The sequence below is a fragment of the Streptomyces sp. ME02-8801-2C genome (assembly GCF_033793965.1).
Classification (GTDB): Bacteria; Actinomycetota; Actinomycetes; order Streptomycetales; family Streptomycetaceae; genus Streptomyces.
This window is the reverse complement of sequence record NZ_JARAXP010000018.1, coordinates 56,111-111,900: the sequence shown is the minus strand read 5'-3', so window position 1 is coordinate 111,900 and position 55,790 is coordinate 56,111. Positions and strand designations below refer to the sequence as shown.

The window sequence follows — 55,790 nt, the reverse complement described above, 5'->3', positions numbered from 1 at the left end:
GCTTATTTCAGCACAAGCGAAAGCCGTGCCCGCCATCGCAAGGAGCAGACCCACCGTGCCGATTTTCGCTGGAGACCCCCGCCGGGGCGACCGACCCGGACGACTTCTACAACCCGCTGGTACGGACACGCTGACGGGCCCGGTGGGCACGCAGGTTCTCAGGGTTGCCGCAGGTCTTGGTGGAGTGCCATACACCGCTGTTATTGCGGGAGCGGTCGAAGAACGCCGTCGTGCAGCGCGTATTACGGCAGATCTTGAGTCGGCGCCAGGCGTCCGCCTGCTGAGCCTGGAACACCTCGAGCAGCACCAGGGCGGCCACATACCGCCAGCCCTGACCGCGAGGCTCCAGGACGGCCCGGCCGGTGCGGTCCATCCGCACCGCCGCGGCCGCGACATGAACGGCTGGCGCTACGGTCTGGTCGTCGGCATCCATGCCGTCTTCGTCTCGTGAGGCGAGAAGCCGCCGCAACTCTGCACGCAGGCCGCGCAACTCCTCGAGATCACTCTCGGTGAGAGGCACCTGCGCGGCGACCTGCCCCCTCTCGCGCGCCCAGCAGTCCAGCGCCTGATCGACCCACGCCTGCGCGTCGGAGAGGCCGTCCAGGAGATCCGCCGCCCGGGGTCGGCCGGCAGAAATGGTGTTGAGCAGGTCGTGCACGAGCGCCAGCCCGACCGGAGCCGGTTCAACCTCGTACCGCGTGGACGCGGACCACACCATGACCACGCCTCCCTCTCGCTGACCGGCCAGCTCTACCGACATGACCGTGACCGTTTGGCCACTGGCTCAGGGTACGACATCTCCCCCCTCTTGAAGTGAAAGAAGTCAAAGGCGTATGGTCCTTTCATCTTGATTGGTGACGCAGCCACAGGAAGGGTGTCGCTCATGAGCTCGTCCGACCCCCGGAGCCCCCAGGAGACTCCCCCTGCCACCGCGGGACCGGGCGGCAGGACAGGCCGAGGTCTGCCCCTGCGGGGTCTGCCGTACATCCCGCAGACCCCCGCACCGCACCCGACCGTCACCACGACCCACGGGTACGGCGGAGTGGTCCGCGAAGCCCGCGTTCTGCTGTTCCCGACCCCTTCGCCGAGTCGGCGACGCCGATCGCCGCAACGCGCCGTGCCCCAGGCACCCACCTCGCACGCAGGCCGCGCTCGACTTCTGCTCATGTTCGTCGGCCACGACGACCACCTCATCCCCACCGACCTCGGGCTGACGGCCCACGAACGAGCCCTGGAACCCGAGCGGCTGACGTTCATCGGCGGTGGCCACTTCGCCCTGTGCAGCACGCAGTCCCCCATAGCCGCGCAGTCCGCCTTGGACTGGTCCGGCAAGCACCTCACCTGACCGACGGCGACCCCGTCCGCACTGTCTCGAGCCAAGGAAGTCCCATGTCCGTTCTCACCCACTCCCTCGACGGCGACGTCGCCACGATCGTCCTCGACAACCCCCCGCAGAACCGCTTGGCACCCGAGTTCACCCAGGAACTCAGCGAAGCCGTCGACGCCATCACCCGCAGCCCGGCCCGCGCCGTCCTACTGCGGGCCGAGGGACCCGACTTCAGCTACGGCGGCGACTTCCGGCCCTGGCTCGACGCCGACCGCACCAGCCTGCGAGCCGACTTCGACCAGATCATGAGCGTGATCAACCGGTTCGAACAGCTCCGGCTCCCGGTCGTGGCCGCGGTGCAGGGGCTGTGCTTCGGCGGCGGATTCGAACTCGCCCTGCGCGCCGACATCATCCTCGCCGGCCAGAGCGCCCGCTTCGGCCATCCCGAGCAGTCGCTCGGCATCGTCACCCTCCTCGGCGGAATCCACCGGGTGGCCGAACGGGCCGGCCGGGCACGCGCCTACGAATGGGCACTGACCTCCGAGCAGGTACCCGCCACGGTCATGGCCGAGGCCGGCGTCATCAACCGCGTCGTCCCCGACGACGAACTGCGCGCCGAAGCCGAGGCCTTCGCCCAAAAGATCGCCCAGGGCCCCACCCGGGCCCACGTCGTGCACAAGGCGCTGCTGCGCGCCTGGGCCACGGGCGGCATCCCCGCCGCCGACCAGCAGCTGTTCGACCTCGCCGTCCCCCTCTACGAGACCGAGGACGTCAAGGACGGCCTGGCCTCCGCCGCCAAGGCCCTCAAGGAGGGCCGCCCCCGCCCCGTACTGCCCTTCAAGGGCCGCTGACCTCCAACTCTCCCCCCACACTCACCACCAAGGGACACCACATGATCATCGACTCGGCCGATCTGGACGCGAAGTCCGCCTACAAGCTGCTCATCGGCAGCGTCATCCCCCGCCCCATCGCCTGGGTGAGCACCCTGTCCACCGAAGGCGTGGGCAACCTGGCCCCCATCTCCTTCTTCACGGTCGTCGGGCGCAAGCCGCCCCGGATCTCGCTGTCGATCCAGCCGCGCTCGGACGGGGCCACGCTCAAGGACAGCTTCGTCAACATCCGGGACACCGGCGAGTTCGTCACCAACATGGCCACCCTGCCGCAGATCAACGGGCTCAACCGCAGCGCCTTCGAGTTCGAGCCCGATGTCGACGAGTTCGACGCGGTCGGGCTGGAGAAGGTGCCGTCCGAAGCCGTTCGCCCGCCGCGTATCAAGGGGGCGCCCATCGCCTTCGAGTGCACCGTCGAGCACATCTTCTCGGCACCCGACGGGCTCAACAACGTCGTCTGGGGCAACGTGGAGCGCTTCTACATCCGAGACGACCTCTATGTGGGCGGCCGGATCGACTTCGGTGCCATCGCTCCGGTGGGACGACTCGCCGCCGAATACACCGTCGTGGACAACGCGTTCGAGGCGCCGCTCGACGCCGAGGTGGTCCAGGAGCGCGCCGGCCGCCGTATGGTGCGGCTGGACCGCAAGGACACGCACTACTCGCCGATCGACACGCCCGCCTGGTCGCCGTCCGGCTCCACAACGACACTCGACTAGACCGCCAGGACGTGACGAGGTGACACCCCTCACGGGTCCGGCAGACCGCCTGTCCAGCACCCCGAGTCCGGTGCGGACCGCGCCGACCCGCCGGTGTGTCACCTCGCCCCCGTCCGCTCAATTGCTTGTGACCTCATAAGCGTCCGGTTCAGCAAGCCTGTCACTGCCTGCTTCACCCGCACGACCGCGCAGCCGCCCACCAGAACGGCTCCGAGTCACCCGTTCTCAATGAGGAGAGCACGTGTCACGGAAGAACTCTTCCACGAAGCCAGACGAACACAGAGACGACTCCGCGTACGACTACGACGTGGTCGTCGTCGGCTCCGGTTTCGGCGGATCAGTCACCGCCCTTCGGCTCACCGAAAAGGGCTATCGCGTAGGCGTGTTGGAAGCGGGCCGCAGGTTCACACCCGGCTCGCTTCCCAAGAACTCCTGGGACGTCAGGAACTATCTCTGGGCACCGAAGCTCGGCCTGTACGGCATCCAGCGCATCCATCCGCTGGGCAACGTGATGGTGCTGGCGGGGGCCGGGGTCGGGGGTGGTTCCCTCAACTACGCCAACACCCTGTACGAACCTCCGAGGCAGTTCTTCGAAGACCCGCAGTGGAAGGACATCACCGACTGGGAAGGGGAACTGAAGCCGTACTACGACCAGGCCCGGCGCATGCTCGGGGTGCGGCTCAACCCGACGACGACCTCGGCCGACGTTCACCTGCACGCGGTCGCCGAACGGATGGGCGTGGGCGACACCTTCCACATGGCCCCCGTAGGGGTCTTCTTCGGCGACGGCCAGGACGCCGACGGGACGACGAAGGCCAAGCCGGGAGAGGAGGTGGCCGACCCGTACTTCGGTGGCGTCGGTCCGGCCCGCAAGGCCTGTGTCGAATGCGGTGAATGCATGACGGGCTGTCGCCGCGGCGGGAAGAACAGCCTCAACGAGAACTACCTCTATCTCGCCGAGCAGGCCGGCGCCGTCGTCCACCCCATGACGACCGTCGTCTCGATCACGGACGACTCGCCGGACGGGTACACGGTCAGGACCCGGCCGACGGACCGGAAACACAAAGGCGCCGGCCGCACTTTCCGGGCGCGGAACGTCGTCATCGCGGCCGGCACGTACGGTACGCAGACGTTGCTGCACCGGATGAGGACGGGCGGCCAGCTTCCGCACATGTCCGAGCGACTGGGCGATCTGACCCGCACCAACTCGGAAGCCCTGGTGAGCGCGCACGCAGACGTCCGGCGCCACCGCAAGGTCGTCGGAGGGCAGAGCGCCGACTTCACGCGCGGTGTGGCGATCACGTCTTCGATCCACCCCGACGAGAACACCCACATCGAGCCCGTCCGCTATGGCAAGGGATCGAACGCGATGGGTGCCGGGTTCGTCCTGCAAGTCCCGTACGCCGAGGGCTCGTCGAGGTTCCTGGGCTGGCTGGTCAACGTGGCGAAGCACCCGGTGCTCATGGCCCGCTCGCTCTCCAACCGCCGTTGGTCCGAGCGGACGATCATCGGTCTGGTCATGCAGTCGCTGGACAACTCGCTCACAACCTATCTGAAGCCGAAGGGCGTGGGGAAAGGACTGCTGCTGGCTCGTCAGGGCCATGGGGCGCCCAACCCCAAACAGATCAAGGCGGCTTCGGAAGCCGCCTCGGTCATCGCCGCCGAGGTTGACGGCTTCGCGGGCAGTAACGTGGGCGAGCTGATGGGCATGCCGCTCACCGCGCACTTCCTGGGCGGCTGCCCCATCGGGGACACTCCTGAGACCGGCGTGATCGACCCGTACCACCGGCTCTACGGACACCCTGGCATCTCAATCGTCGATGGAGCGGCGATCTCCGCCAACCTCGGAGTCAACCCGTCCCTCACGATCACGGCCCAGGCCGAGCGCGCGATGTCGGCCTGGCCCAACAAGGGCGAGGAGGACCCGCGTCCAGCACAGGGAGCGACCTACAAACGCCTGACGCCTGTGGAACCCCGTCACCCGGCAGTCCCCTCCGACGCCTTCGGCGCCCTGAGGTTGCCCTTCCTGGGGATGCCGACGGTGCCGCCGAAGAGGTAGCCACACCGCACCGCGCGTTCTGAGAAGGGGCTCGGACGGACACGGGATGCCGTGGGCGTTGACCAGGCCCACAGCGGCTCGTGGGCGCTTGTTGCAGGCCGGCCGCTGCGGCAGCTACGTGGAAATCCCGTGCGAGTAAGCATGCGGGAAGCGCAGTCGGCGGGCTTCGCGGGGAAGCCCGGCATCGCCTGGGCCGGCGCCGAAGTCACCAGCTCGGCATCGGTCAACCGCGGCGGGCGCCCACCGCGACGTCTCCAGACGGTCATCCACATGCACGTGAAGCGCCGTCAAGAGTGGGCCCGGATCAGTCGCGAGGTGCGTCAACGCACGCCTGCACTGTCGAGCAGGACTCCCACGGTGGGCCCGATGAGCGCAGCCAGGTTCTCGGCCCTGATGCTCGCGCGGGCTACGGCGCCGTCGAAGGTGAGGCTGAGCTGCCTGGCCAACAGGTCGGGATCGCTCGCCCCACCCCGTTCGGCCTCGGTACGGAAGAAGGCCGTCAGATTCCCCTTGGCCCGGCGGACCACCTGGCTTGCGGGATGGCCCTCATCCTTGAGCTCGATCTGTACGGCAAGGTAGCGGCAGCCTCGGAATTCCGGCGCGCCCGCCTGGGACTCCACTTGCTCGAACACGTGCAGGATCCGCTCGCGCGGCGGGCGACCATCGTCCGCTGCGGGCAGAAGTCGCGCCGCGAAGGCAGTGATGCGTTCCTCCAGGCTCACCGTCAGGAGTTCGTCCTTGCTTTCGAAGAGCTGGTACATGGAACGCTTCGACACCCCTGCGGCCTTGCACAGCGCGTCGACACCGATGCCGACGCCTTCTTGGTAGGTGAGCGTGGCGGCTGCTTCCAACAGGCGCTCGCGGGGAGTCGCCTTCGCCTGGGTTGTCATAGTTAGAGGTTAACTCCATTCCGACGAAAGGAAAACCGATCGGTTTCCAGGGTGGAGCTCGGGTGATGGCGGGTCCAGGCTTCATGACCGAAGGGCATCTGGGTCCGAGCGGAGGGCTCGGCGGCGGCTGCATGAGTATCGCCGCCGAGCCCTTGGGGGGGTGCACGCCTCCCGCCCCCACGAAGCGACGCGCACTGAGGGCCACTCGCACAATGGCCCCGTCTCTGGTGTCGTGAGTAGGGGCCGCTACGCCTTGACGGCAGGCTCGTTGTGCTTCGCCTCCGCGGCGGTGGTGCGGTGCAGCCCCTTGCGGTCGTACCAGCTCGTCGTACCGAAGCCGAACAGTGCGGCTGCCGCGAGGCCGACGGCCATCATGACCCACCCCCGGGTCAGGCCCGCGTCACCCTGGGCGTCGTAGTAGAGGATCGAGCGGATGCCCCCGCTGATCTGCCGCAGCGGCTCGAACTCGGCGAGGAAGCGGTAGAAGCCGGGCAGCGACTCGATCGGGGTGGTGGCGCCGGCCGTCGGCACGGCCATCGCGATGAAGACCAGCGTGACCACCAGCATGCCGGGCGTACCGAAGACGGCGAGCAGAGTGAGGGCGCCGATGCCGGAGACGGCGATGGCGGCAACCGAGTACAGCCACAGCAGCGGCAGGTGGGAGGCGTCCATCCCCATGATGCCGATCGCTCCCACCATGACCAGGGTGCCCATCAGCAGGGACAGGGCGGCCATGAGGGTGCTGCTCATGGCGAGGCTCTGCACGCGGGTGGCCCGGATCAGCGGGCGGTGGATGCGCAGCGGGCCCATGTCGTTGTGGGTGTAGCCGAGGGCGTGGTCGACCTGGCCGCTGATCACGTTGGCGGCGAGCATGCCGCAGACGACGAGGACGAGCGCGTAGTAGAACGCCGACAGGCCCAGGCCGCTGTGCGAGTCGAGCGGATGCCCGTCCTCGACGGTCACCGCCACCGGATCGGCCAGCAGGACGCGGGCCGCGGTCGGCAACTCGGCCTGCTGGGCGCCGGCCTGCGCGGTCAGCTGCTTGCCCACCTGGAGCGAGGCACCCTCGGCCGCCGTGGTCGTCGCCTGCCGTGCCATGCTCGAACCCACGCTGCCGGCGGACTGGTTGGTCAGCACCGTCAGCTGCGGGCGAACCGGATTCCCGGTTGCCGAGGGTCCGGTCAGCGCGGTGACGGAGGAGGTGAAGTCGGCGGGGACGACGAGCGCACCGTACAGCTTGCCCTTGCCGAGTTCCTCCTTCACCTCCTTCTCATCCATCACCTTCCAGTCGATCTTGCCGCCGCCCGCGGTGGACGTCTTGATCGACCCGGTGATCTGCGCCCCGAGGTTGACCTGCTTGCCGCCGACGTCGGCCCCCTTGTCGGAGTTGACCAGGCCGACCGGCAGATTCTTGGTATGGCCGACCGGGTCGACGTTGGGGCCGACATAGAAGATGCCGAACAGGATCGCGAGGACGCCTGTGATGACGCCGCTTGCTATCCAGAGGGGCCTGGCGCGCAGCACGCGGAAGGGGTGGATTCCATTCATGACTTACTCCGGTCTGGACAACACATCTGCATCGGGAGGAGACCGGACGGCGCCATTGCAGGCCGGGAGCCTCTGGGGGTTCAACCCTCGGTCTGCACAACCGCAGGGGAACACGGTGACCGCTCGGCAACTCACTGGATCACGGTCGTGACCGCCCCCGTGGGAAGCCAGCCGGTTTCATCACCATCATAAACCGGTCGGTTTCCAGCCGCTGAATCGAGAGGGCACTCCCGAGGGGGCGGCGGTGGGCAGTTCACCGCCGCGAGCGATCGGTCGGCGTCGCCTGTGGTCAGGTCGTGGTCTCGCCGGCGCGGCAGAAGTCGGGGACCTCCGATTGAGGAGGTCTGGAGAGTGTCAGTGGCCGGGCCCACTCGAGCGCATCTGCCACTGGGTCATTGCGCCGAAGGCCAGAACGTTGGCGCGGCGGGTGGTGAAGCGCGAGGTCAGGGTCATCACCCAGTTGAAGGTGCCGGAGACGACGCTTGGCGGCGGGTTGCGCCGGTCCAGGGTGCGCAGTGCGGTGGTGACCACCTGGCTCGGGGTCTGCAGCCGGACACCGCGGGCCATGTCGTCGGAGCCGGCCGTGTCGAAGAACTCGGTGCGGGTGGGGCCCGGGGAGAGGGCGAGCACGCGCAGGCCGGTGCCTCGCGATTCCTGCCACAGCGCCTCGGTGAAGTTCAGCACGAAGGCCTTGGTCGCCCCGTAGACGGCGGCGTTGGGCCAGGGCTGGTACCCGAGTGAGCTGGCGGTGTTGACCAGGACCCCGGTCAGCCGGCCGATGAACGCCCTGGTGACGTCGACCAGGCTGGCCACGTTCAGGTTGATCTCCTGCTGGACGCGTGCCGGGTCCTCCTGGCGGAACGGGCTGTGGGTGCCGAAGCCGGCGTTGTTGACGAGGCTGGTGACGGTGATCCCACGCCGGGCCACCTCCTTGGCCAGCGCTTCGCCCGCGGCCGGCACGGTGAGGTCGAACGGCACCACCGTGACGGTGATCCGGTGCTTCGCGGACAGCTCGTCGGCCAGGGCCTGAAGCCGGTCCGCACGGCGGGCGACCAGCACGAGGTTGGAGCCGCGCGCGGCGAACTGACGGGCGAACTCCGCGCCGAGTCCGGCACTTGCCCCGGTGATCAATGTGGTCTGGCTGCGGTAGTCGATCTTCTTCATGACGGTCAGGGACACGGCACCCTCGCGGGCACCACCTCCCCTGCTCCTTTCAATCCTTGCGACGGTCTGTGACCGTCATCGAGTGCTTCATCTGTTGCCCAGGCGGACTCGGAGCCCGCCTGGGCGATGGTCGTGACGTTCGAGGTGTCCTCGGTGACGAGAACGAGGTCGTGATCAGCCACCGGGGGCCTCCTTGCGGAGGTGTGCGCCTCGGCCAGGCCCTGGCCGCTGCACGGGCGGACGTGCGTCCTGGTGCTCGACGCCGCCGCTCGGGGTGCACACCCTTTCCGCCGATCTGCCGATCGATTTCGCCGAACGGGCGGCCGCACTTGTGTGTGAGGGGCGCTCCGGACCGGCGGGCGCCGGGAACGGCTCCGTTACCGGAGCAGGAAGTTGAGGAGGGTCTCGGTGCGCGTGTTGAAGGGGGCGCGCAGCATGCGGGTGGCGTTCCAGCGTCCTTGTACGTAGATGCCCTTGGGGTGGCTGAGCGTGCGGAAGCCTTCGATGCCGTGGTACTTGCCCATCCCGCTGGCGCCGACGCCGCCGAAGGGGAGGTCGTCCTGCGCGACGTGCATGAGGGTGCCGTTGACGGTGACGTTGCCGGAGGTCGTGCGGCCGAGGACCCTGCGGCGCTCGGGGCCGTTGTCGCCGAAGTAGTAGAGGGCGAGCGGTCGCGGTCGTGCGTTGACGTAGTCAATGGCGTCGTCGATGTCGCGGTCGTGCGTTGACGTAGTCAATGGCGTCGTCGATGTCGCGGTCGTGCGTTGACGTAGTCAATGGCGTCGTCGATGTCGCGGTAGCCGAAGATCGGCAGGATGGGGCCGAATATCTCCTCGTGGGCGATGCGCATGTCGTCGGTGACGCCGAGCACGACGGTCGGTGCGAGGGTGTGCGGACGGCGGGCCGCGTCGCCCGGCCGGTGTCCGACCTCGATGATCCGCGCCCCGTGGGCGCGGGCGTCGTCGATCAGGTCGTTGAGGATCTTGTACTGCTTGTCGTCGACGATCGAGGTGTAGTCCTCGCCGGTGGGGCCGTCGGGGTAAGCGGTCTTCACCAGTCTGTCGTAGCCGGCGATGAAGGCGTCGATCTCGGATTCGTGAACCAGGGCATAGTCGGGAGCGATGCAGGTCTGCCCGCCGCTGAGCAGCTTGCCGAAGACGATGTCGGACACAGCCTGGTCCCGGACGTGTCCCTTGGCCACGATGGTCGGGGACTTGCCGCCGAGTTCCAGGGTGACGGGGACGAGGTGGTCGCTGGCCGCCCTCATCACGGCTCGCCCGACCTCGGTGCTGCCGGTGAAGACGAGGTGGTCGAACGGCAGTGAGGAGAACGCGGAGCCGTCGCCGCTGACGATCGTGACCTGCTCCGGCGGGAACAGCTCGCTGAGCATCGACGCGAGCACCGCGTTCGTCGCCGGGGTCAGCTTCGACGGCTTGAGCATCACGCGGTTGCCGGCGGCGATCGCGGTGACGACGGGCATGAGCGACAGGTTGACCGGATAGTTCCACGGCGAGATGACCCCGACCACGCCGAGCGGCTGGTATTCGATGCGGTTGCTGCCGAAACGCAGCAGCAGCTCGATGTGGCGATGGGTCGGGCGCATGAACCGACGAAGGTTGCGATGCAGGTAGTCGATGCCCTGCACGACGCCCACGACTTCCATCAGCGCGCTCTCGTGCCGCGAGCGATGCCCGAAGTCGGCGTCGATCGCCTCCTCGATGTCGCCACGCCGGGCGATCAGCGCCGCCCTGAACCTGCTCAGATCGCTGCGCCGGGCCTCCAGGGAAGGCGCTCCGTCGCGGAGGTAGGCGGCGCGCTGGCTCTGGAGGATGTGGTTGAAGCGCTCCGCGTCGGTGGACTGTGCGGTGACGTCGGTGATGGTCATGATCGCGTTCCTTAGCTGTTGATGAGGGCGGCGGGGACGGAGTCGACGTCGCTCATGGCATTCACTCTACGCACGTCTTTGCACTGAGTGCAAGTAGATGCATCGCGTGATACGAAGTACCATCGGTGCATGACTCAGAAACCAGCCCCTATCCGGGAACAGACCCGCTCCGTGGTTCGATCACTGCTGGCCCGTACCGCCATCGAACTGTTCGGCGCCAAGGGCTTCGACAACACGACCCTCGACGAGGTCGCCGCCGCCGCGGGCGTCTCCCGGCGAACCCTGTTCAACTACTTCCGCAACAAGGAGGACCTCGCGCTCAGCGGCCTGGACGAACAGGGCGAACTGATCGCCGCGCGCCTCGCCGAGCGCCCGGCCGACGAGGATGCCTGGACGGCGCTGCGCGCGGCGTTCCAGGTGCTCGAGGAGATCGACATAACAGCCGAAGGGCGCCTGGAGTTCATCACGCTGCTGTTCGGCAACGACTCCCTGCGCGCCGGGCACACGGAGAAGCAAGCCCGCTGGCAAGACCTGTTCGCTCCGCACATCGAGCCGCGAGTGCCCGACTCCGACCGCCGCACCCTGCAGGCCCGCGCGATCGCGGCCGCAGCGATCGTCTGCATGCAGGCAGCCAACGAGGAATGGGTACGCCTGGGCGGACAGGCCGACATGTTCGACCTCTACGACACCGCCGTACAGGCCATCCGCCGCCCCACCTGAGGGTCTGTACGGTGAGCGGTGTAACTCCCGAGCTGGAAGCGACAGTTGATGACTGACGTGACGAGTGACACCGAGGCCGGGCAGGTCGGCTCGGGCCGTCTGGAGGGCGGCCTCCTGCAGCAGCTGACCAAGCGGGTGCTGGAAATACGCACTGGAGGGCGAGCTCACTGATCATCTGGGGCACGAGCCCGGTGAGCGGGCCGAGGGTGGCAGGGAGAACTACCGTAACGGGCACCGGCCCAAGACGGTGATCACCGAGTCGGGGCCGGTCGAGGCACGAACGCCCCTATAACGAGGGAGGATCGCCGGAGCGCTCAGCCCTCGGTGTGATAGCGGCTTGAGACACGACGGCTTGGCGGATCTTGGTGGTGAAGTCGGCGGTACGGGCGATCCGGTCCACCCCGCCGGCCTTGTTACGACGCAGGACGCTCTTGAAGATCTGCTCCAGCGTTCCTGTCGTTCGGAACATCAAGCGGAGCGGGCATCGCTTCAGACACCTCCAGAGGCGTTCGATTTTGCAGAAGCGAAGGCTTTGGCTGTTGGCCGCCAAGGGCCCTGGGCCGCATCACTGCAGGCGTGTGTCATCACCACGCCCTCGCGTCAAGTGCTCGTTGGGGGGAGAAGCCGGGGGGGGTTCGGTGCCATCGCCTGAGCTGCAGCACACCCGCTCGGAAGCGCCCTCCGGCCGCGTGCCTGCAGGGGCTTGCCGTCGAACGCCTCTCTCACCGGCGGTATCACACGTCTGTCACCAACTACGCCGACTCCCCCAGACTGCGATGCCCTGACCTGCCACTACGCAGCCGCCCTGGACTGATGTGGACGCCCGAAGACAGTCTCTACAACCTGTGCCAGGTGGTGCCCAGTGAGGGACCGAGGATCAGAACGGGGGCGTCTTCCGGCCCGTCAAAGCGGTATTGCAGGGTGTTCATCGGCGTCTCACTCACCCGCCCGACCCTCTCATCTGTCACGAGATGTCACATCGCCGGGGTGGACCTGGCGACATCAAGTGTGGCGGCGCGTACGCGACTCGACGTGACCCACCTGCAAAACCTTCCCGACTCCCACCCAACAGCGGCTTGAACACCACACGGTGAACAAGTCTCTTCTCGCCCTCACGACGGGGCGCTGAGGGACCCCGGGGGGCGCGCTAGGCTGCGGTTCCTCGGCGGATGGGGGCATACATGTGGCGCCAAGGAACACGGGTGGTCGTGCTCGGCGCGGCTCTGGCGGTCCTCGCCGGCTGCGGTACGGAGACCGCCGACGAGGCGGCAGACACGGCCTCGGCCTCCGACTGGACGCTCGCCGCTCCGATTCGCATCGACGGCATCCGTACCGCCGACGGCGGTCGGTCTCTGGTGGTCGAGGCCGAAGTGCCCGACGGGAAACGCGACTGCGTACGCGGCCTGCGCGGTGAGCTCGACACCGTCGAACACGGCACGGTGTACGTGAAGGTCACGTACGAGACCCGCTCCCTGGACCAGGACTCCGGCTGCACCGGCACGCGGCGGGTCAAAGCGACGGTGAAGCTGGGCGAGCCCCTGGGCTCCCGCAGGGTCATGGTGAACAGCATGGACGTGTACACCCCCGTCGGTGCCGAGCCACCCGCTCTGCGGCAGTGCGGTGAGAACGGCTGCGACCCCACGCCGCCGCGTTGCACCTCGTCCTCGTACGGGCAGGCGGTCAAGGACACGGACATCCCCAAGCACACCAGCTGGGAGGAACGCGGCTGCGACGACACGTGGCTGGTGCTGGACCTGTCGACCCGGATGGGGCCCGCGTGCGGTGACCCCGGCGACGGATGCTCCTCCTCCGGTGTCTCCCAGCGCTGGTTCTACCGGGCCGAGTCCACGGGCTGGCGACCGGTCGCCACGAACGGCGACGCGGGGTGCGCCGGGATCCACGAAGTCCTGCCGAAATTCCCCGAGCGCCTCTGCGCGCCGCTGCCGGAGCTTAATCGCGGCTGATTCTGCGGGGTAGCTGCAGGCGTTCCGCGTCGGGTCAGTCGAGGTGCCAGATGTCGAAGGGCAGCGTGCTGCCGTATTTCAGAAGGTTGCTGTCCGGGCTCGTGAGGTAGGTGTACCTCTGATCGACGAATTGTCGGAGGCCGGGGCGGACCGTCGTACGGAAGGCCCAGAGAAAGTCGATCACATGGTCGGGCCGGTGCTCGATGAACTCGTACTCGTCCAGCGGACCACAGAGACGCTGTTTGAAGACCTCTCCGGTGCGGGGCTCGTCGATTTCGGCGATCCACATGTTGCCCTGGAAGATCAGCATCGCGTCGATGTACTCGATGAGCGCCAGAATGTTCTGTCCGGTCACCGGCTTGCCGTCGGACGGCCAGTGTTGGAGGTGTCTTGCCCACGCCTGCGAGCGGCCCAGGTGTCCTGCCGTGCGGGGCGGATCAGTCGGGGCCGCGATGCACGGGACAGAGCACAAATCCACTGCGTGCAGCTCGACTTGGGAATGGACACTCAAGGAGCTCGCCGATGGTGATCATGGTCAGGCCCTGGACGGCGCTTCAGTAGGGCGGGCTTCGCCGGATGCTTGAGGCTTCTGGGGTGCCGTGTGCGCGACTGCCGCAACCATCGGCGCGAGGCCTCCCGGCTCGCGGGGGGCACAAGATGCCCTCCCAGGGCGGAGAAATTCTGTCTTCTCAGTCAGTACGGCATCGTCCCTGATCGGCCACCGGCTGGCATCCGCCCCGGCTCTGTCCTCGGCGAACGCCGATCCGTGTCCGTTCGGCCCAGCACCACGCGCCGGACCGGCGTCATCTCCATAGGGTCGCTGTGACGGTCGTACAGGCCACCAGCCCGAAAGGAATGACCTATGCGGATACGCACAGCGTTCGCCGCCGCAGTGACGGTCGCCCTCGCCGCCGGCCCGTCGGCGGGCCTGGCCCACGCCCAACCCGATCTGGACTGCCGTGACTTCGCCTTCCAGGAAGACGCGCAGGCAGAGCTGAACCGAGACCCCAGCGACCCCCACCGGCTGGACGAGGACCAAGGGCCGGACGACGGCATCGCCTGCGAGACCCTGCCCCACAGAAGCACCACCAGCACGACGACGTCCACGCCTTTGCCCACCCGCGGCGTTCAGGGCGGTATCGGCGGCAGCACCGGCCCCGCCGACTTCGAGCGGACCCTGGGCACGGCCCTGGCCTTCACATCCCTCGCTGCGGCAGCTGCTTACGCGGCCCGGCGACACCGGGGCGCCGGCCTACGCAGACACTGACCGGCCACCGCAGGCACTTTCACCGACGCGAGCCGCCCCTCACCGTCGCCGAGCGTCCGGGACGAGGTTCCCCCAGGCCGGCTCTGTTATCGAATGCGGATGCGTCTCAGGTCAAGACCGCGCCAAGGTGCCCCGAGCGGGTCTCCGGATACGGGAGCGGTCTTGCCGGCTACGGGTGAGCTGGTTTCCTGATGGCCTCGCGTATCTGTGCAGTCAGCTCACTGATGCCGGCGGAAGCGCCGGGCGCGGGGCACGGGGTGGGTGAGGATCTTGGCGAGTTCGGGGTCGGCAAGGGCGGGAAAAGGTATGTCGGCGGCGTGGTGATGGGTGCGGGACTGCTGCAGTGTGCGGAGGACGTCTTGGTGTCGGCCGACGGCGCCGTAGAGTCTGGCCAGGCGGAAGCTGGCCTGAGCGGAGCCGGCGTGGTCGCGGAAAGTGGCGAGGGTCTGTTCTGCCAGCATGATGGCGTCGCTGAGGCGGTTTGCCTCGGCGAGCAGCAGAGTTTGGAGGGCCGATGCCCTGCTGTTGCCTCGATGGTCGCCGCAGGCGTCGGTCTCCTGGAGCGCACGCCTGATCAGTTCTGCGGCGGTGTCGTCACGTTCATAGAGGGCCATGTCTGCCAGCCCCAAAGTGACCCAGGTGTGCCCACGGTGGTCCCGGACGGCGTGCAGAACCTGGGCAGCGTCGTCGTAGTGGGTGCGGGCCGCGGCCCATCGCGGATCTTGTGCGGGACGACTCGTCGTGTGGTATCCGGGCCAAGGGCCTTCATACCAGCGGTGAGGGAGCGGGCAGCCGCCCGTCGTGCTCTCCTTCTCGGTATCGGCGCGGGTGCGCAGGATCCAGCCGATGCCACGGATTTCTTCGTTGGCGGCGAACAGGGCCTGGGCTTCGTCGAGTTGGGCGTGCGCTTGGGTGTATTGAGCGTGGTGTCGGCTGATCACCGCCCTTTCCCGCAGGGTCCAGGCCAGCCCGCGCTCCAGTGGCAGGGCCCGGAAGCGCAGCTCGGCCGCGGTCAGAGTTCGCTCAGCTTCCCGCAGCGCGCCTTGCTGGCGCTGCAGAATTCCCAGGTTGCCCAGGGCGTCGCTTTCGCCGTGTGCGTCGCCTGAGCTGCGGAAGAGAGCGATCGCTTCGCTGAAGCACTCTGCGGCCCTGTCCAGGTCGTCGCCGCCGTCCCGCAGGGCTTCGCCGAGGTTGCGCAGCAGTGCGGCACGGGCCTGGCCATCCCCCAGACGGTCGGCCGCGTCCAATGCGAGCCCGTGAACCTGACGGCTGATGTCCCAGCGCCATTGATGCTCAAGAGCGATACTCATCGCGTCGGTGATCTCCCAGCACAGCTCCCACCACCCGCGAGCATGAGCGTGGGCGACAGCTGCCACCAGTACGGGACGCTCGGCTTCGAACCAGTGGACGGCCTCCCACACGTCACCTGCCACGGTGTCCTCCGGCGGGGAACGACGGACTGCCCCGTCACGGCCGCGGTGCCGGGCACCTGCCGGCCGTAGCTGCGCGTCGGCTGCGTCGGCCGCGCTGAGGAGGGCACCGAGCAGACGCCGTACGGCACTGTCGGCCCCGTCCGCCGGCTGTTCGGCCGCCATCTCCTTGGAGAACCCGCGCGTGAGATCATGCAGCACGATGCGCTGGCCGCCTGTCTCGCCGCGGCGAGTCTGTACGAGATGAGCCAGCAGGAGCCTTTCCAGACATGCGTCGGCCGCAGCGGCGTCCACGTCCAGTAATGGCGACAGCGCCCACGTCGGCAGGTCGGGTGCGTCCAGGGCCGACAACAGCCGGAACGCACGCCGCTGCAACGGCGGGAGCGCCTCATAACCGGCGCGGAAGACCGCCCGTACACTGCGCTCGCCCAGGCTCAGCACATCCAGCCGCCGGTGGTCGTCGGCCAGATCTCGGGCGAACGAGCCCAAGGTACGCGCGGGAAAGGTGGCCAGCCGCGCTCCCGCGATACGAAGGGCAAGCGGGAGCCCGCTGCACAGACCGACTACAGCGCGGCCTGCTTCAGGGTCCTCGTCCACCCGGTCCGGGCCGCTGATCCGCCTCAGCAGATCCCAGGCGGCGCCCTCGTCCAACCCCGGCAAGGCGACGCGCTCATCCACGGCCAGAGTGGCAAGAGCCTGGCGGCTGGTGATCAGGACAGCGCACGACGACCCACCCGGTATCAGCGCATCCACCTGCTGTTCACTGGCCGCGTTGTCCAGGACGATCAGGACACGCCGGTCGGCCAACTCCGTACGGAACTGCCGTGTCCGCCCCGCAACATCGTCGGGGATTCTTCCGCGTGGTGTCCCCAGAGCCTCCAGGAAGTCGCCCAGTACCTCGACGACGGAGGCAGGACGCTCCTCCGCCCCGTTCAGATCGACGAAGAGCTGACCGTCGGGAAAAAACTGCACCAGCTGGTGAGAAGCCTGCAACGCGACAGATGTTTTGCCGATCCCACCCGGCCCGTGCAACAGACACACCCTGGACCCACCAGGACGCTCAACAGCCTCCACCAGCCGCGCCACCTCCTGGCCGCGTCCAGTGAAATCCGCCGGCGCCGGTGGCAACTGACGCGGGATACCGGACGATTCCGAAAGAAGAGCCAGCGCGTGCGGCGACAGCAGCATCCGCAATTCCTCAACGCCTGCAGGATCTTCACCCAGAGCCAGTACCAGCCGCCGTCGCAGCTGAGCCCGTGCAGCAGGAGAACGGTCCGCCTCCTCGACCAGGGCCGCGCCCTCCTCACCCGGCAGTCGTCCGACCATCCACCGGTACAGCCGCCCCAGCCGGTCGGCCACCGACTGCTCCACGCCCTCCACCGCACGATCCGCCAGACCAGCACCCAGCCTCTTCGCAGCCACGATCGCCAAAGCGACAACTGCCGCCACGAGCTCCTCAACCGTCATCGACCGCCCCCGTCCGGAGCTGTGACAACCGCGCCGTCCCACAACGCACTGCCGACGCCCCGACAGCAGTCATGCCCAGAACGCCGTTAAACAGCACCCCCCTCGACCAATCCCGGTGCGGTTCAACTAGCAGCGTGGATCGCGCAGTACAGCTGTGCCAGCCGAAACTGCACACGTGTAGCTTTTCTCCGGCTCACTCCGCATGAGATGTTGCTGATCACGGTGGTTTGCCGGCGCAACGCTTCGGTTGATCGCCCCAGTCGCATCCCGGACGGTGACCGCAGACCTCCGATGGCCGCCCCGTCCGGTGTGACGGATCTGCCGTCGGTCGCCGCGCAGACCAGCGTGAGGTTACCTGGTTGGGGCAAGAGCGCCACTCCTGCCATTGCCTCGCCACCGGGTCCGTGGAACACGCGCAAGCTCATGTCCTGTGATGCCTGTGGTCACCCACTCAGTTCACCTGAACGTTGACCCCATGCCTCACCGGCCGTACTGGTCGCCATGGGCGTCCAGCGCCAGCGCACCGCCGCCCGCGCCGATTCCGCCTCGTCCGCCACACCCGATACAGACAGGATCCCCACTTCCAGATCCTGACCCGGCTCACGCCTCAAGGGGCGTGGCTGTGGTCAACAGCCGCGCCCCTTAATTGGATCGACCTTCCCGACCTGGGTAGTCGATCTCCCGAACCGGGGATCAATACAGGCACATGACGGGGGAATGTACGGGGGCGGGGGGATGTGCCATGGGGCCGGGATCCGGTGTGCCCGGGGCCGCTGACGGCGGGGGTTTCTGGGGAGGTTTCTGGGAACAGAGTGGTGGCACCGCTGTGTGGGTGCTCGGCATTTTCGCGCTCACCGTGGTCGTCGTCACCGTACGGCTGGGGTCCGGTTTACTGCTGCGCCACCAGAGCAACCGGCTGCTGCCGGTGGTGGTCGGCGAGGACCGTGGTCTGCTCGGCGGGCAGGGTGCGGCGCACCGGGGCAACGGCAACGGGCACGGCGGCGCGGACCACGGCCCCCAGTCCGCGCGCACCGCGGAACTGGCCGCCTACATCACCGAACACATGGCCGCCGACGGCCTCGGCCCGCGCGTCCTGACCCCCGGCAGCGGCACCACCACGGGACCCGACCCGGCTCCGGAGACCGCCTCGTCCCCGCACGGCTGGGTGGACGTGATGAAACGGCTCGCCTTCTTCCAGCCCCGGGCCTACCACGTGATGCTGCACTGCATGTCGGCCGACAGGACACAGCCCCGATTCTCCGTGCGGATCATGTACATGCCGAAGAACATCATGGTGGCCGCCACCATCATGGAAGGCGAGCCCATCACGCGGGGGGCGACCAACGAGGAGAGGCGCAAACGCGACAAGAAACTGTACGAGCGGATCGCCTGCTACTGCACCGTCAAGATCCTCGGCGACCCGCGCTCGCAGGACCGCATCCCCCGCTGGGAGAGCTGGGGCGACGACCTTGACTCGTACCGCTTCTACCGCATGGGCATCAGGGCGCAGGAGCGGGCGCTGGCCGCGAAGAAACGCCGCGACCCCGATCAGGAGCGCGCGCACTACCAGCACGCCCTCAAGCACTACGACGAGGCCGCGGCCCTGGTCCCCGGCAACCTCACCGTTCGCCTCCAGCAGGCCGGCGTCCGCGAACTCATGGGCCAGGACGGCGATACGGAGGAGCCCGCCCCCCACATCCAGCGTGCCATCGAGATCTACGAGGACTGCGTCCAGCTGTGGCCCGAGCACATCGAGACCGGCTACCGGCTGTCCATCGCCTGCGGCGAGCAGCACCGGTACCGCGGCCAGGGGCGGCACTGGCCCGCGGACTACGAACGCGATTCGCGCGAGCATCTCAGGCTGTTGCTGAAACGCCTGTCGTGGTCGGTCATGGCCCGCCGCTACGCCCGCACCTGGCTTCCCGGCCGCCGCAACCTCGGCGAACGCCGTTACTGGCGACAGTGGTTCGCCTTCGAGCGGCCCCACCCCTCGCTGCGCAGCCGCCGCCGCGCCTTCCTCGCGGCCGTACGCATCGCCGAGGCGGCCGACGAACTGCGGATGAACTGCCAGCCGGAACCCGAGAAGCTGCGTGAGGCGTTCCGAACCGTGGCCAAGGAAGTGACCGGCGGTGTCTGGGCCCGCTGGGGCTGGCTCTGGGGCGGGCCCGACTGGGGGATACGCCGTCTGCTCCACGCCGACCACCGACGCGGCGGCGACCATGCCGGAGAGGGCACCCCCGTGCCACCTGCCTGGCACCGGGGAGCGCGTACGTACACCCACGCCGAGGCGCTGATCGCCGGCCCGGCGCCCCGGCATCGCGTGCCCACCCGTGCCTCCACCGGATATCTCGTCTACTACAACGCCGCCTGCTTTCTCAGCCTGGCGCTGGGGGTGGAGCCTCCCACGGGTTCCGTGACGTGGTCCGGCGAGGAATGGCGGGAGGACTGCGCCAGAGCGGCCGTCGCCCACCTCAACAGCAGCCTGCGGGTCACACGCAGCCAGTTCTCCGCGGCCTGGGCGGAACGCGACACCGACCTGCGCCCGCTGTTCACGGGCCGTCTGCGCGACGACCCGGCGACCGACCCACCGCGCTGGGTACGGATCGGACGCAACTGGGCCGGTTTCGCGGGGATACGCGTTCCGGACTGAGGGGCCCGATTTCGAGGGGGACCTGCCGGCTGTCCCGGCAGCGCACCGGATGCGTTCCGACAGAGCACAACGCGAACTCGCGTCCACCACCGCTTCAACCGGACACGGGCGCCGGTGAGGTGGGGACGCCAACCCGACTGCGGGGAAGCGACCGGTCCTGCCGTCGGGTTGCCGGGGATTCCGGAGGTTCCGACGGCAGGACCACTGTCCGGCCTACTCCGCCCGGGATCCGGCGGAGCGCGTCCTGGTCACGGCGAAGGCCGCCGCCGCCAGCCCGAGCACACCCACGACCAGCCCGGCGATGCCGAGCCCACGGGCGGTCGAGTCACTGCTGGACGCGGTGGCCGAGGCGGCGGCGCCGGAGGCGCTGACCTTCGTCGCGCTCCCCGACCCGTCCGAACTCGCCGAGCCGTCCGCACCCTTCGCGGTGAGCTTCAGCACCGGCGCCGGGTTCTCCGGCTCGTCCGCGCCGGGCTGTGCCTCCTCGATCCAGCGGACGGTCTTGCCGTCGGAGTAGGTCTGCAGGGTCTTGAAGGTCAACTGGTCGGCGTTGTCCGGGAGTTGCCCGAACGCCACGTCGAAGTCCTCGAACTGCCCGGCACCGATCTTCCCACCGGTCCAGGTGATCTCGGAGACGGCGTCGGTGATGGTGCCGTCGTCGGTCTTGACCGGCGTCTTCAGCTTTGTGTTGGTGACCTTGGCCGTCCAGCCGTCCCTCGGCGAGACGAGCACGCCGAGTACCGGATGGTCGGTCGGCAGAAAGACCTGGACCTTCGTGGTGCTCGCGGTGTCCTCCTCGTTGGGGACCCGGAAGGTCAGGACGCCGTCCGTGGCGCCCTTGGCGTAGCTCTCGGGGTGGACGGTGACATGCGCGGAGGCGACACCGGCGCCGGCGAAAACTCCGGCGGTGGCGAGGGCGGCGACGACGCCGGCCCGGCGCAGGGTGGTGGTACGAGTCGTGGACATGGCTGAGTGGATCTCCGTACTGGAGAGAAGGGATGTCGGGTCTCAGATCGCGTACGACATCCCCGCCGGCGGCCCGCGCCGGTGCACGGCGTACCGCAGCTCCACCTGTCGCGGCTGCCAGGCCCCCTCGGCGGCGGAACGGGCGATACCCGGCGCCCTCGAAGCGCCCCGGAATCCCCGCACCAGCTGCCACCAGGCGGCGAGCCCCGGCAGGAACGCGACCGCCCGGCGCAGCAGCGACCACAACGCGGCCTCACCGCACCGCAGCCACCAGGTCAGCAGCAGGGCCGCCCCGATGTGCGCGGCGGTGGCGTGCGGGGTCAGCGCGTGGGAGTGGGCGTTGGACATCCGCATGCCGTGCATGACCATCGCGATATGCGGCCGGGCGGCGTCGAAGGTCAGGTGCAGCCCGCCTTGGGAGGCCAGCGTCGCGCCGCCGATCCCGGTCAGGGACCGCTCCCGTCCACCGAGCAGCCAGCCGACCGCGAAGACCGGAAGACCCCCGACGGTCTGCGCCCACACCGGCGGCGCCGCTCCCACGGCCAGCGCGTGTCCCCCTGTGGCGAGCAGCACGCACAGCACGGCGAACACCGCCGCGCGCAGGCTCCGTACCGCCGGGGAAGCACTCACGTCGGACGATGCTGCCATGCGGCGCGCGGGTCTCTTCCCCTGCCCCCGCATACGCACCACCGCCACGGCCGATGAGTGGAACCCGCTCCCTCTCTACGGGCCGGACCCGGAAGCCGTTCAGTACCGGGGACCGGGGGCCTGCTGCCGAAAGCCACCGCCGGGCCAGAACAGCCGGGACGTCACAGTCGGCGCACCGACTGCCGGATGACCAACTGCGTGCCCAGCACCACGTGGTCGTCGCCGCCGAGGGACTCCTCGCGCTCCAGGGCCAGGCGTACGGCGGTACGGCCGAGCTCCTCGTAGGGCACCCTGACGGTGGTGAGGGCCGGGGTCAGGTCGGTGGCGAAGGGCACGTCGTCGAAGCCGACCACGGACACGTCGTCCGGCACTCCGAGCCCGGCCTCGCGCAGCGCGGCGAGTGCCCCCAGCGCGACCATGTCGGAGGAGGCGAACACTCCCGTGAACTCGAGCCCGGCGCGCAGCGCGTCCCGGGTACGGACATAGCCCGAGGCGCGGGTGTACGTCCCCGTGGTGTCGAGTTCCTCGACATGGTCGGCGCCGTGCGCGCGCAGCGCGTCCCGGTAGCCGGCGCGTCGCTCGTCCCCGCTGCTCAGCCCGGCCTCTCCGCCGAGGAAGAGCACCCGGCGGTGCCCGGACGCCAGCAGATGCGAGGCGGCCTGGAAGGCGCCGCCGCGGTTGTCGTAGTCGACGACCGTCACCGGCAGGCCCGGTGCCGGAGCCGGACGGCCGACCAGCACCAGGCGCGACCCGGCGGCGTCCAGCGCCCGCGCGTAGCCGACCATCCGCCCCTCGTACGCCGCGTCCGGCACCACGCCGCCCACGAGGAGAACGGCCGCCGCGTGCTGCTCCCGCATGAGCTGGACCAGGGCGTCCTCGCGGGTCGCGTCGTCGTGCGTGGCGCACACCAGGCTGAGCCTGCCCCGGTCGGCGGCCTCCTGCTCCACCCCGGCGGCGACATGGGCGAGGGAGGGGCCGGTGATGTCCTTGATGACCAGGGCGACCGGGCCGGCCACCCGCCCGGACAGTGCCTTGGCGTGCACGTTCACCACGTAGTGCAGTGTCTCGACGGCGGCCATGACCCGGGCCCTGGCCTCCTCGGAGACCGGGTAGTTTCCGGCGAGGGTACGGGAAACGGTTGCTACCGAGACACCCGCCTGTTGGGCGACGTCCCGGATCGTGCTGGGGCGCTCCTTGCCCGCCTGCTGGGCGCCGGTCCGCTTCCGCTTGCCAGGACGGCCCGCCCGGGTGGCCGACCGTCCGCTGTTCCCGTTCTCCGTCACAGCCCGACGTTACTTCATGTCGGGCACCTTGCGGAGTCCCCGGGAGAGCAGCGGAGGCCCCGAATGCGGTAAACGTTTCCTGCACCGGTTTCCCGTACCGATTCCCCTAGCGCCCGCAGTACGTCCCCGGCTCAGTCCTCCGTCGGGTTGCCGAGGCCCGTGAGGGCGCCGACCGGGTCCAGGTCGGGGGTGCCGCGCGGCCACCAGTCGTCGTGGCCCGGTTCGGACTCGTACGCGTACCAGTAACCGTCGCGGCCCAGGCGCAGCTGTATGTGGCCGCGTGGGTGGGTGAGGTGGTTGCGCCAGGGCCTGAAGGCGGGGAGGTCGGCGGCTCGGAGGAGGGGGCGGGCACGGTCGAACCGTCCGGCCGGTGGATCCCAGGCCTCTTCGAGGACCGCGAGGCCGTCGAGCCCGCCCTGCCGCCAGGCGGCCACCGCGCGCGCCAGTTCGGCCGGGGTACGGCCGGCTGCTCGGGCGAGCGAGGAGTACAGGGCACGGGTGCCGGCGGTGAGGCCGGAACCGGGGCGGGCCGCGGCGAGCCGTACGGCGTCCTGCCACAGGGTCAGCTCGCCGACCGGGTCGCGGCCGGCGGTGAGCAGGGTGTGGGCGCGGGCGGCGGCGTCCGTCGCCAACTGGTCCAGCGCGAAGGGGTCGGGGCCGCCCGGGGATGCGGGGTAGGCCGGAGGCGGCTCCGGGTGCGGGCGGGGCGGCAGCGGGGCGGGGAGCGGCGGCAGGGTGCGCGGGGCGAGCGCCTCGGAGGCCCGGACCCCGGGGAACGAGGCCGGCCGCTGCTCCTGAGCGGCACGGGCGGCGTGCGCGGCGTTGCGCCGGGACAACTCGTCGAGCACCTGCCGTTCGCCCCGGCCTCGCAGCAGGAGCAGGACGAAGGGGTCGGCGTCGAGAAGGCGGGCGGTCTGATAGCAGAGGGCGGCGGCGTGCTTGCAGGGGTGCCCGGAGTCGGGGCAGCTGCATCGGGGGTCGAGGTCGCCCGGGGCGGGCAGCAGTGGAACTCCGCACTCGGCGAGGGACTGGGGCATCTCCTTGTCGAGCAGCGCGGCGATGTGTCCGGGCCGTGCCACGGCGGCGTCCAGGAACCGCTCCCACTCCTGGTCGCCGAGGGTGCGCAGCCGCACCTGGACGCGGTACGGGCGCGGCCGGGTGCCCTGTACATAGGCGAGCACGAGTCCGGGCGTCACGGTGATGGCGTCGACATGCCCCTTCGCGGCGTATCCGCGCCCCCGCATCAGCCGGGCGGCGTCCAACGCCCCCTCCTCGAGGGCGGCCACCCAGGCGTTTCCCCACCAGCTCTCCGCGAATCCCCCGCTGCTCCCCGAAGCGGGCAGGGCGGGGAAGGTACGACGCAGCTCACCGTCCCGGCCGGGGGCAGCCATGGAGGAGGTGTTTTGAGGGGTGGGGGTGGCTGGTGGGGTGCTGGTGGTGGCTGAGGTGCCCAGGGTTGTCGGCGTTCCCGGAGCGCCGGGAACGTGCCGGGCGCCCAAGGCCCTCGGGGCGTTCGGGACGTCCGGCGCCGCACCCGATGGTGTTCCCGCCGCCTCGACGCCCGCGATGGCGTGCCGCACAGCGGGTGGAGCGACGGCACGCAGGACCTCGCCGACGGTCATCGGCGACGACGTGTCCATGTGCGGCTCGTCGTCCGGAGTGCTCGGCCCCCTCGGCGCAGCCGTCGGGACCGCCGGAGCCGCCGGGGACTTGTCGGTCGGCGGCTGGAAGGTACCGGCGAGCAGTTCCCGTACATCGTGCGGCAGGTCGCCAGGACTCCGCGCGGGCGGAGCGGGACGCCGGGCGGCGGCCTCGGCTGCCGCCCTCTCCGCGTCGAGGCGGGCCCGTAGGGCCTCCCCGCGCGCGGCGCGCAGCGCCTCTCGGGCGACGTCCCCGGGACGCCCGCCCGCGCGGTCCCCGGTGCCGGGACGCCCCGCCGGGGCATCGCGGACCGTCGGGTCGGTGTCGTCCGCCGCCCGTGTCTCGTCGGCCCGGCTCACGGCCGGCGGTGTCGCGCGGCGCAGGGCCGCACGGGCGGCGTCCCCCGGCCGGGCCTCGCGCCCGGCGGTCTCGGCCGTGCCCCTCGTCCCGGTCGCCTCGTGGCCCGCGCGCTCGCGGGCCGCGCGCAACGCCCTGCGCGCGGCATCGGCGGGCCGGTCCTGCTCGGGGCCGTCGGGCAGAGGGTGCCCGCTCGCCGACGACTCCTCCCCCACCGCGTCGCGACCTTCTCCGCCGCCCTCCTGGCCGTCCCGGCGCTCCTCCGACGTCATCACACCGTCCCCCGCAGCGAGACCAGGTCGGACAGTGCCCGGTCGGTCAGTTCCGTGAACGACGACTCGCCCGACGTCAGGATCGCGTCGGCCAAGGCCCGCTTGGACTCCAGCATCTCCGCGATGCGGTCCTCGACCGTGCCCTCGGTGATCAGGCGGTGCACCTGTACCGGCTGGGTCTGGCCGATGCGGTAGGCGCGGTCCGTGGCCTGTTCCTCGACCGCCGGGTTCCACCAGCGGTCGAAGTGGACGACATGGCCCGCGCGCGTGAGGTTCAGGCCGGTGCCGGCGGCCTTGAGGGAGAGGACCAGGATCGGGGTCGCTCCGCTCTGGAAGCGGTCCACCATGCGTTCCCGTTCCAGGACCGGGGTGCCGCCGTGGAGCAGTTCCACCGGGACCGCGCGGGCCGCGAGGTGGGCCGTGATCAGCCGGGCCATCCCCACGTACTGGGTGAACACCAGGGCCGAGCCGTCCTCGGCGAGCAGGGTGTCCAACAGCTCGTCCAGCAGGGCGAGTTTGCCGGAGCGGGCGGCCAGTCGGTCGCCCGCGGCCGGTCCCGGGGCGTCCTCCTTCAAATACAGGGCGGGATGGTCGCAGATCTGCTTGAGGGAGGTCAGCAGCTTCAGCACCAGACCCCGGCGGGCCATGCCGTCCGCCGTCTCGATGGCGAGGAGTGACTCACGCACCACCGCCTCGTACAGCGCGGCCTGTTCGCGGGTCAGGGGGACCGGGTGGTCCGTCTCCGTCTTCGGCGGCAGTTCCGGCACGATGCCGGGGTCGGACTTCTTGCGGCGCAGCAGGAACGGGCGGACCAGACGGGCGAGTCGGGCCACCGCTTCCTCGTCCTCACCGGTCTCCACCGCGCGCGCGTGCCGGGCGCGGAACGACTTCAGGGGGCCCAGGAGGCCGGGCGTCGTCCAGTCGAGCAGGGCCCACAGTTCGGAGAGGTTGTTCTCCACGGGGGTGCCGGTGAGCGCCACGCGCGCGGGGGTGGGGATCGTGCGCAGGGCTTTCGCCGTCGCCGAGTACGGGTTCTTGACGTGCTGCGCCTCGTCGGCGACGACCATTCCCCACCGCTGCTCGGCCAGCCTGGGTGCCGCCGACCGCATGGTGCCGTACGTCGTGAGGACGAAGCCGCCCGTCATGTCCTCGAGGGTGCGGTCGGGGCCGTGGTAGCGGCGGACGGGGACGCCGGGCGCGAACTTCGTGATCTCGCGCTGCCAGTTGCCCATCAGGGAGGCCGGGCAGACCACCAGGGTCGGTTCGTCGCGGGCCCGCCGCAGATGCAGGGCGATGACGGTGATCGTCTTGCCGAGCCCCATGTCGTCGGCGAGGCAGCCGCCGAGGCCGAGGGAGGTCATGAGGTCGAGCCAGGCCAGTCCCCGGAGTTGGTAGTCACGCAGCCGGGCCCGCAGATCCGGGGGCGGCTCCACGGGGGTGATGCCCGCCGTCAGCCGGTCGCGCAGGGCGGCCAGCGCGCCGACGGGGACCGCCTCGACGCTCTCCCCGTCGACCTCCACGCGGCCGGTGAGTGCCGCGGAGAGCGCGTCGACCGGGTCCAGCAGGCCCAGTTCGCGCTTGCGGGCCTTGCGCACGAGCGCGGGGTCGACGAGCACCCACTGGTCCTTGAGGCGTACGACGGGACGGTGGGCCTCCGCCAGTACGTCCATCTCGGCCTCGGTGAGCGGATCGCCGCCGAGCGCCAACTGCCAGCGGAACTGGAGGAGTTCCTCGCTCTCGAAGAACCCGGTGCCGTCCTTCGCCGAGCCGGGCGCCGGACGGACGACGGCCTGGGCGGTGAGGTCCTGGGCGAGGTCCCGTGGCCAGTGAACGGCGACTCCGGCCGCGGCGAGCCTGGTCGCGGCCACCCCGAGCAGGTCGTACAGCTCGTCCTCGGTCAGGGCCAGGACGTCGGGTGCGTCCTGCTCGGTGAGGCGGTCGAGCGGGGGCCAGACGCGGGCCGCGCGGCGTACCGCCAGGGCGGCGTCCACGCGGGCGCGTGCCCCGAAGGCCGCGTCCGCGGTGCCCGCCCACAGGGTCGCCGCGTCGGTCACGAGGGTGGGGTCGGCGAGGCTGTGCACCTGGACGACCGCCGCACCGGCGGTGCGCACCCGGTCGGGGTCGTCGAACAGCTCGTACGCCGACAGGTCGAGGCGGAGCGAGATCCGCACGCCCGCGTCCATGCCCGCGGCGACCTCGGCCGCCCAGTCCTGGGCCTCCGGCAGCCGCTGGGCCGGGCGCGCGGCGAAGGGCAGCCCCGACGCGTAGGGCGCCGCCGGAGTGCGCGGCAGGGTGTCCGCGACGGCGTCCAGGAAGGCGCGCAGCAGTGCCTCCGGCTCGGGCAGCAGCAGGGGTCCGGAGCCGGGCAGGGGCACCGCGTGTCCCTCGTGGGGCAGGGCCGCGGCGATGGCCCTGAGGTGGGCGATGTCGTCGGGGTCCAGCGGGCCCGCGCGCCAGGAGTCGTGGCCTGCGGGGGTCAGCCCGGGGAGCAGTCGGCCGCGGGCGGTGAGGCGGAGGGCGTGCAGCGCGGCGGCGCCCCAGCAGGCCGTGGCGGGATGCGCGGCGGGGTCGCGGCGGGCCCGCACGAGCAGCGGCAGCGCCGCGTCGACGGGCAGCTTCAGCGCGGGGGCGGTGCGGCGGCGGACGCCGGCGCCGTGCGGTCGTACGACCGTGAGTTCCGTACGCAGGGCCGTGGAACCGTTGTCCTCGTCGGGGAGGCCGGTGTCCCCGGCCGGGTCCCAGAAGGCGATGCGGCCCTCGCGCGGGAGGGGGGCGGGGAGGAAGACGGCCGCGAGGCGCACGGACACGTCCGCCGTCGCTGTCGCCGACGTCGCGTCGCTCATCCGTACGTCACCTCCCGCCCTCGTGTCGTGTCCGTCGAGTCGGACGTCTTCGACTGTACGGGCGGGGTCTGACAATCGGTCCCGGAAACGGGTCGGAACCCGTCGCACGGCCGGTCAGGGGGTGGTTCGCGAGACGACGTACACCATGTAGTGGTTGGCGCGCGCCCACTTCACGACGATGTGCTGCGTGGGTGCCGGGTTCTTCTGCGGGTGGGCCAGACCCCACCACGAGCCCGGTTTCTTGAACTCCCAGCCGACGATCTTCTGGTCGCGGGCACTGATGGGGAACGTGTTCTTCTTCAGGCTCGTGCGGGGGACGCCCATGGCCTCGAAGAAGTAGTCGAGCCCCGCGTTCGTGGTCATGAACTGGACGTACAGGCGGCTGGTGCGCCAGTTGTTCGTCTCGTAGTACGCGACCTTCGTCGACAGGATTCCCGGGCCGTCGGCCACGCGCGGGACAGGCACCTCGTAGATGTGGCGCTGGACCTTGGACGGCCATGCCTTGGTGAGGCCGCGCGCCGCCCACTTCCGTTCCTTGTCCAAGCCGCTGTCCCGGCTCTGGTTGGCGGAGATCACCAGATAGCCGGCCGGGACGCCGATGAGCAGCACGATGATCAGCAGGGTCAGGGCGCGGCGGCGGATCATGTGACCGCGGTCCTCGGGCGGCCCGGGCTGCTCGTCCGAGGCCATGGCCTGGTGGGGCAGGGAGGCGGTCACTGCGGCCCCTGGGTGGCGCGGCGGGTGGTCTCGACGAACTTCTCGAAGCGCTCGTACCGCTCGACCCGGCGCCGGTTGGCGCGCCGGAAGCGGCGGGCGACCAGGCGGGCGAGGTCGGCGGCGCCCACCATGCCGGCCTCCGGACCGAGCTGGGCGCGTGCGATGCGGGCCTCCGGCCGGTAGCCGCGGCCGGTGAGATGCCGGCGGAAGGCGTCCCGGGCGGGGCCGATGAGCAGGTCGTCGGCGGCGGAGACACCGCCGCCGATGACGAAGCAGGAGGGGTCGAGGGCGGCGGCCAGGTTGGCGATGCCGACGCCGAGCCACTGGCCGATGTCCTGGAGCAGCTCGATGCACATGGCGTCGCCCTCGCGGGCCAGCTCGGTGATCATCGGGCCGGTGATGTCGGCGATGTTGCCCTTGACGTGCTCGATGATCCCGTACGCCACCGGGGAGTCGGCGGCCGCGAGTTCGCGCGCCTCCCTGACCAGCGCGTTGCCGGAGCTGTACTGCTCCCAGCAGCCTCGGTTGCCGCACGGGCAGCGGTGGCCGCTCGGCACCACCTGCATATGGCCGAACTCGCCGGCGACACCGAACTTGCCGCGCTTGACCTGGCCGTCCTCGAGGATCGCGCCGCCGATACCGGTGCCGAGCGTGATCATGACCAGGTGGTCCTCGCCGCGTCCGGCGCCGAAGCGCCACTCAGCCCAGGCGGCGGTGTTGGCGTCGTTGTCGACCAGGACGGGGACGGCGAGGCGGCCCGCGAGGCGGTCGCGCAGGGGTTCGTTGCGCCAGGACAGGTGGGGGGCGAACAGGACGCGACTGCGTTCGGCGTCGACCCAGCCGGCCGCGCCGATGCCGACGGCGTGCACGTCGTGCCGGTCGGAGAGGTCGAGGACCAGCTCGGTGATGGTGTCCTCGACGACCTTGGGACTCTTGGACTTGTCCGGGGTCTCGGTGCGGAGCTTCTCCAGGATGTTGCCGTCGGCGTCGACGACTCCGGCCATCACCTTCGTGCCGCCGATGTCGATGCCGACGGTGGGCACGCGCGGGGCCGTGAGGTGGGAACGGCGCTCACGCGTGCCGACGGTGCGCAGGGCGGGGGCTCTGCGGGAGCCGATGGGGGCGCTGGCCTCTCTGGCGGAGCCGGCCAGTGCTCTGGGGAGTGCGAGGTCGCGGTAGCTGCTCATCGGGAGTGATTGTGCCTCACCGGCAAGGGGGGTGCGTTGCGGGGGAGCAATGGGGGATGTGCGTTGTTCGCCGGGTGCGGGTGGGTTGTGGTTGCTCGCGCAGTTCCCCGCGCCCCTAGGGAGGGGGCTGCGCCCCCTCCCTAGGGGCGCACCAAGAGCTGGAATTCGAATGAATAGCGCGTGGGGCGGTAGGTGTGGGTGCCGAACTCCACTGTTCTGCCTGTGTCGTCGAAGGTGGTGCGTTGCATGGTGAGGAGGGGTGCGCCCTCCTGTTCCGTGAGGCGTTCCGCCTCCTCGGCGGTGGCGCCGCGGGCGCCGATCGACTGGCGGGCGCTGTGCAGGGTGATGCCCGCGGTGCGCATCAGGCGGTACAGGCCGGTGGCCTCCAGTTGCGCGGTGTCCAGGTCGAACAGTCCGGGCGGCAGGTAGTTGCAGAGGTACGCCATCGGCTCACCGTGTGCCATGCGCAGCCGTTCGACGCGGTGTACGTCGCTGTCCTCGGCCACGTTGAGCGCGGCGGCGACCTCGGCGGAGGCCTGTACGACGGTGTTGACGAGGACCCTGGTCGCGGGGCGCTGGCCCGCCGCCTCCAGGTCGTCGTACAGGCTGCTCAGTTCCAGCGGACGTTTGACCTGGCTGTGCACGACCTGCGTGCCGACACCCCGGCGGCGTACGAGCAGGCCCTTGTCCACCAGGGACTGGATGGCCTGGCGCACGGTGGGACGGGACAGGCCGAGCCGTCCGGCCAGCTCTATCTCGTTGCCCAGCAGACTGCCGGGAGTGAGTGCTCCGTGCTCGATCGCGGCTTCGAGCTGCTGGGACAGCTGGAAGTAGAGCGGCACCGGACTGCTCCGGTCCACGCGGAGTTCCAGCGGCACTGTCGGGTCCACATCTGGTTTCGGCACGGGCCGAGCGTAGCTCCGGTGCTTGTTGACGGGAAGTCGTGTAGTTCGATTGTCCGGACATACGCATTGACAGCGCGCCTGCTCGGACCCCAGTTTGGTTCTCATGCGCATCGGAGTCATCGGGACGGGCCGAATCGGCACATTCCACGCGAACACCCTCAGCCGCCATCGTGAGGTCGGGGGCTCCCTCATCGTCACGGACGCGGACAGCGGGCGAGCGCAGGATCTCGCGCACCGCTTAGGAGCCACGGCCGCACCGGGTGTCGACGAGATCTTCACCTGGGGCGTGGACGCCGTGGTGATCACGGCGGCGACCTCGGCACACGCCGAACTGATCGGTCGGGCAGCACGCTCGGGTCTCCCGGTGTTCTGCGAGAAGCCCATAGCGCTCGATCTGCCCGCCACCCTGGCCGCGATCGGGGAGGTGGAGGCGGCCGGAACCATCCTCCAGATGGGCTTCCAGCGCCGTTTCGACACCGGCTACACCGGCGCCCGCGAGGTCGTGCGCTCCGGGAAGCTCGGCCGTCTGCACACCGTCCGCATGATGACCTCGGACCAGACGCCGCCCCCGCCCGACTATCTGCCGCTGTCCGGCGGCCTGTACCGGGACACCCTGATCCAGGACTTCGACATCCTGCGCTGGGTGACGGGCCACGAGATCGTCGAGGTGTACGCGACGGGGTCGGACGCCGGGCCCCCGATGTTCCGCGAGGCGGGCGACATCGGTACGGCCGCCGCGGTACTCACCCTGGACGACGGCACGCTCGCCACGGCGACGGCGACGCGCATGAACGGCGCCGGCTACGACGTCCGCATGGAGCTGGCCGGCGAGCTGGACCAGGTCGGCGTCGGCCTGGACGACCGTACGCCGATCGCGTCCACCGAACCGGCCGGACCGCCGGCCGCGAGCAAGCCGTGGACGGGCTTCCTGGAGCGCTTCGGCCCCGCCTACGAGGCGGAACTGTCGGCCTTCGTCGAGGTGGTGCGCGGCGAACGCGCCAACCCGTGCGACGGCCGCGAGGCACTGCAGGCCCTGCGCGTCGCCGAGGCCTGCGAACTGTCCAGACGGGAGCGCAGACCCGTACACCTCGCGGAGATTCCGGGCGGCTGGGAGTGAGAAGCGGGGAGGACGGCCGCGACCGCGCCGGGCGGCCGCCGCTGCGCCGCTTCAGGGGCCGTACTGACCGTCCTCGTCCAGGAGGCCGGCGTCGTACGTCAACAGGGCGATCTGTACGCGGTTGTTGAGGTCCAGCTTGGCGAGGATGCGGGAGACGTGCGTCTTGACGGTCGGCACGCTCATGTAGAGGGCCGCGGCGATCTCGGCGTTCGACCGGCCCCGGCCCACGGCGACCGCGACCTCGCGTTCCCGGTCGTTCAGCGCGTCGATCCGCTCCCGGGCGCCGGCCCGCCGGGTGTCGGCCGTGCCGCCCGCCGCGTGGGCCATCAACTGGCGGGTCACGGCGGGCGAGAGGACGGGGTCCCCGGCCGCGACCCGGCGTACCGCGGCCAGGATCTCGGCGGGCGGGGTGTCCTTGAGGACGAAACCGGCGGCGCCCGCGCGCAGGGCACGCAGTACCTGGTCGTCGGCGTGGAAGGTGGTCAGAACCACGACCTGCGGGGCGTCCTCGACGGCCCGCAGGCGTTCGGTGGCGGCGAGGCCGTCCACCGTCGGCATCCGGATGTCCATGAGCACCACGTCCGGGTCGGTGCGGCGGACGAGCTCCTCGACCTCGCCGCCGTCGGCGGCCTCTCCGACGATCTCGATGTCGTCGGCGCCGCCCATCATGAAGGACAGGCCTGCCCGTACCAGGGGGTCGTCGTCGACGAGGAGCAGTCTGATCACGGTCATGGCCCTACGTAATCACGGCGGGCGGCATCACGGTTGTGCGGCGCCCGGACGTTTCGGTGCGCCGCACGGCTAGATTGCCGACCTGAACTCCCGTGTAGTGAGGGGCCTTTCGTGCGTTACCGGCTGCTGGGCCGAACCGGCCTGCGTGTCTCCGAGCTCTTCCTGGGAGCCATGACCTTCGGTGAGCAGGGCGGGGTGGGAGCGCCCAAGGAGGAGTGCGCGCGCATCCTGGACGCGTACGAGGACGCCGGCGGCAACGTCGTCGACACCGCGATCAACTACCGCGGTGGTGCGAGCGAGACGATCCTGGGCGAACTCCTCAGAGGGCGGCGCGACCGTCTCGTACTGTCGACGAAGTACACGATCTCGCGCGACGGCTCCGATCCCAACGGCGCGGGCAACCACCGCAAGAACCTCGCGCTGTCCCTGGAGACGAGCCTGCGCCGGCTCGGCACGGACTACGTCGACGTGTACTGGGTGCACATCTGGGACCGCGCCACGCCCGTCGAGGAGACGATGCGCGCCCTGGACGACGCCGTGCGCTCGGGGAAGGTGCTGTACGTCGGTATCGCGGACGCGCCGGCCTGGGTGGTGTCCCGGGCCAACACCCTGGCGGAGTGGCGGGGTTGGTCGCAGTTCGCGGCGCTGCAGGTGCCCTACAGCCTGCTGAACCGGGACATCGAGCGTGAACTGCTGCCCATGGCGGAGATGTTCGGGATGTCGGTGGCGGCCTGGAGTCCGCTGCACAACGGCATCCTGTCCGGCAAGTACACGCGCGCGCGTGGCATCGCCCCCGACGAGTCGGTACGGCTGTCCGTGGACGCGATCGGGGAGCGCGAGCACACGGTGGCGCGGGCGGTGCAGACGGTGGCGGACGAACTCGGCGCCTCCCCGGCGCAGGTGGCCATCGCGTGGACCATGGCGCACTCCCCCGCCGTGCACCCGATCGTCGGCGCACGCCGGGTCGAGCAGCTCACCGAGAACCTCGGCGCGGCCGAACTGGCGCTGCCCGCAGGCCTGGTGGCGAAGCTGGACGAGACCACCGGGTTCAGGCCCGGCTTCCCGACCGAGTACATCGAGGAGACCTCGGCCTGGGTGTACGGGGAGGCGGGACTACGGGTGGTACCGCGTACGGCGACGGGCTGAGGTCCGCATCAGGGGCCCCACGGCAGCCACGCGCGTACCGCGAACCCCCCGTCCGCTCCCTCGCCGTGCTCCAGTCGGCCGCCCGCGAGGGCCGCGCGCTCGGTCAGGCCGATGAGTCCCTGTCCTGAGCCGGGGACGGGCGGGACCTCCCCCGGGGGTGCGGGATTCTGCACGGAGACGGTCAGGCCGTCGCCCGGGGCGCCCGTGAGGCAGACGGTGACCTCGGCCCCGGGGGCGTGCTTGCGGGCGTTCGTGAGGGCCTCCTGGACGATCCGGTAGGCGGTGCGGCCGACGGAGGCGGGGACGGCGGCCGGTGCCGTCACCCGGCTGTCCAGCACGATCTTCATACCGGCCGCGCGGGACTCGGCCACGAGCGGGTCGAGAGCGGCGAGCGTCGGCTGCGGGCGCCCGGCCTCCTCCGCGTCGCCTGCCCTCAGGACACCGATGATCTCCCGCAGGTCCTGGAGGGCCTCGTGGGCGCTCTCCCGGATGACACCGGCGGCCCGTGCGACCTCCTCGCGGGGTGCGTCGGGCCGGAACTCCAGGGCGCCCGCGTGGACGCTCAGCAGGGTGAGCCGGTGGGCGAGCACGTCGTGCATCTCGCGCGCGATGGCCTCGCGGGCGAGCCGCTGCGCCTGCTCGGCCCGCAGCGCGGCCTCCGTCTCGGTCCGCCGCAGCCGGTCCCGCAGGCTCAGGGTGAGCTGCCGCTTGGCCCGCACGAACATGCCCCAGCCGACCGCGGTCGTGGTCAGCAGGATGCTGAGGACGACCGAGACGATGTACGGCAGGTCCGGGTCGGGTCGCGCCCAGTAGTAGAACGGGACCACCAAGGCGGAGGCACCGCCGACGAGGCCGGCGTACCGGAAGGGCCGATGCACGGCGAGGGAGAACAGGGAGACCAGGCCGGCGCCGCCCGCGGTGCTCGACACGAGGCTGACCGCGAGCATCGCGACGGCGAGCCCGAGCGGCCAGCGGCGCCGCAGCCATACGGCGGCGCAGGCGAGGGCGCCGAACCACTGGTCGACGAGCGCGACGGCGTGGGGGGTGTTCGGGTCGCCGGCCAGGGCGTGCGCGCCCAGCACACCGACGAGAACGGCCAGCAGGAAGCAGGTGAAGTCGACGACCCAGTCCCGCGCGGTACGCCGGGGCCGTGCGGCCATGCCGAAGCGTCCGGCCCGCCTCCGCTCGGCGCCGGAACCGGGGTCCGCGGCGGCGTCGCTTCCGGGGCGCGGACCGAGTTCTTCGAGCAGGGCCGAGGGGAAGAGCCAGCGCCGCCCCGGGAATGCCGTCGGGGTCTCGGAAACGGATGTCGGCCTGTCACCACTCACGGTCGACGAATCTACGCGGGGACGGCCCGCGCCGCCCGCCCCGCTTCATGATCGTCGACCAAAGTCGGGCCGCCGCAGACTTTCGGCGCGGTTTCGGCGCAGACCGGCGACTTCGGGAGAGCGGAACTCGCCCTGCGGCGTATGGAAGCGGAGGGTGCGCCGGGCGAGGATCCCGGTATGAAGCAGCTACTGGAGATCATCGCTTTCCTGGCTCTGGTGCAGGGCGTCGCGGGCCTGCTGCAGGAATTCACCGGCCTGCACTGGGGCCTCGTACACAAGCTCGGTTTTCTCGACGGTTACGAGGTCTACGCGAGCGTGACCCTGCTCGTGCTGTCGTTCGCGCTGTTCGCCGCCGTCAGTAGGTGGCCCTTCCGCCGCTGATGTCGTAGACCGCGCCCGTGGAGAAGCTGACGCGGTCCGACGCGAGGAAGGCCACGAGTTCGGCCACTTCCTCCGGGCGCCCGATGCGCTTCATCGGGATGAGCCCGGTGATGTGGTCGAGGACCTCGGGGGCGGTGGAGCCGTTCATGGGGGTCGCGATGACGGCGGGCGTGATGACGTTCACGAGCACACCGCTGGTGGCGAGTTCCTTGCCCGCGGATTTCGTCAGGGCGATCACGGCCGCCTTGGAAGCGGAGTAGACCGACAGGCCGGGGTTGCCGTCCTTGCCCGCCATGCTGGCGAAGTTGACGACCCGGCCCCAGCCGCTCTCGCGCATTCCGGGCACGAACGCCCGCATGGTGTTGACGGTCCCCAGGACATTGACGTCGAGAACGTGCCGCCACTGCTCGGGCGTGGTGTCGAGCAGCGGCGCGTTCGGTCCGACGATGCCGGCCGAGTTCACCAGGATGTCCACGGGCCCGATCTCGGCGGCCAGCCGGCTCAGCCCCGCCGCGTCCGTCACGTCCGCCGCGATGTCCGCGCCGGCCAGGTCGAGCGTGGTCACCTCGATGCCGTCACCGCGTAGCCGTACGGCCGCGGCGGCGCCCAGGCCACTGGCTCCTCCGGTGACGAGCGCGGTCCTGGCAGGTTTGGTCGCCATGTCATCTCATTCCAATAATCGATACGCTGGTCTAATCTTTGGAATGTCATGGACGATACGCAGAGGTTGGACGGTCCGAAACCCCTCGGCCACAAGAAGGCCCTGCCGAACTCCCCTTCACCTCCTGGAGATTGATCCCATGTATCTGATGCGCATCGGAGCCGTCGGCGCCGAGAAGCCGATCGCCCGCCTCGACGAGGACACGTACGTCGACCTCTCCGACGTCGTCACCGACTTCGACGAGGCGTTCTTCGGGTCCGGCGGCATCGACCGCGTGCGGCCCGTCGTGGCCGAGCGCGCGGCGGCGGGGCAGGTGTCCCGCTTCGCCGGAGAACGCGTCGGCGCGCCCATCGCCCGCCCGCACCAGATCCTGTGCATCGGCCTCAACTACCGGGACCACGCGGCGGAATCCGGCATGCCGGTACCCGACGAGCCGATCCTGTTCACCAAGTCGCCGAACACCCTCGTCGGCCCGTACGACGACGTGCGCATCCCGCGCGGATCCACCAAGCCGGACTGGGAGGTGGAACTCGGCATCGTCATCGGCAGGCGCACCAGCTACCTGGACTCGGTGGCGGAGGCGCGCGACGCCATCGCCGGGTACGTCGTCGTCAACGACGTCAGCGAGCGCGCTTTCCAGCTGGAGCGCGGCGGGCAGTGGGCCAAGGGCAAGTCCGCCGAGACCTTCAACCCCGCCGGTCCCTGGCTCGCGACCACCGACGAGATCGACGACGTCCTCGCGCTCGGCATGCGGCTCGACGTCAACGGCGTGCGCCGCCAGACCGGCACCACCAAAACGATGATCTTCGACCCGTACTTCATCGTGCACTACCTGAGCCAGTTCCTGGTTCTGGAGCCCGGTGACCTCATCAACACCGGCACCCCGCCCGGTGTCGGCATGGGCTTCACCCCGCCCGTCTGGCTGCGGCCCGGCGATGTCATGGAGCTGGCGATCGACGGTCTCGGCACTCAGCGCCAGCGCGTCCTCGGACCTCGCTGAGCCGGAGCCGTGCGCGCTGTGGTCCTCACTGGCCCCGGGACGTACGAGGTGCGGGAGCCGCCCGATCCTCGTCAGCGGTGGCTGGTGCGCCGGCATCGGTGACGGACCTCGCGGCCGGGCCCTCGGCGCGGGCCCGGGTCTCCACCGCCGGGGCCAGGAAGGCGGCGCACACGACACAGGCCAGGACGACGAGCATGGCGGGACGCAGGCCGACCTGGCCGCCGAGGAAGCCGAGTCCGGGTGGCCCGACCAGGAAGGCGACGTAGCCGATGACGGCGACCAGGCTGACCCGCGCCGTCTGGTCCGGGCCGGACTCCCCGGCGGCCGAGAGCGCGAGAGGGAATCCGAGCGAGGCGCCAAGTCCCCACAGCAGTACGGCGGTTCCGGCCAGAACGGCGTTGTCGGAGACGATGACGGCGAGGAGGCCGAGCGCACCGGAGAGGGCACTGGCACGTACGACGGCGGTGCGGCCGAGGCGGTCGATGAAGAACGTGCCGGCGAAGCGGCCCAGCGTCATCGCGGCGGCGAAACCGGCGTACACCAGGGACCCTGCCGTCGCGTCCATGCCGTGGCCGTCGACCATCAGCAGCGGCAGCCAGTCGTTGGCCGCCCCCTCGGCCAGCGCCATCGCCAGCACGATCCCGCCGATGAGCAGCAGCCGCCCGTCCTTCCAGACCGCCGGGCGCTGCTTGCCGACGCCCGCTTCGTGCGCCTCGACGGGCGCGGCACGGCCGGTGCCTTCCGGGACGGCCCGCACCGCGCAGAGGAGGAGGACGGTGGCGAGCAGGACGACCGCGGCGAGGTGCCAGTACACCGGTACGCCCGCCGCCGTCGCCGCCATGCCCGCCCCGGCGCCCAGCACCGTGCCCAGGCTGAAGCAGCCGTGCAGCGCGGGCAGGGTGGTCCTGCCGCCGACCCGCTCGACGTCCGTGCCGTCGACGTTGATCGCCACGTCGCCGACGCCCATCCCGGCGCCGAAGGCGCACAGGCCGGCGGTCACCGCCGGCACCGACGCCAAGGCGCTCCCCCAGCAGATCGCGGCCATCCCCGCGATGAGCAGCCATGTCCCCCAGACGATGACGGGCCGCGTCCCGAACCTGGACACCAGCCGTCCCGAGCAGGAGATCCCCGCCATCGATCCGAACGACAGCCCGAACAGCACCAGCCCCATGTGCGCGGTGGAAAGGTCCAGCCGGTCCCGGATCGCGGGCGTGCGCGTCACCCAGGAGGACATCGCGATCCCCGCCAGCAGGAAGAGCAGGAACAGCGCCTGCCGCCGCCGACGCACGTCCTGGTCCATGAGTGCACTTCTCCGTCCGGCGAGGCTTGGGGCGGCTCGCGGCCGGGCCTCGACACCCCGCCCGGCGTGAATAAATGTACATGCCATGTCACCCAGTGCCGAGGGACCAGGGTTTCGATCCGATCGGGCCCCGGTCGGTCGGGTCAGTCGGCCGCTGCGACCGCAGGGCTTCACGGTGGGCGCGGGCCGTGGTCATCGCCGCGTCCAACGCGTCCCGGGTATGGTTCGCCCGCCGTGCAGACAGCGGTGGCCCGAGGCGCGCTGGTCGTCCAGCAACTGCTGAAGGACCCCTCCCGGGTCGCCTCGATCGTCGACCCCGAGGTCACCCGGCTCGGCGGGCACCAGGTGTGGACCCAGCCCGTCCTCACATCGACCGGGTACTGCCCCTGGCCGAGGCCGCCGACGCACTCGCTGCGGCATCCCCGCGTCAGGCGCTGTCCGGGAGCTCGTACGTGCCGTACTCCGGGCGGCCCGCGAACTCGTACGTCTGGATGGAGACGCCCGCCTCCGTCGTACGGCCCCCGGTGCGCCGGAAGGCGGTCGGGGCGGCGCCCTCCGCGAAGAGGCGGCGGCCGGAGCCGAGGACGACCGGGAAGGTCAGCAGGTGAATCTTGTCGACGAGGTCGAGGGCGAGGAGGGACTGCGCGAGGGCGCCGCTGCCGTGCACCTGGACCTCGCGGTCGGTGCGTTCCTTGAGGGCGGCCACCTCCTTGCCGAGATCGCCGCTCAGCACGGTCGTGTTGGCCCACTCGGGGTCCTTGAGGCCGGCGGAGGCGACGTACTTCGGCAGGGCGTTCAGCCGGGACGCGATCGGGTCCGCGGGGTCGGTGACCTTGGGCCAGTACGAGGCGAAGATGTTGTACGTGCGGCGGCCCAGGAGGAACGCGTCAACGCGTTCGAAGACCTCGACCATGAACCGGCCGAAGTCCTCGTCCCCGTACGGGACGCTCCAGCCGCCGTGTTCGAAGCCGTCTCGCGGGTCCTCCTTGGGGCCTCCGGGGGCCTGGTAGACGCCGTCGAGGGTGACGAAGGACGTGAGGGTGAGGGTGCCCATGGCGGGTGCCTGCTCTCTGGGAGGGGTCTGTTCATCAGCTCAGACCCCTCCGGCGCCCGCAACTCATCGGCGGTGGGTACGAGGACCGCCGGGTACGACGGCTCAGCCCCCGAGTTCCTGATGGCGGGCCCGCAGTTCGTCCGCCCCGTCCTGGGTCAGGGAGCCGAACAGGCGCAGCCGTGAGATTCCACCGTCCGGAAAGATGTCCACGCGCGCGTGCGTGCCCGTCGCCGGGGCCGGCAGGACGAAGCGGTGGTTGGTGTCGGGCTGGAGGCGGGTGCGCGGCAGGATCTCCGTCCAGTCGCCGTCGTCGCCGTCGTCGCCGTCCCGAAGCGACACCGAGGCCCAGCCCGCGCTGTTGCCCTTCAGATACGCCGTGTCGATCTCCAGGGCCCTGATCTCCGAGCGGGCCACGAGCCGGTAGCGGATCCAGTCGTTGCCCCGGTCGCGGCGGCGGCGCGTCTCCCAGCCGTCGTCCATCTTGCGGGAGCGCCCGGGCTGGATGGTGTTCGACGCCGGTGAGTAGAAGAGGTTGGACGCGTCCTCGGCCCGGCCGCCGTTCTCCAGGGCGACCACGTCGAAGGTGCCGAGCACCGCCAGCCAGGCGGGGTCGGGGGCGACCTCGCCGTACACCCGCAGGCGGGCGATGCCGCCGTCGGGGTGCTGGTTGATCCGCAGGTGCGTGAAGCGCTGTTCGAGCGACACCTCGAAGCCGTTGGCCGCGTGCCCGCCCACCTTGGTGCGCGGTACGAGTGTCGTCCACTGCACGTCGTCCGCCAGGAGTTCCTCGGGGGACGGGGAGCCGGGCACCGACACGCCCTCCACCGACACGGCCTGCGGGTAGTTGCCACGGAAGTGGGCGGTGTCGACGACGATGCCGCGTACGACGCCCGGCGCGCCGAGCCGGACCAGCGCCCAGTCGTGGTCCTCCTCCGTCGGCCACGGGTGCTCGGCGGACGCGCCGCGCCGGCGCCGGGTCTCCCAGCCGTCCATGATCTTGCCCTTGTGCCCGAAGTGCTCGGGCACGAACTCGGCGGGCTCGGGCACGAGCATGTTCTCCCGGTCGGCGAAGAACTCGTCATTGGCCGCGATCACGCCCGCGCCGAGGCGGCGGTCGGCGAGGTTGGCGTACTGGGTGAAGGGGAAGTCCGCGGTGCGGTGGTCCGCGTACGGGTCGCCGCCTCCGTAGGGGTTCGCGTCGCCGGTGAAGCTCGGAATCGCGGTCACGGTGATCAGTTCTGCCTTTCGGACTTCGGCGTCGGCCGTCGCGGGTGCCATGGGTGCCGTGGGAGGGGGATCGGGTCAGGGGGTCCGGGTGAGGAGTTGTCCCTTCGGGTCGGTGAACTCACCCTGAGCCACGATGCGTTCACCGCGCAGCCAGGTCGACCTGACGACACCGCTGAGGGTCCGGCCCGCGTAGGCGGTCACCCGGTTGCGGTGCTGGAGGGCGGCCGGGTCGACGGTGAACGTCTCGTCCGGCGCGAGGACGGCGAAGTCGGCGTCCCGGCCCGCCTCGATGGCGCCCTTGCGCGCGTCGAGGCCCACCAGGGCCGCCGTACGGGTGGACATCCAGCGCACGACGTCCTCCAGGGAGTGGCCCCTGCGCCGTGCCTCGGTCCACACCGCGGCGAGGCTCAGTTGCAGCCCCGAGATGCCGCCCCACGCGGTGGCGAAGTCGCCGGTCTTCAGGTCGGCGGTGGACGGCGAGTGGTCGGTGACCACACAGTCGATCGTGCCGTCGGCCAGCGCCTGCCACAGGAGGTCCTGGTTGGCGGCCTCACGGATGGGCGGGCAGCACTTGAACTCGCTCGCGCCGTCCGGGACCTCCTCGGCGGTGAGGGTCAGATAGTGCGGGCACGTCTCCACGGTGATCCGTACGCCCGCCGCCTTCGCCTCGGCGATCAGCGGCAGCGCGTCGCTCGACGACAGGTGCAGGACGTGCACGCGCGCGTGGAGGCGTTTCGCCTGTTCGATCAGGTTCGCGATCGCCCGGTCCTCCGCACCGCGCGGACGCGAGGCGAGGAAGTGGGCGTACTCGGGGCCGCCCTGCTGGGGGGCCGTGTCGAGGTGGTGGGGGTCCTCGGCGTGCACGATGAGCAGGCCGTCGAAGCCGGCGATCTCGCCCATCGACCGGGCGAGTTGCTCCTGGTCGAGGTGCGGGAACTCGTCCACGCCGGACGGCGACAGGAAGGCCTTGAAACCGAAGACGCCGGCGTCGTGCAGGGGCCGCAGGTCCTTGACGTTGTCGGGCAGCGCGCCGCCCCAGAAACCGACGTCGATGTGCGCCTTGGAGGCAGCCACTTCCCGCTTCGTCCGGAGGTGGTCGACCGTGGTCGTCGGCGGGAGGGAGTTGAGGGGCATGTCGACGAGGGTGGTGATGCCCCCGGCCGCCGCGGCGCGCGTGGCGGTCCAGAAGCCCTCCCACTCCGTGCGCCCGGGGTCGTTGACGTGCACATGGGTGTCGACCAGACCGGGCAGCAGGACGTCGTCGCCGAGGTCCTCCAGCCGGGCGCCGGGCGGTACGTCCGCCTCGTACGGGAGTACGGCCGCGATCCGGCCGTCGGCGACCGCGACGGTGGCCGCACGCGTCCCCTCGGGCGTGATGACGCGCGTCGAGCGCAGCACCAGTTCGATGTCGGACACCCCGACCCCTCTCTGTCGCCGTGAATCCCGCCGTTAACCTCCACGTAACGGAATTCAACGTTCTGTTGAAGGAGTCTTCCCCGCGCACGCCATACCGTCAAGAGTGCGACAACCTGGATGTTTCCACAGAACGGAATTAGAGTTCCAGAAATCAGAACGTAGTCACATACCAGCAGGCCGTCAAGCAACCGCCCGGTAGGCTGCAGCATCGCCTGTCAGCCGTGAAAGGAACGCGCCGTGCCGACGCCCAGCGCCAGCTCCACCGATGCCGCCAAACCCGCCGCCGGTGGTGGCGGTGGTGTCCAGTCCCTGGAGCGTGCCTTCGATCTGCTGGAGCGCATGGCGGACGCGGGCGGTGAAGTCGGCCTCAGCGAACTCTCCGTGAGCAGCGGGCTGCCGCTGCCCACCATCCACCGGCTCATGCGCACGCTCGTGTCCTGCGGTTACGTACGTCAGCAGCCCAACCGCCGGTACGCACTGGGCCCGCGCCTGATCCGCCTCGGCGAGTCCGCGTCCCGGCTGCTCGGCACCTGGGCCCGCCCCTATCTGGCCCGGCTGGTCGAGGAGACCGGGGAGACGGCCAACATGGCGCTCCTGGACGGCGACGAGATCGTGTACGTGGCGCAGGTTCCGTCGAAGCACTCGATGCGTATGTTCACCGAGGTGGGCCGGCGCGTCCTGCCGCACTCCACCGGCGTCGGCAAGGCCCTCCTCGCCGGCTTTCCGCCGGACGAGGTGCGCTCCCTGCTCGCCCGTACGGGCATGCCGGCCGCGACGGAGAAGACCCTCACGACCCCGGACGGCTTCCTGGCCGCCCTGGAGGACGTACGTCGTCTCGGTTACGCGGTCGACGACAACGAGCAGGAGATCGGCGTCCGCTGCCTCGCGGTCTCCGTCCCCGACTCCCCCACCGCCGCCGCGATCTCGATCTCGGGCCCGGCCGGCCGGGTCACCGAGGAGGCCACGGAGAAGATCGTGCCCGTACTGAAGCAGGTCGCGATCGAACTCTCCGCGGCCCTGGCCAGCTCGGGCAGCCCCAGCCACTGATCTCCGCCCCGGCGTCCCTCCCGGCGGCACTCGCGGGCGGTCAGACGCCGAGTGCGGCGATCAGGGCCTTGGTCACGTCCTCCGTCGTGGCCGTGCCACCGACGTCGCGGGTGAGAACGCCCGCGGCGGTCGTGGCCTCGCTCGCCTTGTTCAGTCGGGCCGCCTGGTCCGGCAGGCCGAAGTGCTCCAGCATCAGCGCCGCGCTGCCGACCGCGCCGATCGGGTTGGCCAGGCCCTGCCCCGCGATGTCCGGGGCCGAGCCGTGGACCGGCTCGAACATGCTGGGGAAGCGGCGCTCGGGGTTGAGGTTGGCGCTGGCCGCCAGGCCCAGGCTGCCGGCGAGCGCGCTGCCGAGGTCGGAGAGGATGTCGGCGTTGAGGTTGGAGGCGACGACGACGGAGAGGTCCTCGGGCCTGAGGAGACGTACAACTGCCGGTACCACGGCGTCGCCGCGATACGCGCGGCCTGTTCGGCTCTTCCGTTGCCCGGTACGCGTCATTGCAGGCTCCTTGATCGCGCGACACCGAACCCGATCGGTCTCCGCGCGCGGACTTTCGCCACATTGAATCCTCCCCCAGCTGAAGCGGGGGGATTCCTGGCTCAGGCAGCCTCCTGGAGCAGCGCTCCTGGAGGTCTTACGCCCTCGACACCAGCCGGGTTGAGACCAGCCCGGACGAGCATCACGCGGGCGGAGTTCTTGTCTCTCGGCGAGACGACTCCGCATGCGGTGCAGGTGTAGGTGCGTTCCGACAGCGGCAGTGCGTGCTTGGCTCTCGCTCCGCAGCGCGCGCAGTCCATGGTGGTGTGTGCGGGGTGCACGAGGCGCACGTCGCGCCCGTGCTTGTGGCCCATCGCGATCAGGGCCTTCTTGGTGGCGCCGATGGCGGCGTCAGCTGCCTTGCGGGCCATCGAGGACTTGGCGAGGAACTTCGGGCGGAAATCCTCCACCGCGATCGCGTCGTGGTCGGCCACGACGCGTTTGGCCCACTTGCGGCTGGCGTCCTGCCGTTGCCGGGCGATCTTCGCGTAGGCCTTCGCGCGCAGCTTCTTGGCCTCGCGGTGACCCTTCGAGCCGGACTGTCCCTTGGCAGGTTTGCGGCGGGCCATCATCCGGTCGTACCGCGACAGTTTCGCCTGGGCTTTCCGGCCGTGCTCGGCGTGCGGGAGGTCGTGGGCGTTGGAGGTGGTGGTCGCGGTCTCCTTCACGCCCCAGTCGACACCGATCACCGCGCCCGTCCCGGGCAACGGCTGGATTTCGGCAAGGACGACGAACGAGGCATACCAGTGACCGACACTGTCCCGGTACACCCGCACCGAGGAGGGATCGGCGGGCAGGTCGCGGGACCACACGACCGTCAGCACGATGTTGCCCGCCAGGTGCAGACGCCCGTCCTTCAGCCGGAAGCCGCGCTTCGTGTAGTTCAGGCTCGGCTCGGCCTCACGCCTCTTCTTCCACCTGGGCATCCCGGCCCGCTGCCGCTGGGGCAGACGATCCCGAATGTCCTTCTGCGCCTTCGCACGGGACGTGCCGAAGTCGCGGATGATCTGCTGCTGCGGAACCGACGAGCCCTCTCGCAGCCACGGAGTGCGGGCGCGGGCCTCGGTCAGCATCTTGTCGAGCTGTGCCGGACCGCACGTCCGCTTGTCCTCACCCTCGGGCCGGAACCGGTTCCAGGCGTGCGCGGCCCTGGACTTGGCGACGCACTCGTTCCACACCCACCGGCACCGGTCCCACTCGGCTTCCAGGGCGGTGCGGGCGGTGGACGACACGCGCAGTCGGTAGGTCCACCGGGCGCGCCCGGCCTCCCCCACTTCACGTGATGTCATCATGCGGCTAACGTAGCATCATGATTCGTTTCGCGTTGCGCATCCCCGAAGACCTCCATGCCCGACTGACCGCACAAGCCGCTGCGGACCGGCGGTCCATCAACTCCGAGATCCTGCACCTCATCGAGGTCGCCCTCAGCGCCATTGAGACGGACGAGGAATCGCCCTGACGGCGATTCCTCCACCCCTGCCCCGCTACGCGGGAAGCCGGATTCCTCCCCGGCCTGAAGGCCGGGGCATCCACCGGTTACCAGGTGAACCGGACCATGAAAGGGGGGTCCACGACCAAAAATCGACGCCCCGTACAGGCCGGGCCTATCAGTACCGGCTCAGCCGACGGGCTGCGCGACGGCCTTGGGAGACGGGCCGTACTCGTTGGCGCCCGGGGTGCTGTCGAGTGCCATGCCCACGAGGTAAATCACCGGGCCGACGACCGGTATCAGGGCGATGAACATCCGTCGGCCGGACTTGCCGGTGTCGTGCAACCGGCGGACCGAGACGGTCAGCATGGGCACGATGAACGGAAGCAGCAGAACGTTCAGCAGGGGGGCCTCGATCGCCAGGCCGGTCCCGGCGATCACCACGGTGGCGATCACGTACAGCACCGAGAACCACCAGTACTCCGCGCGCCGGGCGCGACCGGAGAACGAGGCGTACTTGACGGTGAGACACGTGCGTATCGCGTCGGTGAACGACATCCTGGTCACGGTGGGTCCTTTCGCTGCGGCTGGGGCCGGATCATCGAAACAGAATCGGACAGGGCTATCCGATTCACGATTCGGATAAGTCGTTCCGTTTCCCTGCCGGACACCATAGCACCGTAAAGCGGATAGACCACTCCGTCTCTCTCCTGCGGTCAAGTGGCGCACATCACACTCGGCTCGGGAAATAAATGGAACACCCGGACCACTTATCTCGATCACCGAGAAGGACAGCAGGCACGCCCCCGAACGACGCGCCGCTGACCGATCAGGAGGCTGCCGTGCCCCAGTCAACAGCGCCTCGGAACGGCGCATCCCCGTCGCCGAGCAGCGCGAAGCGGGAGACCGCTCATGTGATGCCACTGTGGGAAGCGGCCAGGTCGCGACAGCCGAGCAGCCTGGCGCAGGACGCCGGAGCGACCCGGTGAGTTGCGTGGCCGCCTGCAGCCTTCGCCCCCGCGGTTCCCGGCGCGCGCCGGTTCTGGGCCGGACCGGGCCAGGGCGTGCGCACGTCCGGCGGAGCCTGCGGCGCGCCATGGTGGGCGGTGCGGCGACACTCCTCGCGTATTCCGGTCTCCTCGCCGTGTCTGTCCACAAGGAGACGTTCGCCGAGGCCGGCTGGACATCGTCCGCCGCCGCGCGCCTCAGCCCTTACGGGACCGTCGCGGCGGAGCAGGGAGCCGTGTTCGTCCACGCCCTGGCCCAGCCGCTGACCTGGATCATCGTCCTCGCCTCGTTGGCCTTGGTGGTGCTTGCTCTGCTCCAGCCGGCCCGACGGAATCAGCGGCTCCACATACGTCCTGCCGGACGGGTGCTCTCGTTCCGGCCCCGCACCCGGGCGCCTGAGCCGGCCCGCACCCCGCAACCCGCCCCGTTGCGACAGGCGCGCTGACGGCCATGGACATCGGTGCGCTGATCGAGGCCGCCGGATGGTGGTCGTACATCGTCGTGTTCGCCCTGACGGCGGGCGAGACCAGCGCCTTTGTCGGTGTGCTGCTGCCCGGCGAGACAGTCGTCCTCCTCGCGTCCACGATCGCGGGCAGGGGCGACCTCGACCCCGTACTCCTCGCCGTCCTCGTCGTGACCGGTGGCATGACGGGTGACAGTCTCGGCTACGCCCTGGGGCACTGGTACGGACGACGCCCGCACGCCCGGCTGATCCATCGGGCACGCGCAGGCAGCCGGATCGGCCGGGCACATGACTTCCTGACACGTCATGGCGGGGCGGCGGTCCTCGGCGGCCGGTTCATCGGGTTCGTACGGACCTTCCTGCCCTTCGCCGCAGGGGCGACGGGCATGCCGTACCGCCGCTTCTTCCTCTTCAGCACCGCCGCGTCGCTGATCTGGGGGATCGGAAACGTGCTCCTGGGCTACTTCGCCGGTGCCGCCGCCACCGGCTTCCTGCACAGGGCCGGACTGATCGGCGCGGTGACGCTCGTCGCCGTGGGTGTGGCGCTGTTCGGTCTTGGGTGGTTGGTCGCGCGTCGCCGGGGCGGCGCGCGGGCGCAGTCCGCCGTGGTGGCCTCCGGCGCGGCCTCTCGGCGCCCTGAACAGGAGCCGATCCATCTCGTCACCTCTTCGAAGGAGTAGTGGGCCATGGGATTTACGGGTGCGGAACTGGCGGTCGTACCGCTGGACGCGGAACATGCCAAGGCCGCGGCCGCCACCGGCGCCAAGGCCGCCAACCTGGCCCGTGCCGCCATGGCAGGGCTGCCCGTGCTGCCGGGGTTCGTGCTGGTACGCGCCGACCGGGCACCGGAGGCGGCCGTCGGGGAGGACACGGTGCGCTCCGCGTGGCAGGCACTGGTCGGCCCGGAGGAGCGGGCGTTGGTCGTGCGTTCCTCCTCCGCGCACGAGGACACCGAGGAGTCCTCCATGGCGGGGCGGTTCGAGTCGGTGCTGGATGTGCGGGGCTGGGAGGAGTTCACCATCGCCGTGCAGATCGTCCTCGACTCCGCCGGGAGAGTCAGGCCGCTGCGCCCGCCCGAGGACATCGCCGACGGCGACGGAATGGCGGTGCTGGTGCAGCCGATGCTCGAATCCGCCGTCGGTGGCGTGATGTTCGGCGCCGACCCGGTCGAGGGCCGCACCGACCGGATCCTCGTCAGCGCGGTGCCCGGCGGACCGCACCAACTCGTCAACGGCAGCACCCAGGGCGTGCGCTATCAACTGACCCGCCTCGCCCGCCTGGTGCGCACCGACCCGGCCGAAGCACGCGGCCACCGACTCCTGTCCCACCGGCAGCGGGTCGGGCTGGTGGACCTGGCCAAGAAGACCGAGAGGGCGTTCGGCGGGCCCCAGGACATGGAGTTCGGCTTCGACGCCGACGGAAGGCTGTGGCTGTTCCAGGCCCGTCCCATCACCGCGATGGCGGCCCGGCCGCCGCGCGAGGCGCGCCTGTTGGGCCCCGGTCCCGTCGCCGAGACCCTGCCCGGAGTCCTCCAGCCACTGGAGGAGGACCTGTGGGTGAGCCCGATGTCCCACGGCCTCACCCTCGCCCTCGACATCGCGGGCGCCGCGCCCAGGCGACAACTGCGCAGGCTGCCCGTGGTGACCACTGTGGAGGGGCGGGCCGCCGCCGATCTGCGACTGCTGGGTGCCATACCCTCCGCCCACCCGGTGCTGGACTTCGTCAACCCGGCGCCGGGGGCTCGCCGTGCGGGCGCCGCCTGGCGGATCGGGCGGCTGCGTTCGGCGCTGCCACTGCTGGCCGTCGACCTGATGGCCGACGTGGACCGGCAGTTGTCCGACTTCCCTCCGCCCCGGGGGATGCTCAGCGGCCAGCTGCTGGACGCCGTCGCCTGGGGTCGGCACGTCCTGTCGTCCCTGCATGCCCAGGAGTCGCTGGCAGGCGCGCTGCTCGGCGCGGGAAGCGGCGCCACCGCGGCCGGCGAAGCGCTCGCGGAACTGACGGAAGGCCGCAGGCGGGGCCTGAGCGACGAGCAGCTCCTGGAACGCCACCCCGTTCTGCTGGCCTTGCTCCCACCGACTCTCGGCGACCGCCCCCCGCTGCCCGCACAGACCGGGTGGACCGCGGCGCCGCGGGGCGTGGGCGCGCTGCCCGTGCGGGAAGGGCTGCGGCTGCGGATCCGCTGGGTGCAGGAGATGCAGGCCCAACTGGTGCGGGAACTCGCCGAACGGGTCGACGCCGGTGAGTGCGGGTTCGGATCCTCCCGTCTGATGCTGCTGCGCTGGGAGGAACTGGTCGAGGCGGCGGACGGCAAGGGGTTGCCGGCCGATCTCGCCGAGCGGCTGCCCCGCGAGAACACCGGCCCGCTGCCCGCCGTCTTCCGCCTGGCCGACGGTCGGCCCGTGGCCCAACTCCCGCCCGGCCACCGGGCCTTGGGCGAAGGCCAGGGGGCCGGCGGCGGCTTCGGCTCCGGCACGGCCTGGGACGGGCACGGCGAGCGCCCCGACCGTCCCGTGCTTGTGGTCCGCTCCCTCGACCCGGCCCTGGCCCCGCTGCTCCCGGGCCTCGCCGGTCTCGTCGCGGAGACCGGCAGCGCCCTGTCCCACCTCGCGGTGCTGGCCCGCGAATACCGCGTCCCCACCGCGGTCGGCGTACCGGAGGCGGTCGGGCGCTTCCCCTCGGGGACACCGCTGGCCGTGGACGGCGGGACAGGAGAGGTGACCGCGAACGACACCCCCGGCGCGGCGCCGGAGCCCACACCGATCCGTGAGGAGTCGGCGGCATGAAGGCCATCAGACTGGTCGGCTACACCTTCGGCGGTCTGTCCGCCGCCTACGCCGGTTACTACACCGTGCTCTACCTGACCCGCTGGGAATGGCAGCGGGCCCTGATCTCCGCCGCCCTGCTGATCGTCGTCGAGGTCTTCCTCGCGACCGTCCTGCTGCTCACCCGGCTGAGCCGTCTGGAGGAGCGGCTGGAGCGGTCCGACGCCCGAGTCGAGGAAGTACGCAAGCGGCTCGAGCAGACTCGTGGTTCGGTGCCGAACCACTTCAACTGGCTGGCCGCCGTGGACCGGACCGAACTGAACGGCACCCACCGGACGTTCGTCTTCGTCCCCGTCCTCATGGTGGCGGGCGCGGCTCTGTCCGGGATCGCCATGGTGATCCAGAAGGTGGCCGGAGCCACCGCTCGGCCCGGCGCGGAACGCCGGCTGGCCGGACGCCTGGCGGCGTTGACCGCCCCGCCGATCACCGCGACCGTGCCCCTGGAGAGCCTCCCGGCCGTACCGGCGGCCCGTACCGGCCGCGGGGCGTTCGCCGTCGTGGCGGCCGTCGGCGGTCTGCTCCTGGTGCCCGTGCTGTGGTCCGCCCTGGCGGACGCGACCCAGACCCGGGCCGAGCAGCCGCCGGACGCGGCGAGCACGACCATGGTCTTCCGCGTCGAGACGTACGGCGATCGGAGCGAGGGGGCCGTCCAGCTAGCCGCGCGGGATCTGTGGGAGACCTGCCGCCGCTCCACCGCGGCGACGAACGACAACGCCACGCTGAACCGGATGAACGACGGCGTCTACGCCGGCGTCATCCGCCCCGCCCTGCCGCCGCACGACGTGACACGCCTGCACGGCTGCCTCCAGGACGCCAACACCAACCGCACCAGCGCCGTCGTCCTCGGCGAGGGCCAGTCCGAACACCGGAGCTGAGCATCTGGCCTGCCAGTAGCCGGATGCCGTGGGACCGGCCCACGGCATCCGCCTCCACCCGCCCGACAACCGGTACGCCCTATCCGTTTTCGGTGGTACGGTGGAACCGGAGATCCGGATAGGTCTATCCGGATACCTATCCGAATGCCCCCTCCCTTCGACCATGTTCCGCGAAAGGATCGCTGTGACCAGCATCGCCATCATCGGAGCCGGCCCCCAGCTGGGCCTGGCCATCGCCCGCACCTTCGGCTCCCAGGGCTTCGACGTCGCTCTCGTCTCCCGTGACCCCGGCAACCTCGACGCTCTCGTCGGCACGCTCACGGCCGAGGGCATCAGCGCCGCCGCGTTCCCCGCCGACGTACTCGACCGGGACGCGCTCACCCAGGCGCTCAAGGACGCCGCCGCGAGGTTCGGCGGGATCGACGTCCTCGAGTACTCCCCGGTCGCGGGCCTGACCACAACGATGGTCACCCCCACCGAGGCCGAGCCGACCCACGTACAGCACGAGATCGAGTTCCAGCTGTACGGTGCCATCGCAGCTACGAAGGCGGTACTCCCGGCGATGCGGGAAGCCGGCGCGGGCACGCTGCTCTACACCACCGGCGCCGGCTCCATCGACCCCGTCCCGCAGGTCGGCAACGTCAACGCGGCCGCCGCCGCGCTGCGCAACTGGGTGATCAACCTCCACAAGGAACTGGACGGCACCGGCGTCCAGGCCGCCCACATCGGCATCGACGTGTCGATCGGCACACCGGCCGTCCCCGGCTTCCCGACGGCCCAGCCCGAGGAGATCTCCCCCGTCTACTGGGAACTGCACACCACCGGGCGGGACCAAGCCGAACTCGTCTTCAGCCGCTGAGCAGCCACCGGCCCCGCCCCGCTTCGTTCTCCTTCGGGTTCACAGCCACGCGGGCAGTTTCGGTACGGATGGATCCGCGGTCGGTGGTACGGAGAGAGCCTGGCACGGGCCGGCCGGTCGCATAGGCGGCCAGACTCGGGAGGTCGCCGGTCACGAGGAGGGTGTTCGCTGTGCCGGGCACGCCCAGGAGCCCAGCACGTGTCGGGCAGTGCGGCGAGTTCCCCGGCGAGTCGGCCGTCGGCCCGGAGCAGGTCCGCGCGCAGTTCACCGGCACGCTGGGGGGACTGACGTACATCGGCGTCTCGACACCCGTACGAGCCCAGTTCAGGAGATTGAGCAGCGCGTCCGCGTTGCGGGCCATGTGCGCGACGATGCGCGCCCGGCTCCAGCCCGGTAGATACGAAGGTCGGACGAGGCTCGCGTCAGTCGTACGCCCTCGCGGTACCAGGCCTCATCGGCGCGGCACTGATCGGACTGGTCCCCCGCACTCCCTGCGATCCGGCGCCGGTGGCTGAGAGACGGTTCCTTGCTCGGAGGTCAGAAACTGTACGGGCCGAAGCGTCCCCAGGCCACCAGGACGGCGAGGATCAGCAGGACGGCGGTGAAGCCGACGGCTCCGGGTTCCTTGCGGCGGGTGTGGGTGAGCGCGGCCAGCACCATCGTCACGGCCAGGCCGGTCGCGGCCAGCGGGGTCAGGACAGGGGCGATGTCGGTGGCCGCGGGCAGGATCAGGCCGAGGGCGGCGGCGAACTCCACGATGCCGATGAAGCGGACGGTGCCCTGCGAGAAGTCGGCCGTCCAGGGCAGCTGATCGACCAGTTTCTCCTTGGGCTGGGTGGACTTCATGACGCCGGCCATGGCGAACATGGCGGCCAGCACAACCTGGACTATCCACAGGAAGACGTTCATGTACGGATTCCTCGACGAGGGGACGGAGCGGGAGAGAGTGCAGGGAGAGTGCAGGGAGAGCGCGGTTGCGCCCTCCCCGCGGCAACGCAGGGCAGTCGGGTCAGGCGCTGAAGACGGCTTCGGAGCGGTCGCGTTTGTCGTGGAGGTCCCAGTACAGCGGGGCGATCTCCTCGGCCGATGCCGTCGGGAAGCCTTCGGGGCCGCCCCCGCCGATCCAGACGCCGATCGCCACATGGGCGGCGTGCACACCGCTGCCGGCCAGCTCCTTGTGCAGGTTGACAACCCAGTTGCGCAGCGCCGCACCGGCCGCGTTGACATTGCCGAGCATCGGCAACGGATCGACGGAGCCGCCGCCGGAGGTGAACAGCAGGGTCCCGGCGCCGGCCTCCCGCATCGCGGGCAGGACCGACTGGGCGGCCGTGACGGCGCCGTAGAGGAGGTACTCGATCTGCGGCTGCAGATTGTCAACCGTGGCCTCGGAGGGGGTGGCCAGGACGTGACCGGGCACCGGTGAGTGTGGAGCCGGTGAGTACTCCAGTACGTCGATGCCGCCGAAGCGCGCTTTCACGGCGTCCAGGGCAGTGGTCAGGGAGGGCCGGTCGAGGACGTCGGCGGGGAAGGCCTCGGCGGTGATGCCTTCCTGGCCGAGCCGGCCGACCAGGGTCTGGAGTTTCTCCTTGGTTCGGGCGATCAGGGCGACGTCGAAGCCCCGGCTGCCGAAGGTACGGGCGATGGCCAGCCCCATGCCGGGGCCGGCGCCGATGATGGCGATGGTGGGCATACTGAACTCTCCTCGTCAGTGGTGTGTGGACCTCAGGCGCAGGCGACGGCGATCTTGCCCGGGGTGCCGGAGCTGAAGGCGGCGAAGGCCTCCGCGGCCCGGTCCAGCGGGTATGTCGCGGCGACGGGGACGCGCAGTGCGCCGGAGGCCGCCTGTTCGGCCAGGACGGTCAGGGTCGACGCGTTCGGGTCCGCCATGATCGTGTGGACGGTGACCTCCAGGTCCTTGACGGCCTCCTGGGTCGCGCCGAGGGTCGAGGCGATCCGCCCGCCCGCTCGCAGCAGGCCGGCCAGCTGGGCGATGTCGCCCGCCAGGTGCAGCGCCGCGTCCACGCCGTCCGGGGCGATCGCGCGCACCTGAGTCTCCAGGTCGCCGGTGAAGTCGACCACGTGGATCCCGGTGCCGGAGTCGGTCAGGCCGGTGACGAAGTCGGTCTGCGCACCGGGGCGAGCGGTGGCGATCACCTTCGCGCCGCGGGCGGCGGCGAGCTGCACGGCCAGCGATCCCACCCCGCCGCCCGCTCCGGATATCAGCACCGTCTCGCCCTGGGTCAGGGCCACCGCGTCCAGGCTGTCCACCGCGGTCGCCCCGGCCACGCCGAGCGCGCCCGCGTCCGTCACGGCCAGGCCCGCCGGGAGCGGGGCGACACCGTGTCCGGCGGGTACGACGACGTATTCGGCCAGCGACCCCGCACCCAGGAACGGCTTCATCACGACACCGAAGACCGCGTCACCCACCGCGAAGCCGTGGGCGCCCTCGCCGAGGGCTTCGACGGTGCCCGCGAAGTCCCCTCCGAACACCATGGGGAACCGGTGCTCCATCAGTCCCTGCACGTAGCCGGCGGCGGCGGCGATGTCGATACCGTTCAGCGAGGCGGCGCCCACCTTCACCAGCAGCTCGCCGGCCTCGGGGCGGGGAATGTCCAGCTCGGTCACGGCCGGGGCCCCCGGAACCGAGTCCACAGTCACAGCGCGCACGACAGCACCTCTCCATAAGTGGACCGGCCTTCCCGGTTCCGCTGACGCCGAGCGTAACAGCAGAAGCGGCCCGCCCGTTCCACTTGGCTAGAATGGCGGGATGACCTCACCTTCCGACCAGGCCTCGGACCAGCAGCCCGAGGCGAAACTCCGCGCCGACGCCGAGCGCAACCGCGATCTCATCCTGGCGGCCGCCCGCCGCCTCTTCGCCACGGAAGGACTCGGCGTGTCCATGGCTTCCGTCGCCCGCGAGGCGGGCGTCGGCAAAGCCACGCTCAGCCGACGCTTCGCCACCCGGGAGGAGCTCATCAACGCGGCCTTCGCCGACCGCATGGACGGCTACGCCGGCGCCGCCGCCGAGGCACTGGCCGACCCCGATCCCTGGCACGGTTTCACCGGCTACATCCACGCCGTCTGCGCCATGCAGGCCGCCGACCGCGGCTTCGCGGACGTCCTGACCATGGCCTTCCCGGCCGCCAAAGCGCTGGAAGCCCGCCGCAAGGAGTCGTACGACGACTTCGTCGAGCTCATCGCCCGCGCCCGGACCAGCGGACACCTCCGCGAGGACTTCGTTCCGGAGGACCTCGTCATCCTCCAGATGGCTAACGCCGGCGTCATCGCCGCCGGCGGCGACGCCGCCCCCGACACCTGGCGCCGCCTGGTCGGTCACATGATCCGCTCCTACGCCGCCCCCGGCGCACCGATCCCCGAGGTCCCCGACGCCCCGACACCCACCGCCCTCTACCGCGCCATGGTCCGCCTCGCCCGATCGGGCCCGTGCTCCGCCCGGACCGACGCCCCCTGAGACCGCCGCACGCCTTCCGCGGCCCGGCGACGCGTCTCCCTCGACCTCTCCGAAGTAGGCGCGACGTTCCACCAACCAGAGGAACACGCCCTCGGGGGCGCGAGGAACTGCGCGATCAGCCCCCACCCACCCGCAGCCGACCCTCAGCCCTCACCCACCCGCAGCCGACCCCAGCCGATGCCCACCCGCACGGCCCGCCCCTCGGAGCTCAGCGCGGCGGGCTGCCGAACCGTTCCACCGCCGCGCGGACCTCCGACAACCCCCGACCGAGCGCGCTGACCGAGCCGATCGCGCCCGCGATCAGAAGCAGCGAGCGACGCAACCGCGGAATCTCCGGGCTGCCGGTGACCGTCATCGCCGCCAGGCACGCCAGTTCGTCCTCGGCGATGCCTCGGTCGGGGAACTCGGCGGGATGCGCGGCGAGTTCACGGCGCAGCCGGGACACCGCGGTCCGCAACTCCGCCACTCTCGGATCTTCGTCGCTGCCGGCCACCGACCTCTGTCCCACGCTCCGCAACACAGCTCTCCCCCACCTGTCCCCCGACTCGCGCCCCCGCGCAGGCCCCCCGCACGCCCCGCCGCGCTGGTCGGGCGCCGCCGGACGCGGGACAGTAAACGCCACCCACGCGACCGACGCCACACCACGGACCGAAATTGAGCCCGTGAACACCTCCGGTCCGACGTCGCGTCAGGTATGCAGGAGGCATGACGGAGAAACCGGACCAGGTGGCAGGGCTGTTGCTCGCGGCGGGCGGGGGCCGACGGCTCGGCGGGCGGCCCAAGGCCCTGCTCGAACACCGGGGGCGCCTCCTCGTCGAACGTGCGGCCGAGGCCCTGCTCGCGGCGGGCTGCGCCCCGGTCCATGTCGTCCTCGGGGCGCGTGCCGGCGAGGTGCGGGAGCGGGCGGTGCTGCCCGGATGCGTCCTGGTGGACAACCCGGAGTGGGAGGAGGGCATGGGGTCCTCGCTGCGGGCCGGCCTGGCGTCGCTGCGCGGCACACCGGCCCGCGCGGCCCTCGTCTCACTGGTCGACCAGCCGGGCATCGGGCCGGAGGCCATGGCTCGCGTCCTCGCCGCGTACACGTCCGAGAAGAGTCTGGCGGCGGCCTCGTAC

52 protein-coding genes and 3 pseudogenes (1 of these 55 cut by a window edge) are annotated in these 55,790 nt (G+C 70.6%); 22 read left to right on the top strand and 33 right to left on the bottom strand.

Going from position 1 to position 55,790, the window contains the following annotated elements; genetic code table 11:
* Nucleotides 1–106 precede the first annotated feature (106 nt).
* A complete protein-coding gene (locus tag PV396_RS37980; RefSeq protein WP_319212660.1) occupies nucleotides 107–760 on the bottom strand; it encodes a CGNR zinc finger domain-containing protein in 654 nt (217 codons plus the stop codon).
* Between the two features lie 123 nt (nucleotides 761–883).
* Between PV396_RS37980 and PV396_RS37975 the strand changes: the two genes are divergently transcribed.
* From PV396_RS37975 to PV396_RS37960, 4 genes are all read left to right on the top strand, one after another.
* Nucleotides 884–1,345, top strand: a complete 462-nt coding sequence (locus PV396_RS37975) for a hypothetical protein (RefSeq protein WP_319212659.1) — start codon at nucleotides 884–886, stop codon at nucleotides 1,343–1,345.
* 44 nt (nucleotides 1,346–1,389) lie between these two features.
* Nucleotides 1,390–2,178, top strand: a complete 789-nt coding sequence (locus PV396_RS37970) for an enoyl-CoA hydratase/isomerase family protein (protein WP_319212657.1) — start codon at nucleotides 1,390–1,392, stop codon at nucleotides 2,176–2,178.
* Nucleotides 2,179–2,219: 41 nt separating this feature from the next.
* Nucleotides 2,220–2,936: a flavin reductase family protein gene (locus PV396_RS37965; RefSeq protein ID WP_319212655.1), complete on the top strand. Its 717-nt coding sequence runs from the start codon at nucleotides 2,220–2,222 to the stop codon at nucleotides 2,934–2,936.
* A gap of 241 nt (nucleotides 2,937–3,177) precedes the next feature.
* Entirely contained in the window at nucleotides 3,178–4,995 is a 1,818-nt protein-coding gene (locus PV396_RS37960) for a GMC family oxidoreductase (RefSeq protein ID WP_319212653.1), read from the top strand.
* Nucleotides 4,996–5,315: 320 nt separating this feature from the next.
* Here the strand turns inward: PV396_RS37960 and PV396_RS37955 are convergent, their stop codons facing one another.
* The 5 genes from PV396_RS37955 to PV396_RS37935 form a co-directional block, all read right to left on the bottom strand.
* Nucleotides 5,316–5,885, bottom strand: coding sequence for a TetR/AcrR family transcriptional regulator (locus PV396_RS37955; RefSeq protein ID WP_319212651.1), 570 nt, complete (start codon nucleotides 5,883–5,885; stop codon nucleotides 5,316–5,318).
* Between the two features lie 246 nt (nucleotides 5,886–6,131).
* Complete coding sequence (locus tag PV396_RS37950) at nucleotides 6,132–7,433, bottom strand: SNG1 family protein (RefSeq protein ID WP_319212649.1); 1,302 nt, start codon at nucleotides 7,431–7,433, stop codon at nucleotides 6,132–6,134.
* A gap of 354 nt (nucleotides 7,434–7,787) precedes the next feature.
* The gene (locus PV396_RS37945; protein WP_319212647.1) at nucleotides 7,788–8,612 is read right to left on the bottom strand and encodes an SDR family oxidoreductase; all 825 of its coding nucleotides are present in this window, start codon (nucleotides 8,610–8,612) and stop codon (nucleotides 7,788–7,790) included.
* A gap of 362 nt (nucleotides 8,613–8,974) precedes the next feature.
* Nucleotides 8,975–9,334 carry an aldehyde dehydrogenase family protein gene (locus PV396_RS37940; RefSeq protein WP_319212645.1) on the bottom strand — a complete coding sequence of 120 codons (360 nt, stop codon included), beginning with the start codon at nucleotides 9,332–9,334 and terminating at the stop codon, nucleotides 8,975–8,977.
* The gene (locus PV396_RS37935) at nucleotides 9,331–10,482 is read right to left on the bottom strand and encodes an aldehyde dehydrogenase family protein (protein WP_319212644.1); all 1,152 of its coding nucleotides are present in this window, start codon (nucleotides 10,480–10,482) and stop codon (nucleotides 9,331–9,333) included. Before PV396_RS37935 ends, PV396_RS37940 begins: the two co-directional genes overlap by 4 nt.
* A gap of 129 nt (nucleotides 10,483–10,611) precedes the next feature.
* Here PV396_RS37935 and PV396_RS37930 point away from each other — a divergent pair, with 129 nt between their 5' ends.
* Entirely contained in the window at nucleotides 10,612–11,202 is a 591-nt protein-coding gene (locus PV396_RS37930; protein ID WP_319212642.1) for a TetR family transcriptional regulator, read from the top strand.
* A gap of 102 nt (nucleotides 11,203–11,304) precedes the next feature.
* Nucleotides 11,305–11,488, top strand: a pseudogene (locus PV396_RS37920) (transposase); the annotation flags it as partial.
* Here PV396_RS37920 and PV396_RS37915 read toward each other — a convergent pair.
* Nucleotides 11,489–11,671, bottom strand: a complete 183-nt coding sequence (locus tag PV396_RS37915; protein WP_319212638.1) for a hypothetical protein — start codon at nucleotides 11,669–11,671, stop codon at nucleotides 11,489–11,491.
* A 376-nt stretch (nucleotides 11,672–12,047) separates the two neighbouring features.
* Nucleotides 12,048–12,146, bottom strand: a pseudogene (locus tag PV396_RS37910) (3-oxoadipate enol-lactone hydrolase); the annotation flags it as partial.
* Between the two features lie 258 nt (nucleotides 12,147–12,404).
* On the opposite strand from PV396_RS37910, the gene PV396_RS37905 reads away from it, so the two are divergent.
* Nucleotides 12,405–13,166, top strand: coding sequence for a hypothetical protein (locus PV396_RS37905; protein WP_319212636.1), 762 nt, complete (start codon nucleotides 12,405–12,407; stop codon nucleotides 13,164–13,166).
* Between the two features lie 34 nt (nucleotides 13,167–13,200).
* Here the strand turns inward: PV396_RS37905 and PV396_RS37900 are convergent, their stop codons facing one another.
* Entirely contained in the window at nucleotides 13,201–13,521 is a 321-nt protein-coding gene (locus tag PV396_RS37900) for a hypothetical protein (RefSeq protein WP_319212634.1), read from the bottom strand.
* Nucleotides 13,522–14,028: 507 nt separating this feature from the next.
* On the opposite strand from PV396_RS37900, the gene PV396_RS37895 reads away from it, so the two are divergent.
* On the top strand, nucleotides 14,029–14,433 hold the full coding sequence (locus PV396_RS37895) for a hypothetical protein (RefSeq protein WP_319212632.1): 405 nt from the start codon (nucleotides 14,029–14,031) through the stop codon (nucleotides 14,431–14,433).
* 218 nt (nucleotides 14,434–14,651) lie between these two features.
* Here the strand turns inward: PV396_RS37895 and PV396_RS37890 are convergent, their stop codons facing one another.
* Nucleotides 14,652–17,330: an ATP-binding protein gene (locus PV396_RS37890; RefSeq protein WP_319212630.1), complete on the bottom strand. Its 2,679-nt coding sequence runs from the start codon at nucleotides 17,328–17,330 to the stop codon at nucleotides 14,652–14,654.
* Between the two features lie 832 nt (nucleotides 17,331–18,162).
* Here PV396_RS37890 and PV396_RS37885 point away from each other — a divergent pair.
* On the top strand, nucleotides 18,163–19,980 hold the full coding sequence (locus PV396_RS37885; RefSeq protein WP_319212628.1) for a hypothetical protein: 1,818 nt from the start codon (nucleotides 18,163–18,165) through the stop codon (nucleotides 19,978–19,980).
* 213 nt (nucleotides 19,981–20,193) lie between these two features.
* Here PV396_RS37885 and PV396_RS37880 read toward each other — a convergent pair whose 3' ends face one another.
* The 8 genes from PV396_RS37880 to PV396_RS37845 form a co-directional block, all read right to left on the bottom strand.
* Complete coding sequence (locus PV396_RS37880; RefSeq protein ID WP_319212626.1) at nucleotides 20,194–20,946, bottom strand: YcnI family protein; 753 nt, start codon at nucleotides 20,944–20,946, stop codon at nucleotides 20,194–20,196.
* A 42-nt stretch (nucleotides 20,947–20,988) separates the two neighbouring features.
* A complete protein-coding gene (locus PV396_RS37875) occupies nucleotides 20,989–21,576 on the bottom strand; it encodes a hypothetical protein (RefSeq protein WP_319212624.1) in 588 nt (195 codons plus the stop codon).
* Between the two features lie 179 nt (nucleotides 21,577–21,755).
* On the bottom strand, nucleotides 21,756–22,877 hold the full coding sequence (locus tag PV396_RS37870; RefSeq protein WP_319212622.1) for a LacI family DNA-binding transcriptional regulator: 1,122 nt from the start codon (nucleotides 22,875–22,877) through the stop codon (nucleotides 21,756–21,758).
* Between the two features lie 131 nt (nucleotides 22,878–23,008).
* Nucleotides 23,009–25,147, bottom strand: coding sequence for an SWIM zinc finger family protein (locus tag PV396_RS37865; protein WP_319212621.1), 2,139 nt, complete (start codon nucleotides 25,145–25,147; stop codon nucleotides 23,009–23,011).
* Nucleotides 25,147–27,990, bottom strand: coding sequence for a DEAD/DEAH box helicase (locus PV396_RS37860; protein WP_319212619.1), 2,844 nt, complete (start codon nucleotides 27,988–27,990; stop codon nucleotides 25,147–25,149). Before PV396_RS37860 ends, PV396_RS37865 begins: the two co-directional genes overlap by 1 nt.
* Nucleotides 27,991–28,104: 114 nt before the next feature.
* Nucleotides 28,105–28,707, bottom strand: coding sequence for a sugar kinase (locus PV396_RS37855; protein ID WP_319212617.1), 603 nt, complete (start codon nucleotides 28,705–28,707; stop codon nucleotides 28,105–28,107).
* Nucleotides 28,704–29,894: an ROK family glucokinase gene (locus tag PV396_RS37850; protein ID WP_319212615.1), complete on the bottom strand. Its 1,191-nt coding sequence runs from the start codon at nucleotides 29,892–29,894 to the stop codon at nucleotides 28,704–28,706. The genes PV396_RS37855 and PV396_RS37850 overlap by 4 nt, the downstream gene beginning before the upstream one ends.
* Nucleotides 29,895–30,034: 140 nt before the next feature.
* A complete protein-coding gene (locus tag PV396_RS37845; protein WP_319212677.1) occupies nucleotides 30,035–30,772 on the bottom strand; it encodes a GntR family transcriptional regulator in 738 nt (245 codons plus the stop codon).
* A 130-nt stretch (nucleotides 30,773–30,902) separates the two neighbouring features.
* Here PV396_RS37845 and PV396_RS37840 point away from each other — a divergent pair, with 130 nt between their 5' ends.
* Nucleotides 30,903–31,916, top strand: a complete 1,014-nt coding sequence (locus PV396_RS37840; RefSeq protein ID WP_319212613.1) for a Gfo/Idh/MocA family oxidoreductase — start codon at nucleotides 30,903–30,905, stop codon at nucleotides 31,914–31,916.
* 51 nt (nucleotides 31,917–31,967) lie between these two features.
* Here PV396_RS37840 and PV396_RS37835 read toward each other — a convergent pair whose 3' ends face one another.
* Entirely contained in the window at nucleotides 31,968–32,648 is a 681-nt protein-coding gene (locus PV396_RS37835; protein WP_319212611.1) for a response regulator transcription factor, read from the bottom strand.
* Between the two features lie 111 nt (nucleotides 32,649–32,759).
* Here PV396_RS37835 and PV396_RS37830 point away from each other — a divergent pair, with 111 nt between their 5' ends.
* Complete coding sequence (locus tag PV396_RS37830) at nucleotides 32,760–33,794, top strand: aldo/keto reductase (RefSeq protein WP_319212609.1); 1,035 nt, start codon at nucleotides 32,760–32,762, stop codon at nucleotides 33,792–33,794.
* An 8-nt stretch (nucleotides 33,795–33,802) separates the two neighbouring features.
* Here PV396_RS37830 and PV396_RS37825 read toward each other — a convergent pair whose 3' ends face one another.
* Entirely contained in the window at nucleotides 33,803–35,122 is a 1,320-nt protein-coding gene (locus tag PV396_RS37825; RefSeq protein ID WP_319212606.1) for a sensor histidine kinase, read from the bottom strand.
* 177 nt (nucleotides 35,123–35,299) lie between these two features.
* On the opposite strand from PV396_RS37825, the gene PV396_RS37820 reads away from it, so the two are divergent.
* On the top strand, nucleotides 35,300–35,503 hold the full coding sequence (locus PV396_RS37820) for a hypothetical protein (protein WP_319212604.1): 204 nt from the start codon (nucleotides 35,300–35,302) through the stop codon (nucleotides 35,501–35,503).
* Here PV396_RS37820 and PV396_RS37815 read toward each other — a convergent pair.
* The gene (locus PV396_RS37815) at nucleotides 35,478–36,164 is read right to left on the bottom strand and encodes an SDR family NAD(P)-dependent oxidoreductase (protein ID WP_319212603.1); all 687 of its coding nucleotides are present in this window, start codon (nucleotides 36,162–36,164) and stop codon (nucleotides 35,478–35,480) included. The genes PV396_RS37820 and PV396_RS37815 overlap by 26 nt on opposite strands.
* A 139-nt stretch (nucleotides 36,165–36,303) precedes the next feature.
* On the opposite strand from PV396_RS37815, the gene PV396_RS37810 reads away from it, so the two are divergent.
* Nucleotides 36,304–37,164, top strand: a complete 861-nt coding sequence (locus PV396_RS37810; protein WP_319212601.1) for a fumarylacetoacetate hydrolase family protein — start codon at nucleotides 36,304–36,306, stop codon at nucleotides 37,162–37,164.
* A 25-nt stretch (nucleotides 37,165–37,189) separates the two neighbouring features.
* On the opposite strand, the gene PV396_RS37805 is transcribed toward PV396_RS37810, so the two are convergent.
* The 4 genes from PV396_RS37805 to allB all read right to left on the bottom strand — a co-directional run bounded on the left by PV396_RS37805 (nucleotide 37,190) and on the right by allB (nucleotide 42,161).
* Entirely contained in the window at nucleotides 37,190–38,464 is a 1,275-nt protein-coding gene (locus PV396_RS37805) for an MFS transporter (protein WP_319212599.1), read from the bottom strand.
* A gap of 427 nt (nucleotides 38,465–38,891) precedes the next feature.
* Nucleotides 38,892–39,518, bottom strand: coding sequence for a dihydrofolate reductase family protein (locus PV396_RS37800; RefSeq protein ID WP_319212597.1), 627 nt, complete (start codon nucleotides 39,516–39,518; stop codon nucleotides 38,892–38,894).
* A gap of 102 nt (nucleotides 39,519–39,620) precedes the next feature.
* Complete coding sequence (gene alc, locus PV396_RS37795) at nucleotides 39,621–40,745, bottom strand: allantoicase (RefSeq protein WP_319212676.1); 1,125 nt, start codon at nucleotides 40,743–40,745, stop codon at nucleotides 39,621–39,623.
* 75 nt (nucleotides 40,746–40,820) lie between these two features.
* Entirely contained in the window at nucleotides 40,821–42,161 is a 1,341-nt protein-coding gene (gene allB, locus PV396_RS37790; protein ID WP_319212595.1) for an allantoinase AllB, read from the bottom strand.
* Between the two features lie 237 nt (nucleotides 42,162–42,398).
* Here allB and PV396_RS37785 point away from each other — a divergent pair, with 237 nt between their 5' ends.
* A complete protein-coding gene (locus PV396_RS37785) occupies nucleotides 42,399–43,208 on the top strand; it encodes an IclR family transcriptional regulator (RefSeq protein ID WP_319212593.1) in 810 nt (269 codons plus the stop codon).
* A gap of 40 nt (nucleotides 43,209–43,248) precedes the next feature.
* On the opposite strand, the pseudogene PV396_RS37780 reads toward PV396_RS37785, so the two are convergent.
* Together PV396_RS37780 and PV396_RS37775 are read right to left on the bottom strand one after the other, a co-directional pair.
* Nucleotides 43,249–43,629 (bottom strand): annotated as a pseudogene (locus PV396_RS37780) (isocitrate/isopropylmalate family dehydrogenase); the annotation flags it as partial.
* A 179-nt stretch (nucleotides 43,630–43,808) separates the two neighbouring features.
* Entirely contained in the window at nucleotides 43,809–45,035 is a 1,227-nt protein-coding gene (locus PV396_RS37775) for an RNA-guided endonuclease InsQ/TnpB family protein (protein WP_416071550.1), read from the bottom strand.
* A gap of 20 nt (nucleotides 45,036–45,055) precedes the next feature.
* On the opposite strand from PV396_RS37775, the gene PV396_RS37770 reads away from it, so the two are divergent.
* Nucleotides 45,056–45,205, top strand: coding sequence for an Arc family DNA-binding protein (locus PV396_RS37770; protein WP_319212590.1), 150 nt, complete (start codon nucleotides 45,056–45,058; stop codon nucleotides 45,203–45,205).
* A 159-nt stretch (nucleotides 45,206–45,364) separates the two neighbouring features.
* Here PV396_RS37770 and PV396_RS37765 read toward each other — a convergent pair whose 3' ends face one another.
* The gene (locus PV396_RS37765; protein WP_319212675.1) at nucleotides 45,365–45,733 is read right to left on the bottom strand and encodes a DUF805 domain-containing protein; all 369 of its coding nucleotides are present in this window, start codon (nucleotides 45,731–45,733) and stop codon (nucleotides 45,365–45,367) included.
* A gap of 538 nt (nucleotides 45,734–46,271) precedes the next feature.
* Between PV396_RS37765 and PV396_RS37760 the strand changes: the two genes are divergently transcribed.
* The 5 genes from PV396_RS37760 (at nucleotide 46,272) to PV396_RS37740 (ending at nucleotide 51,205) form a co-directional block, all read left to right on the top strand.
* Nucleotides 46,272–46,628, top strand: a complete 357-nt coding sequence (locus tag PV396_RS37760; RefSeq protein WP_319212588.1) for a hypothetical protein — start codon at nucleotides 46,272–46,274, stop codon at nucleotides 46,626–46,628.
* Between the two features lie 5 nt (nucleotides 46,629–46,633).
* A complete protein-coding gene (locus PV396_RS37755; protein WP_319212586.1) occupies nucleotides 46,634–47,326 on the top strand; it encodes a DedA family protein in 693 nt (230 codons plus the stop codon).
* Nucleotides 47,327–47,332: 6 nt separating this feature from the next.
* Complete coding sequence (locus PV396_RS37750; RefSeq protein WP_319212584.1) at nucleotides 47,333–49,432, top strand: PEP/pyruvate-binding domain-containing protein; 2,100 nt, start codon at nucleotides 47,333–47,335, stop codon at nucleotides 49,430–49,432.
* Entirely contained in the window at nucleotides 49,429–50,346 is a 918-nt protein-coding gene (locus PV396_RS37745; protein WP_319212582.1) for a hypothetical protein, read from the top strand. Before PV396_RS37750 ends, PV396_RS37745 begins: the two co-directional genes overlap by 4 nt.
* Nucleotides 50,347–50,530: 184 nt before the next feature.
* On the top strand, nucleotides 50,531–51,205 hold the full coding sequence (locus PV396_RS37740; protein ID WP_319212580.1) for an SDR family NAD(P)-dependent oxidoreductase: 675 nt from the start codon (nucleotides 50,531–50,533) through the stop codon (nucleotides 51,203–51,205).
* Here the strand turns inward: PV396_RS37740 and PV396_RS37735 are convergent.
* The 4 genes from PV396_RS37735 to PV396_RS37720 all read right to left on the bottom strand — a co-directional run bounded on the left by PV396_RS37735 (nucleotide 51,195) and on the right by PV396_RS37720 (nucleotide 53,872).
* The gene (locus PV396_RS37735; protein ID WP_319212674.1) at nucleotides 51,195–51,578 is read right to left on the bottom strand and encodes a hypothetical protein; all 384 of its coding nucleotides are present in this window, start codon (nucleotides 51,576–51,578) and stop codon (nucleotides 51,195–51,197) included. The genes PV396_RS37740 and PV396_RS37735 overlap by 11 nt on opposite strands.
* 164 nt (nucleotides 51,579–51,742) lie before the next feature.
* A complete protein-coding gene (locus PV396_RS37730; protein ID WP_319212579.1) occupies nucleotides 51,743–52,114 on the bottom strand; it encodes a DoxX family protein in 372 nt (123 codons plus the stop codon).
* A gap of 100 nt (nucleotides 52,115–52,214) precedes the next feature.
* Nucleotides 52,215–52,895, bottom strand: coding sequence for an SDR family NAD(P)-dependent oxidoreductase (locus PV396_RS37725; protein ID WP_319212577.1), 681 nt, complete (start codon nucleotides 52,893–52,895; stop codon nucleotides 52,215–52,217).
* Between the two features lie 32 nt (nucleotides 52,896–52,927).
* Nucleotides 52,928–53,872 (bottom strand): NADP-dependent oxidoreductase, encoded by a 945-nt coding sequence (locus PV396_RS37720; protein WP_319212575.1) that lies wholly within the window; start codon nucleotides 53,870–53,872, stop codon nucleotides 52,928–52,930.
* A gap of 100 nt (nucleotides 53,873–53,972) precedes the next feature.
* Here PV396_RS37720 and PV396_RS37715 point away from each other — a divergent pair, with 100 nt between their 5' ends.
* Nucleotides 53,973–54,677, top strand: a complete 705-nt coding sequence (locus PV396_RS37715) for a helix-turn-helix domain-containing protein (protein ID WP_319212574.1) — start codon at nucleotides 53,973–53,975, stop codon at nucleotides 54,675–54,677.
* Between the two features lie 208 nt (nucleotides 54,678–54,885).
* Here PV396_RS37715 and PV396_RS37710 read toward each other — a convergent pair whose 3' ends face one another.
* A complete protein-coding gene (locus PV396_RS37710) occupies nucleotides 54,886–55,197 on the bottom strand; it encodes a DUF5955 family protein (protein ID WP_319212573.1) in 312 nt (103 codons plus the stop codon).
* 185 nt (nucleotides 55,198–55,382) lie between these two features.
* On the opposite strand from PV396_RS37710, the gene PV396_RS37705 reads away from it, so the two are divergent.
* Nucleotides 55,383–55,790 carry the 5' portion of a nucleotidyltransferase family protein gene (locus PV396_RS37705; RefSeq protein WP_319212571.1) on the top strand. It continues 192 nt past the right edge of the window, so only the first 408 of its 600 coding nucleotides appear in the window; it begins with the start codon at nucleotides 55,383–55,385; the stop codon falls past the right edge of the window.

What these genes read in the sequence shown, in the direction of transcription:
- PV396_RS37750 (WP_319212584.1), top strand. Translation starts at nt 47,333, where the DNA reads ATGGGATTTACGGGTGCGGAACTGGCGGTCGTACCGCTGGACGCGGAA.
- PV396_RS37765 (WP_319212675.1), bottom strand. Translation starts at nt 45,733, where the DNA reads ATGTCGTTCACCGACGCGATACGCACGTGTCTCACCGTCAAGTACGCC.
- PV396_RS37770 (WP_319212590.1), top strand. Translation starts at nt 45,056, where the DNA reads ATGATTCGTTTCGCGTTGCGCATCCCCGAAGACCTCCATGCCCGACTG.
- PV396_RS37815 (WP_319212603.1), bottom strand. Translation starts at nt 36,164, where the DNA reads ATGGCGACCAAACCTGCCAGGACCGCGCTCGTCACCGGAGGAGCCAGT.
- PV396_RS37820 (WP_319212604.1), top strand. Translation starts at nt 35,300, where the DNA reads ATGAAGCAGCTACTGGAGATCATCGCTTTCCTGGCTCTGGTGCAGGGC.
- PV396_RS37970 (WP_319212657.1), top strand. Translation starts at nt 1,390, where the DNA reads ATGTCCGTTCTCACCCACTCCCTCGACGGCGACGTCGCCACGATCGTC.
- PV396_RS37955 (WP_319212651.1), bottom strand. Translation starts at nt 5,885, where the DNA reads ATGACAACCCAGGCGAAGGCGACTCCCCGCGAGCGCCTGTTGGAAGCA.
- PV396_RS37730 (WP_319212579.1), bottom strand. Translation starts at nt 52,114, where the DNA reads ATGAACGTCTTCCTGTGGATAGTCCAGGTTGTGCTGGCCGCCATGTTC.
- PV396_RS37950 (WP_319212649.1), bottom strand. Translation starts at nt 7,433, where the DNA reads ATGAATGGAATCCACCCCTTCCGCGTGCTGCGCGCCAGGCCCCTCTGG.
- PV396_RS37775 (WP_416071550.1), bottom strand. Translation starts at nt 45,035, where the DNA reads ATGACATCACGTGAAGTGGGGGAGGCCGGGCGCGCCCGGTGGACCTAC.
- PV396_RS37975 (WP_319212659.1), top strand. Translation starts at nt 884, where the DNA reads ATGAGCTCGTCCGACCCCCGGAGCCCCCAGGAGACTCCCCCTGCCACC.
- PV396_RS37930 (WP_319212642.1), top strand. Translation starts at nt 10,612, where the DNA reads ATGACTCAGAAACCAGCCCCTATCCGGGAACAGACCCGCTCCGTGGTT.
- PV396_RS37840 (WP_319212613.1), top strand. Translation starts at nt 30,903, where the DNA reads ATGCGCATCGGAGTCATCGGGACGGGCCGAATCGGCACATTCCACGCG.
- PV396_RS37965 (WP_319212655.1), top strand. Translation starts at nt 2,220, where the DNA reads ATGATCATCGACTCGGCCGATCTGGACGCGAAGTCCGCCTACAAGCTG.
- PV396_RS37880 (WP_319212626.1), bottom strand. Translation starts at nt 20,946, where the DNA reads ATGTCCACGACTCGTACCACCACCCTGCGCCGGGCCGGCGTCGTCGCC.
- PV396_RS37890 (WP_319212630.1), bottom strand. Translation starts at nt 17,330, where the DNA reads ATGACGGTTGAGGAGCTCGTGGCGGCAGTTGTCGCTTTGGCGATCGTG.
- PV396_RS37980 (WP_319212660.1), bottom strand. Translation starts at nt 760, where the DNA reads ATGTCGGTAGAGCTGGCCGGTCAGCGAGAGGGAGGCGTGGTCATGGTG.
- PV396_RS37935 (WP_319212644.1), bottom strand. Translation starts at nt 10,482, where the DNA reads ATGACCATCACCGACGTCACCGCACAGTCCACCGACGCGGAGCGCTTC.
- PV396_RS37800 (WP_319212597.1), bottom strand. Translation starts at nt 39,518, where the DNA reads ATGGGCACCCTCACCCTCACGTCCTTCGTCACCCTCGACGGCGTCTAC.
- PV396_RS37805 (WP_319212599.1), bottom strand. Translation starts at nt 38,464, where the DNA reads ATGGACCAGGACGTGCGTCGGCGGCGGCAGGCGCTGTTCCTGCTCTTC.
- PV396_RS37835 (WP_319212611.1), bottom strand. Translation starts at nt 32,648, where the DNA reads ATGACCGTGATCAGACTGCTCCTCGTCGACGACGACCCCCTGGTACGG.
- PV396_RS37810 (WP_319212601.1), top strand. Translation starts at nt 36,304, where the DNA reads ATGTATCTGATGCGCATCGGAGCCGTCGGCGCCGAGAAGCCGATCGCC.
- PV396_RS37715 (WP_319212574.1), top strand. Translation starts at nt 53,973, where the DNA reads ATGACCTCACCTTCCGACCAGGCCTCGGACCAGCAGCCCGAGGCGAAA.
- PV396_RS37725 (WP_319212577.1), bottom strand. Translation starts at nt 52,895, where the DNA reads ATGCCCACCATCGCCATCATCGGCGCCGGCCCCGGCATGGGGCTGGCC.
- PV396_RS37745 (WP_319212582.1), top strand. Translation starts at nt 49,429, where the DNA reads ATGAAGGCCATCAGACTGGTCGGCTACACCTTCGGCGGTCTGTCCGCC.
- PV396_RS37760 (WP_319212588.1), top strand. Translation starts at nt 46,272, where the DNA reads ATGGTGGGCGGTGCGGCGACACTCCTCGCGTATTCCGGTCTCCTCGCC.
- PV396_RS37915 (WP_319212638.1), bottom strand. Translation starts at nt 11,671, where the DNA reads ATGTTCCGAACGACAGGAACGCTGGAGCAGATCTTCAAGAGCGTCCTG.
- PV396_RS37895 (WP_319212632.1), top strand. Translation starts at nt 14,029, where the DNA reads ATGCGGATACGCACAGCGTTCGCCGCCGCAGTGACGGTCGCCCTCGCC.
- PV396_RS37850 (WP_319212615.1), bottom strand. Translation starts at nt 29,894, where the DNA reads ATGAGCAGCTACCGCGACCTCGCACTCCCCAGAGCACTGGCCGGCTCC.
- PV396_RS37755 (WP_319212586.1), top strand. Translation starts at nt 46,634, where the DNA reads ATGGACATCGGTGCGCTGATCGAGGCCGCCGGATGGTGGTCGTACATC.
- PV396_RS37865 (WP_319212621.1), bottom strand. Translation starts at nt 25,147, where the DNA reads ATGACGTCGGAGGAGCGCCGGGACGGCCAGGAGGGCGGCGGAGAAGGT.
- PV396_RS37860 (WP_319212619.1), bottom strand. Translation starts at nt 27,990, where the DNA reads ATGAGCGACGCGACGTCGGCGACAGCGACGGCGGACGTGTCCGTGCGC.